The 57671-nt window shown below is 41.9% G+C and carries 47 protein-coding genes (1 of these 47 running past the window's edge); 18 read left to right on the top strand and 29 right to left on the bottom strand.

The window, feature by feature from the left end; genetic code table 11:
• Together TW85_RS04890 and TW85_RS04885 are read right to left on the bottom strand one after the other, a co-directional pair.
• A protein-coding gene (locus tag TW85_RS04890) for a bifunctional 2',3'-cyclic-nucleotide 2'-phosphodiesterase/3'-nucleotidase (RefSeq protein WP_046015980.1) crosses the window boundary here: on the bottom strand, nt 1–957 show its 5' portion. It extends 996 nt beyond the left edge of the window; 957 of the gene's 1953 nt are visible here — the first part of the coding sequence; its start codon is at nt 955–957; its stop codon lies off the left edge, out of view.
• A 180-nt stretch (nt 958–1137) separates the two neighbouring features.
• Nucleotides 1138–2499 carry a PLP-dependent aminotransferase family protein gene (locus TW85_RS04885; protein WP_046015979.1) on the bottom strand — a complete coding sequence of 454 codons (1362 nt, stop codon included), beginning with the start codon at nt 2497–2499 and terminating at the stop codon, nt 1138–1140.
• A gap of 203 nt (nt 2500–2702) precedes the next feature.
• Between TW85_RS04885 and TW85_RS04880 the strand changes: the two genes are divergently transcribed.
• Nucleotides 2703–3584 carry an NAD(P)-dependent oxidoreductase gene (locus TW85_RS04880; protein ID WP_046015978.1) on the top strand — a complete coding sequence of 294 codons (882 nt, stop codon included), beginning with the start codon at nt 2703–2705 and terminating at the stop codon, nt 3582–3584.
• Nucleotides 3585–3598: 14 nt separating this feature from the next.
• Here the strand turns inward: TW85_RS04880 and TW85_RS04875 are convergent, their stop codons facing one another.
• Nucleotides 3599–4270 (bottom strand): zinc metallopeptidase, encoded by a 672-nt coding sequence (locus tag TW85_RS04875; protein WP_046015977.1) that lies wholly within the window; start codon nt 4268–4270, stop codon nt 3599–3601.
• Nucleotides 4271–4495: 225 nt separating this feature from the next.
• Between TW85_RS04875 and TW85_RS04870 the strand changes: the two genes are divergently transcribed.
• The 4 genes from TW85_RS04870 to TW85_RS04850 all read left to right on the top strand — a co-directional run bounded on the left by TW85_RS04870 (nt 4496) and on the right by TW85_RS04850 (nt 10875).
• The gene (locus tag TW85_RS04870; protein ID WP_046015976.1) at nt 4496–5083 is read left to right on the top strand and encodes a DNA-J related domain-containing protein; all 588 of its coding nucleotides are present in this window, start codon (nt 4496–4498) and stop codon (nt 5081–5083) included.
• A 176-nt stretch (nt 5084–5259) separates the two neighbouring features.
• Nucleotides 5260–7800 carry an EAL domain-containing protein gene (locus TW85_RS04865; RefSeq protein WP_046015975.1) on the top strand — a complete coding sequence of 847 codons (2541 nt, stop codon included), beginning with the start codon at nt 5260–5262 and terminating at the stop codon, nt 7798–7800.
• A gap of 138 nt (nt 7801–7938) precedes the next feature.
• Nucleotides 7939–9066, top strand: a complete 1128-nt coding sequence (mltA, locus tag TW85_RS04860; RefSeq protein ID WP_046016068.1) for a murein transglycosylase A — start codon at nt 7939–7941, stop codon at nt 9064–9066.
• A 216-nt stretch (nt 9067–9282) separates the two neighbouring features.
• Nucleotides 9283–10875 (top strand): cation:proton antiporter family protein, encoded by a 1593-nt coding sequence (locus TW85_RS04850; RefSeq protein ID WP_046015973.1) that lies wholly within the window; start codon nt 9283–9285, stop codon nt 10873–10875.
• Nucleotides 10876–10963: 88 nt separating this feature from the next.
• On the opposite strand, the gene purU is transcribed toward TW85_RS04850, so the two are convergent.
• The 10 genes from purU to TW85_RS04800 form a co-directional block, all read right to left on the bottom strand.
• On the bottom strand, nt 10964–11836 hold the full coding sequence (purU, locus tag TW85_RS04845; RefSeq protein ID WP_046015972.1) for a formyltetrahydrofolate deformylase: 873 nt from the start codon (nt 11834–11836) through the stop codon (nt 10964–10966).
• Nucleotides 11837–11995: 159 nt separating this feature from the next.
• On the bottom strand, nt 11996–12229 hold the full coding sequence (locus TW85_RS04840) for an oxidoreductase-like domain-containing protein (protein WP_238326160.1): 234 nt from the start codon (nt 12227–12229) through the stop codon (nt 11996–11998).
• A 101-nt stretch (nt 12230–12330) separates the two neighbouring features.
• Nucleotides 12331–13752, bottom strand: coding sequence for a glutamate synthase subunit beta (locus TW85_RS04835; protein ID WP_046015970.1), 1422 nt, complete (start codon nt 13750–13752; stop codon nt 12331–12333).
• Between the two features lie 115 nt (nt 13753–13867).
• Nucleotides 13868–18319, bottom strand: coding sequence for a glutamate synthase large subunit (gltB, locus tag TW85_RS04830; RefSeq protein ID WP_046015969.1), 4452 nt, complete (start codon nt 18317–18319; stop codon nt 13868–13870).
• A gap of 469 nt (nt 18320–18788) precedes the next feature.
• Nucleotides 18789–20414: an AAA family ATPase gene (locus TW85_RS04825; RefSeq protein WP_046015968.1), complete on the bottom strand. Its 1626-nt coding sequence runs from the start codon at nt 20412–20414 to the stop codon at nt 18789–18791.
• A 43-nt stretch (nt 20415–20457) separates the two neighbouring features.
• Nucleotides 20458–21558: a 3-dehydroquinate synthase gene (aroB, locus tag TW85_RS04820; protein ID WP_046015967.1), complete on the bottom strand. Its 1101-nt coding sequence runs from the start codon at nt 21556–21558 to the stop codon at nt 20458–20460.
• Nucleotides 21558–22103: a shikimate kinase AroK gene (gene aroK / locus TW85_RS04815; RefSeq protein ID WP_082828010.1), complete on the bottom strand. Its 546-nt coding sequence runs from the start codon at nt 22101–22103 to the stop codon at nt 21558–21560. The genes aroB and aroK overlap by 1 nt, the downstream gene beginning before the upstream one ends.
• 42 nt (nt 22104–22145) lie before the next feature.
• The gene (locus TW85_RS04810) at nt 22146–23333 is read right to left on the bottom strand and encodes a type II and III secretion system protein (protein ID WP_046015966.1); all 1188 of its coding nucleotides are present in this window, start codon (nt 23331–23333) and stop codon (nt 22146–22148) included.
• A complete protein-coding gene (locus TW85_RS04805) occupies nt 23323–24246 on the bottom strand; it encodes a hypothetical protein (RefSeq protein WP_046015965.1) in 924 nt (307 codons plus the stop codon). The genes TW85_RS04810 and TW85_RS04805 overlap by 11 nt, the downstream gene beginning before the upstream one ends.
• Nucleotides 24218–25252, bottom strand: a complete 1035-nt coding sequence (locus TW85_RS04800; protein ID WP_046015964.1) for a hypothetical protein — start codon at nt 25250–25252, stop codon at nt 24218–24220. The genes TW85_RS04805 and TW85_RS04800 overlap by 29 nt, the downstream gene beginning before the upstream one ends.
• Before the next feature lie 413 nt (nt 25253–25665).
• Between TW85_RS04800 and TW85_RS04795 the strand changes: the two genes are divergently transcribed.
• Nucleotides 25666–28125 (top strand): penicillin-binding protein 1A, encoded by a 2460-nt coding sequence (locus TW85_RS04795; RefSeq protein ID WP_046015963.1) that lies wholly within the window; start codon nt 25666–25668, stop codon nt 28123–28125.
• A gap of 635 nt (nt 28126–28760) precedes the next feature.
• Here TW85_RS04795 and TW85_RS04785 read toward each other — a convergent pair.
• The 3 genes from TW85_RS04785 to rpmE all read right to left on the bottom strand — a co-directional run bounded on the left by TW85_RS04785 (nt 28761) and on the right by rpmE (nt 31271).
• Entirely contained in the window at nt 28761–30023 is a 1263-nt protein-coding gene (locus TW85_RS04785) for a malic enzyme-like NAD(P)-binding protein (protein WP_046015961.1), read from the bottom strand.
• A 197-nt stretch (nt 30024–30220) separates the two neighbouring features.
• Nucleotides 30221–31033: a thermonuclease family protein gene (locus TW85_RS04780; protein WP_046015960.1), complete on the bottom strand. Its 813-nt coding sequence runs from the start codon at nt 31031–31033 to the stop codon at nt 30221–30223.
• Nucleotides 31034–31055: 22 nt separating this feature from the next.
• The gene (rpmE, locus tag TW85_RS04775) at nt 31056–31271 is read right to left on the bottom strand and encodes a 50S ribosomal protein L31 (RefSeq protein ID WP_046016066.1); all 216 of its coding nucleotides are present in this window, start codon (nt 31269–31271) and stop codon (nt 31056–31058) included.
• A 259-nt stretch (nt 31272–31530) separates the two neighbouring features.
• On the opposite strand from rpmE, the gene TW85_RS04770 reads away from it, so the two are divergent.
• From TW85_RS04770 to TW85_RS04745, 6 genes are all read left to right on the top strand, one after another.
• Nucleotides 31531–33762 (top strand): primosomal protein N', encoded by a 2232-nt coding sequence (locus TW85_RS04770; RefSeq protein ID WP_046015959.1) that lies wholly within the window; start codon nt 31531–31533, stop codon nt 33760–33762.
• A gap of 46 nt (nt 33763–33808) precedes the next feature.
• Nucleotides 33809–34435, top strand: a complete 627-nt coding sequence (locus tag TW85_RS04765; RefSeq protein WP_046015958.1) for an SPOR domain-containing protein — start codon at nt 33809–33811, stop codon at nt 34433–34435.
• A 204-nt stretch (nt 34436–34639) separates the two neighbouring features.
• Complete coding sequence (gene hslV / locus TW85_RS04760) at nt 34640–35197, top strand: ATP-dependent protease subunit HslV (RefSeq protein ID WP_046015957.1); 558 nt, start codon at nt 34640–34642, stop codon at nt 35195–35197.
• Nucleotides 35198–35289: 92 nt separating this feature from the next.
• Nucleotides 35290–36609, top strand: a complete 1320-nt coding sequence (hslU, locus tag TW85_RS04755) for an ATP-dependent protease ATPase subunit HslU (RefSeq protein WP_046015956.1) — start codon at nt 35290–35292, stop codon at nt 36607–36609.
• Between the two features lie 76 nt (nt 36610–36685).
• On the top strand, nt 36686–37069 hold the full coding sequence (locus tag TW85_RS04750; RefSeq protein WP_046015955.1) for a DUF971 domain-containing protein: 384 nt from the start codon (nt 36686–36688) through the stop codon (nt 37067–37069).
• A 34-nt stretch (nt 37070–37103) separates the two neighbouring features.
• Entirely contained in the window at nt 37104–37724 is a 621-nt protein-coding gene (locus TW85_RS04745; RefSeq protein WP_046015954.1) for an SCP2 sterol-binding domain-containing protein, read from the top strand.
• An 89-nt stretch (nt 37725–37813) separates the two neighbouring features.
• Here the strand turns inward: TW85_RS04745 and TW85_RS04740 are convergent, their stop codons facing one another.
• The 4 genes from TW85_RS04740 to TW85_RS04725 all read right to left on the bottom strand — a co-directional run bounded on the left by TW85_RS04740 (nt 37814) and on the right by TW85_RS04725 (nt 43923).
• Complete coding sequence (locus TW85_RS04740; RefSeq protein WP_046015953.1) at nt 37814–38818, bottom strand: asparaginase domain-containing protein; 1005 nt, start codon at nt 38816–38818, stop codon at nt 37814–37816.
• A 106-nt stretch (nt 38819–38924) separates the two neighbouring features.
• The gene (locus TW85_RS04735; RefSeq protein WP_046015952.1) at nt 38925–40814 is read right to left on the bottom strand and encodes a methyl-accepting chemotaxis protein; all 1890 of its coding nucleotides are present in this window, start codon (nt 40812–40814) and stop codon (nt 38925–38927) included.
• Between the two features lie 267 nt (nt 40815–41081).
• Nucleotides 41082–42815 (bottom strand): arginine--tRNA ligase, encoded by a 1734-nt coding sequence (gene argS, locus TW85_RS04730; RefSeq protein WP_046015951.1) that lies wholly within the window; start codon nt 42813–42815, stop codon nt 41082–41084.
• A gap of 181 nt (nt 42816–42996) precedes the next feature.
• Nucleotides 42997–43923 carry a LysR substrate-binding domain-containing protein gene (locus TW85_RS04725; protein WP_046015950.1) on the bottom strand — a complete coding sequence of 309 codons (927 nt, stop codon included), beginning with the start codon at nt 43921–43923 and terminating at the stop codon, nt 42997–42999.
• 149 nt (nt 43924–44072) lie between these two features.
• Between TW85_RS04725 and betC the strand changes: the two genes are divergently transcribed.
• Nucleotides 44073–45593 carry a choline-sulfatase gene (gene betC, locus TW85_RS04720; protein WP_046015949.1) on the top strand — a complete coding sequence of 507 codons (1521 nt, stop codon included), beginning with the start codon at nt 44073–44075 and terminating at the stop codon, nt 45591–45593.
• Between the two features lie 64 nt (nt 45594–45657).
• Nucleotides 45658–46611 carry a choline ABC transporter substrate-binding protein gene (locus TW85_RS04715; RefSeq protein WP_046015948.1) on the top strand — a complete coding sequence of 318 codons (954 nt, stop codon included), beginning with the start codon at nt 45658–45660 and terminating at the stop codon, nt 46609–46611.
• 164 nt (nt 46612–46775) lie between these two features.
• On the opposite strand, the gene ilvA is transcribed toward TW85_RS04715, so the two are convergent.
• Entirely contained in the window at nt 46776–48281 is a 1506-nt protein-coding gene (gene ilvA / locus TW85_RS04710; RefSeq protein WP_046015947.1) for a threonine ammonia-lyase, biosynthetic, read from the bottom strand.
• A 265-nt stretch (nt 48282–48546) separates the two neighbouring features.
• Here ilvA and rpiA point away from each other — a divergent pair, with 265 nt between their 5' ends.
• Entirely contained in the window at nt 48547–49218 is a 672-nt protein-coding gene (gene rpiA / locus TW85_RS04705) for a ribose-5-phosphate isomerase RpiA (RefSeq protein ID WP_046015946.1), read from the top strand.
• A gap of 167 nt (nt 49219–49385) precedes the next feature.
• A complete protein-coding gene (locus TW85_RS04700; RefSeq protein WP_046015945.1) occupies nt 49386–50348 on the top strand; it encodes a class 1 fructose-bisphosphatase in 963 nt (320 codons plus the stop codon).
• A 106-nt stretch (nt 50349–50454) separates the two neighbouring features.
• Here TW85_RS04700 and TW85_RS04695 read toward each other — a convergent pair whose 3' ends face one another.
• From TW85_RS04695 to TW85_RS04670, 5 genes are all read right to left on the bottom strand, one after another.
• Complete coding sequence (locus TW85_RS04695; RefSeq protein ID WP_046016065.1) at nt 50455–50964, bottom strand: GNAT family N-acetyltransferase; 510 nt, start codon at nt 50962–50964, stop codon at nt 50455–50457.
• A 10-nt stretch (nt 50965–50974) separates the two neighbouring features.
• Nucleotides 50975–51577, bottom strand: coding sequence for a GNAT family N-acetyltransferase (locus TW85_RS04690; protein WP_157196888.1), 603 nt, complete (start codon nt 51575–51577; stop codon nt 50975–50977).
• On the bottom strand, nt 51558–51977 hold the full coding sequence (locus TW85_RS04685) for a ketosteroid isomerase-related protein (protein ID WP_046015943.1): 420 nt from the start codon (nt 51975–51977) through the stop codon (nt 51558–51560). Before TW85_RS04685 ends, TW85_RS04690 begins: the two co-directional genes overlap by 20 nt.
• A 147-nt stretch (nt 51978–52124) precedes the next feature.
• Nucleotides 52125–52478, bottom strand: coding sequence for a TfoX/Sxy family protein (locus TW85_RS04680; RefSeq protein ID WP_046015942.1), 354 nt, complete (start codon nt 52476–52478; stop codon nt 52125–52127).
• A gap of 206 nt (nt 52479–52684) precedes the next feature.
• On the bottom strand, nt 52685–52915 hold the full coding sequence (locus TW85_RS04670) for a DUF1127 domain-containing protein (RefSeq protein ID WP_046015940.1): 231 nt from the start codon (nt 52913–52915) through the stop codon (nt 52685–52687).
• Between the two features lie 119 nt (nt 52916–53034).
• Between TW85_RS04670 and TW85_RS04665 the strand changes: the two genes are divergently transcribed.
• Nucleotides 53035–54000 carry a LysR family transcriptional regulator gene (locus tag TW85_RS04665; protein ID WP_046015939.1) on the top strand — a complete coding sequence of 322 codons (966 nt, stop codon included), beginning with the start codon at nt 53035–53037 and terminating at the stop codon, nt 53998–54000.
• 21 nt (nt 54001–54021) lie between these two features.
• Here TW85_RS04665 and TW85_RS04660 read toward each other — a convergent pair whose 3' ends face one another.
• Nucleotides 54022–55626, bottom strand: a complete 1605-nt coding sequence (locus TW85_RS04660) for a methyl-accepting chemotaxis protein (RefSeq protein WP_052701873.1) — start codon at nt 55624–55626, stop codon at nt 54022–54024.
• 272 nt (nt 55627–55898) lie between these two features.
• Here TW85_RS04660 and TW85_RS04655 point away from each other — a divergent pair, with 272 nt between their 5' ends.
• Complete coding sequence (locus TW85_RS04655; RefSeq protein WP_046015938.1) at nt 55899–56150, top strand: RNA-binding protein; 252 nt, start codon at nt 55899–55901, stop codon at nt 56148–56150.
• A gap of 30 nt (nt 56151–56180) precedes the next feature.
• Here TW85_RS04655 and TW85_RS04650 read toward each other — a convergent pair whose 3' ends face one another.
• A complete protein-coding gene (locus tag TW85_RS04650) occupies nt 56181–56627 on the bottom strand; it encodes a GNAT family N-acetyltransferase (RefSeq protein ID WP_046016063.1) in 447 nt (148 codons plus the stop codon).
• Nucleotides 56628–56819: 192 nt separating this feature from the next.
• Complete coding sequence (locus tag TW85_RS04645; protein WP_046015937.1) at nt 56820–57155, bottom strand: hypothetical protein; 336 nt, start codon at nt 57153–57155, stop codon at nt 56820–56822.
• Nucleotides 57156–57671: the final 516 nt, after the last annotated feature.

Here is a 57671-nt window from a genome sequence, read left to right as displayed (position 1 = left end):
GAGGGTCAAATCAACCACACCTAGGTGACTTCCCCAGAAACCAGGCATAGTGGCAGCAACACCAAAGACGGTACCTTTTTCTGAATCAACACCTTCGTAGGCATCAAGGGCTTTATCACCAGGGAAAACACGGTGAGAGTGGCCAAACATGATGGCATCGATACCTTCAACCTTAGCTAGGTAATAGGTCGCGTGCTCATCCATGCCTTCACGGGGTGTGTCATACATACCAGAGTGAGGGATAGCGACGACGACATCTGCGCCCTTGGCTTTCATTTCTGGTACAAACTTTCTCGCTGTTTCCACGATATCTTTAGAAATCACCTTACCTGTCAGATTAGCTTTATCCCAAGTCATAATCTGTGGCGGTGTAAATCCGATATAACCTATCTTGATGGTTTGCTTATTGCCTTCAGAGTCGACTACTTCCTTATCTTTAATAATGTAAGGTTGGAAGTAGTTTTGATCGTTGCTAGCGTCATCATCACCATCATCAAAATAAACGTTTGCCACTACATAAGGGAAGTTAGCGCCATTCAAAGACTTCATCAAAAAGTCCAAGCCATAGTTAAATTCATGGTTACCAATATTAGCGGCGTCATAATCTAGTAGATTCATAGCTTTAAATGCAGGGTGGGTTTCACCAAATTTAAGCACCTTACCCTTAGCCACATAATCACCTAGCGGCGTACCTTGTAGTAGATCTCCATTATCCACCAAAACAGAGTTAGTCACTTCTGCACGTGCTTGGCGAATCAGGGTTGCCACTTTAGACAAGCCTACTGAGTTGCTTTGGCTATCTTTGTAATAATCATAATCTTGGATATGCATGTGAATATCCGTGGTTTCCATAACTCTTAACTCTACTGTTTGAGCTAAAGCACTCTGACTTAGCAATAGAGAGCCAGCAACCGCTGGACCCATTAAAAATGGTAAAGATTGACGCAACAAAGACATATGTGAGCTCCGATTAAATCGTGTTTATTATTATGTTAACGATAGATTAATTCACGATTGATTCATTTTTATTAATTCTGACTAAAGAGACAGACTAACAGTAGAATTATCTAATGTGAACTCTTGTCATTACAAAAATCTGACAGAAGCATGAATTTTTTATGCTCACACTCAAATCGACTAAATAGGCATGACACTGAGGTTTTCACGCTTAATCAAACTAACAAGTTGCTTCAAACCAGATTGGAAAACAGCGTCATCGGCAATGGCCATCAAGGATATTCGAATACTATGATTTGGCTGATTTTGAGCTTCAAAGAAGTGGCCGCTACTGACTAATACGCCATGCTCTTTAGCCGTTTGCACTAGGCTATCTACCTGCCAGCTTGGAGGCAAAGTCAGCCAAATATGGTAGCTTGATGCTTGGCATTGAAAAGTTAGGTCGGGTAAGGCTTGGCTTAGCATTTGTTTCGCAATTTCCTGCCTTTGCTCGGCGATCCTCTTTTGCTCAGCAGCCATTTCAAAGGCCATGCCTGATTCGATTAACCTTTGTGCGCACTCGAACATAAAAGCAGAAGCATGCCAAACCATGGTACGGATATACTCACTCACATGAGACACCTGACTTTGCGGTGCTTTAATAAAGCCACACCTTAACCCTGGGCTAATCGCTTTTGACAAACTACTGATATAAAAGCTTTTTTCCGGTACCAAGTTAGTAATTGCCGGTACTAGTTCTTGGTTCAAAAAGGCATAAATATCATCTTCTAATAACCAAACTGGGTGTTGCTGAATCACTTTAGCAATTGCCTGTCTTCGCGCCTTAGGCATGGTGACTGTGGTGGGGTTTTGGTGAGAAGGTACAACAACAACGAGGCTAGGCTTAAATTGCTGACATACTTCATCTAACGCCTCAGCTTGCATTCCATGCTCATCCATAGAAACAGCAACGGGTTTACGACCCAAGCTTTTTATTATGGCAATCACACCTGGGTAAGTTTGCGCTTCTAGAGCGATATAATCCCCTTCCTTGCTATAGCATTCGATCAAGCTAGATAAGGCATGTTGCGCGCCATTACAGAGTAATATTTGTTCAGCACGACTTACCTCTAAACCATAGGCTTCACACCATAAACGACCCGCTTCTTTATGGACCATAGCGCCTGTATCTTCACGATAAGAAAAGAGTTGAGCGCTCATCTGCTGGGTAAAAATCTGGCTAAAAGTCGTTTGCAATTGGCTTAATTGCTCTTTAAAGCAAGGCTGTAAAATAGAGAAGTTTTTATCTTTTTCTTCTCGTTCTGATTGAATCACTTGCTTCAATTGAGGGAGTTTTTTGACGTAACTTCCCCGTCCGACAAAGGATTCCACCAACCCCATTTCTGTTAACAAACTATACGCTTTTGCCACGGTCACTGCTGTGGTTGAAAAGCTATCTGCCAATGACCTATGAGTCGGTAGTTTGCTTCCTTCTGAATATTGACCTATCTCAATTCTTGATTCTATTTTTCTAGCGATTTCGACATACTTTGCGGCTGTCACGGAATCTAAGCCCTCACACCTGGTAATTTCAATAAGAATTAGCGTATTTTGCTTGCACTATATGCAATTAAAACCTTTTCAAAATGCTATCTAAATACAAATGACATAAAAAATCTATGGCAATATAACAATTGACATAGGTTAATTTGAAAATTAATCTTTAAACATCATCTAGCCAGTCACTTTTAGTATAAGGAACTCACATGAAGACAATTAAAACTGCATTTATCGGCTTAGGCGTTATGGGCTACCCAATGGCAGGCCACCTTAGTAAACACGACTACCCTGTTACTGTCTTCAACCGTAGCCAAGGCAAAGCGGAAAAGTGGGCCACCGAATTTACAGGCGCATTTGCTAGCACACCAAAGGAAGCCGCTGCTGGGGCTGATATGGTCTTTGTCTGTGTGGGTAATGATAATGATGTTCGCAGTGTTATTTATGGTGAAGATGGGGTACTAGCAGGTCTTAAAGCAGGCAGTATATTAGTCGATCACACCACCACATCTGCAGATCTAGCGATTGAATTACAACAAGCCTGTGAAAAGCAAAATGTTAGCTTTATTGATGCACCTGTTTCTGGTGGGCAAGCAGGGGCTGAAAATGGGGCTTTAACCATTATGTGTGGCGGCGCTCAAGCAAGCTTTGATCAAGCCTTACCTGTTATGAATAGCTTTGCCAAGCAAGCTCAGCTACTTGGTCCGAACGGCCAAGGCCAACGCTGTAAAATGGTAAACCAAATTTGTATCACTGGGGTGTTACAAGGTTTGAGTGAAGCCTTGATGCTAGCGCAAAAAGCTGATCTTGATATTGCCCAAGTGGTTGATACCTTAAAACATGGTGCAGCTGGCTCTTGGCAGATGGCTAACCGCCTAGAAACCATGGCGAAAGATGAGTTTGATTTTGGCTTTGCCATTGATTGGATGCGAAAAGATTTAGCCATATGCCTTGAAGAAGCAGAGCGTCATAACATCAAGCTGCCTTTAACTGAAAAAGTAGACGCTAGCTATAAGAGCCTACAAGACCAAGGCTTAAATCGTATGGATACATCGGTATTAGTTAAAGCGGTAAAAGCTGAAAATAGCTAATCAGATACTGCCAGCTAACGTCTAAACCAACGCCAGAAAAATAGAACATTCAAAAGGGCTTGTGCCACATAAGTTAAGGCACAAGCCGTCAGAATCCGCTTAATTTTAGGGTAGTCTTTTGGCTCTAAGTAACGTCCTTCCAACAGGATAGGCAAGGCCTTATTAAAACTGGCATCCCACTCTTCTGGTAACATTGCAAAATATACAAATACCAAGCAAAAACCACTAATAAAGACCACCATGGCATGTAACGGCACGGCATAAGGAATATGGATAACCACAGAGATAACGGGCCATAACATCAAGAGAAATAGCGCTAAGCTTCTGACAAACTTAGCTAAAGGAGCATAACGTTTACTCAGTAAAGTAACCTTATCATTATTATGATAAGCCAAAGCATGTCCGACTTCATGTGCCGCTACTGCAACCGCTGTTAAGGATTTTGCTTGATAGGATTGCGGCCCTAAACGAACCGCTTTCGAATTAGGGTCATAATGGTGCTTGTTCTTCTCTAAGGATTCTACCTTCACATTGTTAGCGCCATATTTGTCTAACAAGTGACGTGCAAGTTCGTCTCCTGTTCCCGCTAAATCAGGCCTCACATTACTATGTCGCTTTAATACATATCTCACCCACAAGGAAGGTGCAATAACCAACACCAATAGGACTATTATTAACAGTGGCACACAATCTCTCCGAGGTTTCTTCTATCATAGTTTATCTTGTTGTGCTTGGTTCAGCCTAAACCCGAGCCAAGAAAAAATTTAACAAGCTAACCAGTAAGATAAGTATAAAAAATCAGTTAACCTCTTCATACCTTACTTAACAAAGGCTAAACAAAATTCACTTTTATTAATCCTTTCCTGTCTTACACTTATATTAACTGCTTTATATTTATTTTAGGTGAATATGTGAATAACCCATTAATTCAGCCCATTCTTAGTATTCTCGAAGCCAGCAGCCAAGGCATTAGTGAGTTTGAATTATTACGTCTATTAGAACGAGAGACACCGATATTTGATGAATTAGGTGATGACCCAGATTTAAAGCTTTTCCGTAAGCACTTTTTAATTATGAATGCGCTTTATCAACTGCAAAGGAAACTTTGGCAGGAGGATGAAGTACGGCTCTATATCTCTCCATTACAAATTCACCTAGAGGCCGTCGCTCAAATTGAAATCAGCCAATCTAGCGAAATTGAAGATGGGGCTGAAGCCAAGTTAGCAGCATATTACCTAGATTGGGATGAATATGACAATACAGATGCTGAAGATGTGGCTGCCTTACTAAAAGGTTTTTATAACAAGCTGTTTAATCATGAAGATACAGAACAAGCTCTCGAAACCCTTGGTATTAAGAAAAACTCAACAAAATCAGAGATTAAGCAGGCTTATCGATTACTAGTAAAAAAAGCACACCCTGACAGAGGTGGTGATGCGAAAAAATTTATTAAACTACGAAAAGCTTATGAACACCTTATAAGTCAATCATATGCGTAAAAATCAGCTGCATTCTTACGAGTATTTCACGGCTTCTCCTACTTTAGTCCCTGTTGCATAAAAGATTATTAACTACACTTGAAATGTGGTCCTTACAATTCTTTGACCAAGCTTAAGGGACAGCTAGCCCTTGATGAGGGCAGGCTTTAAATAAAGTTACCATTGGATGGTGTTAAATGTATAAGCTTCTCTTTCTACTCTTATTCGTTTTTTATGGACAAATAAAGGCGCAGGTTCAAACCTATCCAGAATTTGATGGTAATTATGCTAATCAAGACCTGCTCACAGCAAAAGAAGTTGAATATCAAAAAAGTTTAAGAGAGCTCAATCAAAATACCCAATTAAGTGGCAGACAAGCATTACAGCAACTCAGCTTCTCGACTGATATTTATACTGAATCACAGGGCTATTCTGATATTGCCTTCTGGCACCTGATTCCCCTCCCTAAGGCAAGCCGTACCAATCAGACAATCCACTTAAAATTTGCCAACGTCATGATTGATGAACTGAATTTTTATCTCATTAGAGATGGGCGCCAAATTAAAGCTTGGCAAAGAGGTGCTCAACAAGAGTGGCTACCAGGCAATGATAAGAATGCCATTTGGCTAGCCATCCCCCTATCCGATCAGATTGAATCTAGTTTGTTAATTCGAAAAAGATCTAACTCCAGCTTACTCTCTCCTATCGCCTTTTATCAGGACAAAGGAGTAGAGACAGCCAAGCTGGAGCAGAAAGTCACTTGGACTGTTCTTACGTCAGCGCTTATCTTGCTGCTCTTTTATAATATTGCGGTTTATTCCTTCTTTCGCGCACCCGCCTTTATTTATTACATACTGTTAAATTGCAGTTTGATCCTAGGCATAAGTGTGACTAACGGTATGGGTATATGGCTCTTACCTGATTCAGTTTTCAGCTTTTTACACCAATTCAAAGCCACCATAAATGCGATTAGCCTATGGAGCGTTTATCGCTTTAGTCTCTTGTTTTTTAACACTAAAAATAGCTTCCCCCTATTATGGAAAAAACGCTTTATTGGCGACACCGTTCTAATAAGTTACATCTGCGCTAGCCTAGTTTTTAGTTATCAAGAACTGATCACCAGTTTTTTAAGCCTGCAGCTAATCGTCAGCTTCATGTGTATATTCGGTTTAGTACATACAGGCTCTCAAAAAAGCTGGGCCATAAAAAGCTACCTTGTCGCTTGGTCTTGTGTCATCTTCGGCGCCAGTGTTGAGACACTCATCTTCTTAAACGTCATTCCTTATACTCAATTTAGTTCTAACGTTTACCCAGTTTGTACCATTATTGAGTTAATTGGGTTTTCATTAGCTTTTGCTGAGAAAGCCCATAGCAATGAAATCAATCGCAAACATCAGCTCATCACTGATTTACATACGGGTCTACCGAATCGCCGTTTTTACTTCACCCAGTTAGAAACTAAATTGAAGAAGCTCGCATTTACGCAAGATAGCTTTGCACTGGTTACCATTCAGTTTACAAGCCAAGACTCTATGAACCATGTGTTTGGACCAGAGAAAGCAGATATAGCCATACGCCAAACAGCACTTATCTTAAACCTCACCCTGTTACAAGACGAGAGAGCCATCACCTTTACCATGCCAAATAAAGACATGGCCAGCTTAATTAAGACAAGCACAAATACCTTGGCATTTCTTTGTAAAGACAAACACAAACTGGATGAGATAGTACAGCAGCTACAAGATGTACTTGATGGTGTCGTCACCATAGAACATTTTGATATGCAGCATCAGTACAGTATCGGTGCTGCACTTTACCCTGAACATACCAATAATATTGATACTCTCTTTCGTTACTCCTTGATTGCTGCAGATATAAATAACCTGTGTAGCGACCCTTGGAGCCTGTTCAATCAGAAATACCAAATCAATCATATTTATCAGCACAAGTTATTGGCTCGTCTAAAAGAGGACGTGAGAGAAGAAAGGCTCACCTTTGAAGTACAACCACAAGTAGAGCTCAACAGTGGCCGGATTATCGGTGGTGAAGTGCTCATTCGTTGGCACAATGAAGAAATGGGAAAAATTGGCCCAGATGAATTTATTCCGTTAGCGGAAAGTGCAGGACTGATTTATATGGTTACCCAGATGATCATTAATAAGGTGTTTGCTTGGGTCGCGGATAATCGCCATATTATCGAAAACAAACACCTCTCTATTAATATCTCTGCAAAAGACATACTTCGTAGCGACTTCTCCCTACAACTTATCAATGCCAGTATTTGCCATGGGGTACCACCAGAAAGCTTTATTTTAGAAGTCACAGAAAGCAGCTTCTTTGAACACAATAGTACGGTTGAAAACAATATTAAAACCTTAAAAGACGCTGGGTTTAGGCTTTCAATCGATGACTTTGGTGCAGGTTATAGCTCTATGCACAGTGTGATGATGCTTTCTCCCGCAGAAATCAAAATTGATCGTATGTTTATTCAAAACCTACATAAGGACGAAACCAGTTTCACCCTGTGTAAAACCTTGGTTACCTTGATTACTGAGCTAGGCGCACAGACGGTTGCAGAAGGTGTTGAGGGCCAACAAACCATTAATCAACTACTTGAGTGGGGGTGTCAGGTAGGCCAAGGGTTTGGTTTGTATAAACCTATGGCACCCAGCCAATACAGTGAGTTGCTAAACAAAAACAATAACTTAAGTTTCATACATCTGAAGCAGGAGATTTAAATTCTCTCGAAAAAATTGAACCCTTAACTAAAACTTTTCGCATAGAGCATAGTCCTAATTAGAAGCAGTCGTATGGAAAGGGCTTGTTCCTCCCTTGCCATAGGTCTATTCTATTTTTCTTTTTTAGTATTATTTAATATGTCTCTTTCTAATCGTACATTTAAGTATCTCAGTGTTTTCACCTTGGCGATGCTTACCTTCGCTTGTAGTAAGCAAGAAATACATGACAGTAATGATTTTGCCAATAATGGCCGAGATACCGAAGCCCAAACTCGTCAAAACCTTTATTTAGAAGAACGCCTACCACCGGCTCTTGCCTTCCCTGAAGCCAGTTTTTTAGAAGGCCTTAAACAGCAAGCTAGGTTTTTATCCCGTAAGTCGGATTCGGATAGCTACTTATTAGAAGACTTTGAAGTCGATAATAAGTCACTTAACCAATCTATTTCGCTCATTGCTGACTGGCTGGCGAACCCAACTCAGGCTCACAATATCAAGGCGTATCAATTACGTGGACAAGACGGCCGAGGCAATGTTCAAGTAACAGGTTATTACGTACCCGTAATTGAAGTACGTAAAGAAGCTCAAGGTGAGTTTATCTATCCCCTTTACCGTAAACCTGAAAGAAACAAAGGTGAGCAGTTACCCGATAGAGATGCAATAGACTTCGAAAACGTACTGGAAGGCCAAGGTCTTGAAATTGCTTACAGTAACAGCTTGATCGATAACTTCTTTCTCCAGGTGCAAGGGTCAGGCGTCGTACAGTATGAAGATGGCAGCCAAGCACTTTTATCTTGGGGTGGTGTTAATGGTCACGAGTACCGCAGCCTAGGCAAGGTACTGATAGAAAAGAATGAGATAGCCAAAGAAGATATGTCAGCTCAGGCTATCAAGGATTGGTTGATTGCCCACCCAGAAAGGCAAAGAGAAATACTCACGACGAACCCAAGCTACCTCTTCTTTAAAGAAGGTTTAAGCAAGCCTGTTGGTGCTGCCAATGTACCACTCACGCCGAAATACTCGATTGCGGTGGACCCTAAGGTCATTCCACTTGGCTCAGTATTACTAGGCGAGCTTCCCATTCTAAATGATCACGGTGAGCTAGTTAGCCATGAGTACCGTTTGCTATTAGCTCAAGACAAAGGCGGGGCTATCAAGGGAGCAGGACATATAGATTGGTACCAAGGTATAGGGGAAGAAGCACACCACTACGCCAGCCAATTAAAGCACTATGGCCGTCTCTGGTTGTTATTACCGGATCACCTCTAGGGAGCCTGCGAATAAGCCATTTGCTCTCTTGTCATTAGATTGCAAAAACCCTCGTTTAAACTCCTTCTCACATACTAAATCAGGCTTTTGATAAGCCTGATTTATCTTCTTAATAAAACAAAGCCAAAACTCACAAAGCAATACCAATTCCCTATACGCCTTAACGCTGCTTTGCTTTATCATTGATTTATCAACCTTTATTAGTCATGGAATGTTATGGAATTTATTTGGATATTATTTGCTTTCGTTTGCGGCTTGTTGGTCAAGCTGATTAATCTGCCTCCACTTATTGGCTTTCTAATCGCAGGCTTTGCGCTTAACGCTTATGGTATCCAACCCAGTGACTCACTAAACACCATAGCAGATCTAGGCATCACCCTGATGCTCTTTACCATAGGGTTAAAGCTTCATGTAAAAGACCTGCTCAAGCGGGAAATATGGGCAGGTACCCTGTCTAATATGGTGCTCTGGTCAGGCCTCTTTGTTGCCATGTGCCTGTTTGGCTTTGCCTTAAGCCTGCCTTATTTCACATCTCTAGACTGGCAAACCTCTGCTCTTGTGGGCTTCGCTCTGAGCTTTAGTAGTACGGTTTGCATCATTAAGTTACTTGAAGAAAGTGGCGAGCTTAAAACGCGACACGGCCAAATATCCCTAGCGATTTTGGTTATGCAGGACATAGTCGCCGTCATCTTCTTAGTGGTCGCAACAGGTACCATTCCAAGTATTGGCGCACTTGCCCTATTTGGTTTGATCTTCGCTAAACCCTTATTTGGAATCGTACTGAATAAAGCAGGACACGGGGAAATGCTCCCCCTTGCAGGCATTTTCTTAGCACTCGCAGGTTATGAACTATTCTATTTATTCAATGTAAAAGGCGACCTCGGCGCGCTAATTTTCGGTATATTATTAAGTTCACACCCGAAAGCGAGTGAGCTTACTAAATCTCTTATGAGCTTTAAGGATCTTTTCCTAATCGCCTTCTTCTTGTCGATTGGCTTTACCGCATTACCCACATTCGACATGCTAGTGTCTGCCTTCCTAGTTTCATTCGCACTCATTTTAAAGTTTGTGCTCTTCTTTGGTATTTTTATCCTATTAAGATTAAGAGGCAGGACGGCTTTCCTTACCGCTTTAGCACTGAGTAATTACAGTGAATTTGGTTTAATCGTGGCACAATTAAGTGTTGACTCTGGCTGGTTAGATAAAGAGTTTCTTGTCATTCTAGCGCTAGCTGTTTCCATCTCTTTTGTGGTGACCAGTCTGCTTTATCGACGTGCTCATGATATTTACCATACTTACCAGCGCCTCATCCGCCGTTTCGAGAAAGTCGAGCCTTTGGCAGAAGATACTTTCATTCAGCCAGCAAAAGCAGATGTTCTCGTAGTAGGTTTAGGCCGAGTAGGTTGTGGTAGTTTTCACTCTCTCAATCGCGTCATGCCAAACAGCGTAGTAGGAATGGACGCTAATAGACTCAGAATCAATCGTCTCAAGTCAGAAGGTCACAATGTCTTCTTTGGTGATGGTGAAGATGCAGATTTATGGGAGAAGTTTGACGTCTCTGACTACAAGTTAGTCCTACTTGCACTCCCCTCTATTGAAGACTGTAGCAATATCACTATCCAATTACGTAAAGCGGGCTTTGAAGGCAAAGTAGCGGCTATCGCTCGTTATCAGGATGAAAGAGAACCGCTTATGGCCTCTGGTATTGATAATGTCTTTAACTTCTACACTGAGGCGGGTAATGGTTTTGCTGAGGAGAGTATGCAACTACTCAAGGACTATAACCCTGCAAAACAAGTAAACGCCTAGGCGAACTTAAAAAAGCAGAACACAAAAAAGGCTGAACAATTATGATTGTTCAGCCTTTTTTCTAACAAGTATCAAACCATCTTAAGGATTATTTGAATACCACTGTCTTGTTACCGTCCAAGAAAACTCTGTGTTCGATATGCAGTTTTAACGCACGCGCCAAGGCAACAGTTTCTGTATCACGACCAACAGAGACAAGCATTTCAGGGCTGTAGGTATGATCTACTGGCTGTACCGATTGCTCAATGATTGGGCCTTCATCTAGATCTGGCGTGACATAGTGAGCAGTCGCACCAATCAATTTAACTCCGCGATGGAATGCTTGATGATAAGGTTTCGCGCCTTTAAAGCCAGGTAAGAAAGAATGGTGAATATTAATCGCACGACCACTTAGTTCTTTACATAGGCTATCAGACAGAATCTGCATGTAACGAGCTAACACAACAAGGTCAGTGCTTGTCTCCTTAACGATATCCAATAGAGCAAGTTCTTGCTCGCGTTTGTTCTCTTTATTAACAGGTAAGTGAACAAAACGGATACCTTCACGTTCAGCCATAGGACGAAGGTCCTTATGGTTAGAAACGATTGCTGTAATTTCCATCGGCAATTCGCCTTTACGATGGCGATACAACAGGTCATCTAAACAGTGGTCAAACTTACTCACCATCAGAAGAACACGTGTCATAGTTGATTTAGCGTGCAGACCCCATTTGATATCAAAAGGTTCTGCTACAGCAGAAAACCCATCACGGATTTCGTCTACTGTTTTTTCGCCGGTTTCAATACGGCATACAGCTCGCATAAGGAACTGTTCACTGTCTTCATCTACATACTGATTGAGCTCGGAAATATAACAGCCTTGTGAGGCGATATAAGAGGTCACTGCGGCTACTATACCGCTTTTAGCAGTACAAGATGCTTTCAATACAAATTCGTTAGAATCAGAGTTTTGAATTGCCATATTTGAATAACCTTTAACTAATGCTGTTCATTGAATGCCCCAATATATTGAGGCGAGAAAAGTTTGGCAAATAAGCGAGGAGGATTTGTCTATTTTGGACAACTAGGCAGGGCAATCAGATAAAAACAGGTCGTTTAAGACGTTTTTAGAAAGGTGTTTCTACACCTTGTTTTCTGAGTTGTCGCTATCTGATACGGTTTTTTGGGCTGCTGCTTTTTGAGCCGCTTTCCATTCTCGCATCTCTTCATAGTAAGTATCCCACACACAAGGAGTGCAAGATGATTCACAACATTCCCATTCTTCTGGTCTAGTGGGTTTTTCAGCCATGACATCCTCTCTTGAATTCGCCATTTCTTGCTTACACATAGTAAAACAGCCGTTATTGAAAAACAAAAAAACCGCCCCTTATTTTGCTAAGAAAACGGTTTTTTTGTAAATATAATTTAGCCCTGTAAGTTAGGCTATTTGGGCGTTTAGCCTAACTAAACAAGACCCTATATATCTAGGTAATCCATGATACCTTCAGCCGCTTTTCGACCTTCATCAATGGCAGTTACCACTAGGTCAGAACCTCGAACCATGTCACCACCAGCAAAGATTTTTTCGTTGGTTGTTTGGTACATGAACTTATTGCACTTAGGTGCAATAACACGTCCGCGAGCATCTGTATCTATGCCAAATTTCTCAAACCATGGCGCTGGACTTGGCTGGAAGCCAAAGGCAACCAATACTGCATCAGCAGGTAGAATTTCTTCACTACCTTCAACCACTTCAGCTGAGCGACGACCGTTTTCGTCTGGCTCACCCATTTGAGTTTGAACAACCTTGATGCCTTCTACCTTACCATCACCCACAATTTCAACAGGCTGGCGATTAAATAGGAAGTTTACACCTTCTTCTTTGGCGTTTTGTACTTCTTTACGTGAACCCGGCATATTCTCTTCATCACGACGATAAGCACAATGAACAGACTTAGCCCCTTGGCGAATAGAAGTACGATTACAGTCCATGGCAGTATCACCGCCACCGAGTACAATCACTTTTTTGCCTTTCAAGTTAACAAAGTCTTCTTCGTTTTCTTGGAAGCCGAGATTCTTATTCACATTAGATACAAGGAAGTCTAGTGCATCATGTACACCTGGTAGGTCTTCACCTGGGAAGCCACCTTTCATGTACTTATAAGTACCCATGCCTAGGAATACCGCATCGTATTCTTCAAGCACATGCTCAAACGGAACATCATCACCGACAGACGTACCCAAAACGAACTCTACGCCCATTTCTTCAAACACTTCACGACGACGTGTCATAACCGTCTTTTCAAGTTTAAACTCAGGAATACCAAAGGTTAACAAACCACCGATTTCTGGGTTTTTATCAAAAACAACTGGCTTAACACCGTTACGCACTAGGATATCAGCACAAGCAAGGCCTGCAGGTCCAGCACCGACAATCGCCACTGTTTTATCAACAGGGACCACTTTCGACATATCAGGACGCCAGCCTAAAGCAAAGGCAGTATCAGTAATGTATTTTTCAACTGAGCCGATTGTCACCGCACCAAAGCCACCTTCACCTAAGGTACAAGCACCTTCGCAAAGACGGTCTTGAGGACACACTCGACCACAAACTTCAGGCAAAGAGTTAGTCTGGTGACTCAGCTCTGCCGCTTCTAAAATATTGCCTTCACTGACGAGTTTTAACCAGTTAGGAATATAGTTGTGAACGGGACATTTCCATTCGCAATATGGGTTACCACACTCAAGACAACGGTGAGACTGTTCTTTTGCCGCTGGTTCTTCAAACGGCTTATAAATCTCAACAAACTGACCTTTACGTGTGATTAAAGGTTTTTTACTCGGATCTTCGCGATCCACTTCAACGAATTGAAATACGTTGTTTAAACGCCCAGTCATAAGCGGCATCTCCTATGGTCCTTGTTATCAGTTTTACCGTAACAAGTAACACTTTAAATTGTAGATTGGATAAACGAGGAGCCTAGCGTTTAGGCTCCAACACAAAGTTAGCGATTTATTCTGGACGCTCACGTGTATTATCAAGTAATGCACCTAAGCTCGCTGCTTTCGGTTTAACCAACCAGAACTTACCTATGTAGTCATAGAAGTTGTCTAGGATTTCATGGCCCCATTCACTTCCCGTTTCTGCAACATAACCCTCAATCACTGTACGTAAGTGAGAACGGTATTCTTCTGTTAACTCAGTGCCAATACGGTGGATTTCAACCAATTCATGGTTGTACTTATCTACAAAAGTACGATCCATATCCAGTACATAAGCAAAACCACCTGTCATACCTGCACCAAAGTTATGGCCAGTATTACCCAGAATGGTGACAGAACCACCTGTCATATATTCACAACAGTGATCGCCCGCACCTTCAACTACCGCATGGGCACCTGAGTTACGCACGGCAAAACGTTCGCCTGCTGTTCCGGCTGCAAATAACTTACCACCAGTGGCGCCGTATAGGCAGGTATTACCAATAATGGCACTGTCTTGTGATTTGAATTCAGATGCTTTTGGTGGACGCACTACAAGCTTACCGCCTGTCATGCCTTTACCTACGTAGTCGTTAGCATCACCTTCTAGGTACATGTTAAGACCACCCGCATTCCAAACACCGAAACTTTGACCCGCTGTACCAGTCAATTTAAGGGTAAGCGGCGCATCATTCATGCCCTGATTACCATAGCGCTTAGCAATCTCACCGGATAAACGACCACCGATAGAACGGTCACAGTTAGTCACGTTAAAGGCAAATTCACCACCTTCTTTCTCTTCGATCACCCCTTTAACCGCTTCCCACATTTTAAGTGCGTGTTCACCCTTATCGTGTGGTGGGTTTAATGGGATTTCACAGTACTGTGGTTTATCAGCAGGAATCAAATCATTATTTAGAATCGGAGTCAGATCCAAGCCAGCTTGCTTGTCGTTCTCACCGTCTAAAATGGTTAATAAGTCAGTACGGCCGATCAGGTCTTGTAGCGTCGCGACACCTAACTTAGCCAACCATTGGCGTGTATCTTCTGCCATGAATAGGAAGAAGTTCTTGATCATGTCCACAGTACCCAAGAAGTAGTCATCACGAAGATGCTGATCTTGAGTTGCGACACCAGTCGCACAGTTATTTAGGTGACAGATACGTAGGAACTTACAACCCATAGCAACCATAGGTGTGGTACCAAAGCCAAAGCTTTCAGCACCTAAGATAGCCGCTTTAACAACATCTAAACCTGTTTTTAGGCCACCGTCTGTTTGTAGACGAATCTTGCCACGTAGATCGTTAGCACGAAGCGCTTGTTGTGCTTCTGCTAAACCTAGTTCCCATGGAGAGCCCGCATGGCGAATAGAAGTAAGCGGCGACGCAGCAGTACCACCGTCATAGCCTGAAATAGTAATCAAGTCTGCATAGGCTTTTGCAACACCTGCAGCGATTGTTCCTACACCCGGCTCAGATACTAGCTTCACAGAAACGAGTGCTTCTGGGTTTACCTGTTTCAAGTCAAAAATCAGCTGAGCTAAATCTTCGATTGAATAAATATCATGGTGCGGAGGAGGTGAAATCAGTGTCACACCAGGAACCGCATAACGCAGACGCGCAATCAGTCCATTTACTTTACCACCTGGTAACTGACCGCCTTCACCTGGTTTAGCACCCTGTGCCACTTTAATCTGAAGCACTTCAGCATTAACCAAGTATTCGGGTGTCACACCAAAACGGCCTGAGGCAATTTGCTTAATCTTAGAGCGACGTTCTGTACCGTGACGGGATGCATCTTCACCACCTTCACCAGAGTTAGAGCGACAACCTAGCTCGTTCATTGCTTGTGCCAACGCTTCGTGAGCTTCTGGAGACAAGGCCCCTAAGGACATACCCGCTGAGTCAAAACGCTTTAAAATAGCATCAGCAGATTCAACCGAATCAAGCTCAATTGGCTTAGCATCATCAGAGATAGCAAATAAGTCACGCAACATAGAAGCGGGACGATTATTGACTAGATCCGTGTATTTCTCGAAATCTTTAAATTCACCGCTTTTCACTGCCGCCTGCAGATTACGAACCACATCTGGGTTAAAGGCATGGTACTCAGCATCATGAACATACTTAAGGTAACCACCCTGCTCGATCGGCTTACGCTGTTTCCATGCATTCACAGCAATACGTGCTTGCTCTGCTTGGAAGTCAACGAACTTAGCTCCTTGAATTCGGCTAGCAACCCCTTTAAAGCAAAGGTCGATTACCTCTTGTGCCAAACCAACTGCTTCAAATAATTGCGCACCACGGTAAGAAGCGACAGTCGAAATACCCATCTTAGATAGGATTTTCATCAAACCTTTGTTAATACCCTTACGGTAGTTAGAGTGGCAACTAATCGGATTACCTAGCACTTCACCGTTATCAATCATGTCGTTGATCAAACGGAAACTTAGGTATGGATAAACTGCCGTTGCACCAAAGCCTAACAAGACAGCAAATTGATGCGGGTCACGGGCAAAACCAGTATCACAAATGATATTAGTGTCACAACGTAAACCAGCTTGTGTTAAATGGTGATGCACTGCACCTGTCGCCATAGGCGCAGGAATTGGCAGCATGCCTTTTTCAATATCACGATCTGTCAGTACAACAATCACAGCGCCGTTTAATACGGCTTCTTCAGCACCTGCTTGCAAGTTTTTAATCGCTTGCTCTAGGCTAACATCATCTGGATTATAATTAGTGTTTAGACGTACCAAACGGAATCTGTAGTCATCCATTGCCAATAAACGGCTGAACTTACGCGGCGATAATATCGGCGAAGACATGATGATACGGTTTGCGTGTTTTGGTGTTTCTTCAAACAGATTACGTTCACGACCAATACACGTTTCCAACGACATAACAATAGATTCACGTAGTGGATCGATTGGCGGGTTGGTTACCTGAGCAAACTTCTGTCTGAAGTAATCAGTAACAGGACGTGTACGGCTAGACATAACTGCCATAGGCGTATCATCACCCATAGAGCCGGTCGCTTCGTGCCCACTTTCTGCTAACGGGCGGAAAATTTGTTCACGTTCTTCAAAGCTTACTTGGAACATTTTTTGATATTCCAGCATTTCTTCTGATGTGAAGTGTTCAAATTCTTGCTTAGATTCAACTAATAGAGATTCGATACGAATCGACTCTTGCTTCAACCATTTTTTGTAAGGATGTGCGACTTTCAAACGGCTATCTATATCAGCAGTATGCAGTACTTTACCTGTTTGAGTATCAACCACTAGCATTTGGCCAGGGCCAACGCGTCCTTTAGCGACAACATCTTCAGGCTTGTAGTTATAAGTACCTATCTCAGAAGCCACTGTCATATAGCCATTTTTGGTCATAACCCAACGCGCTGGACGCAAGCCATTACGGTCAAGCATACATACAGCATGACGACCATCAGACATTACCAAACCAGCTGGGCCATCCCAAGGTTCCATGTGCATTGAGTTGTACTCATAGAAAGCACGTAGGTCAGGGTCCATGTTTTCCACGTTCTGCCATGCAGGTGGAATAATCATGCGTGCTGCACGGAAGATATCCATGCCGCCAGTTACCAATAGCTCTAACATATTATCCATAGAAGAAGAGTCAGAACCCGTAGTGTTTACCAAAGGTTTTAGCTCTTCCATTTCAGGGATAAGCGGCGAAAGTAACTTGCTAGAACGCGCCAAAGCCCAGTTACGGTTACCATCAATCGTATTGATCTCACCGTTATGAGCAACCATACGGAAAGGTTGCGCCAATGGCCATTTTGGCAAGGTGTTAGTGGAGAACCTTTGGTGGAATACACAGATAGCTGTCTGCATACGTGCATCACCTAGATCCTTATAGAAAGAAGGTAGGTCAACCGGCATCATCAGACCCTTATAAGACAAAACCTTGTCAGATAAAGAGCAGATGTAAAAGTTTTCATATTGAGTTAATGCAATTTCAGCGCGGCGACGAGCAACAAACAAACGAGTTGCGAAGGTACGCGCGTCCATACGGTTACTATCAATAATAACCTGTTCAATTCGAGGTAAACAATCAATCGCAATCTCACCAAGGCAAGCAGGATCAGTTGGCACTTCACGCCAGCCCACTAGTTTCAAACCTTGATCTTGTAAGCTTTTACTTAAAACATCACGCTGTTCATTTGCCAGGGCTTCTTCCTGATCCAAGAACACCATACCCACACCATACAAATCAGATAAGGTGTGATTAAACAGCTTGTATGCTTCTTCACGTAAAAAACCATCAGGTTTTTGGATTAACAATCCGCAACCATCACCTGTTTTTCCATCTGCCGCGATACCACCACGGTGTGTCATACAAGTTAATGACTCAATGGCTGTTTTCAACAAATCGTGACTAGCATCGCCTTCCATATGAGCGATCAAACCAAAGCCACAGTTGTCTTTGAACTCACCAGGACGGTAAAGACCTGTATTCATACGCCAACTCCCACAAAATATAAACGTAAAAAACTAGATTAGAATTCTTTGAAGATATCGCTGACTGTATCGCAATATCTTTGTGTTGGCTGACTGACTCATTTTTAGGATGAGAATGATGGTCGATAAAAATTGCCAACTATAATTTGATGGCCATAGTACCCTGCAAATCTAGCTTGCTCAAATTAGCAAAATCAAAGTTTCTGTTATTTTATAGGGATTTAGGGGTGTTTTAATGACAGAAAGCAGCAAAAGAAAGCATTTTATCTGGTGAGCTTTTTACTCAGCAGAAAATTATTCTGTTCGAACAGAAATTTCAGTGGAAAATGGTTTTTTCTGCCTTTTAAAGCAGATTATTGCTTGTTTTTGGTAAATTAAGGACGTTTTTGATTAAAAATCATACGATTTCGAAGAGATTATCAGTTGATAAGCCTGTTTAGAGCCAAGATTTAGAGATTTTAAGGCAAGATTACTGAGCTTTACGTATATCCTGCTGAATTCCGCGTAATCCTCTAGCCCATGGGGTTAAAGCACGTAAATCTCTTGGTAAAGCTTCAATTCCAGCAATAGCTTGGCTTCGATTACGGTATAAACCGTATACAACAACAAACCATTCTCGGCCATTATGCACAGTTTCAAAGTAGGAAAGACCATCTAAACTACCCTGATCCCGAATAAAATCCTTCACGGTCGATAAGGTATGTGTACCTAATAGCTGTAAAGTATAGCGGTTTGGGTTTTGCCCTAGTAACCAAGTCGTTTTATCAAACCTGTCGGCTTGTGCACTGGCAACAGCACTCTCTTGTTTTACCGGATTGTTAGCAACTCTTGGCTGAGTATTGCTAACAATCGGGGCAGCAACAACACTGGTGCTTCGTCCTTGGGTCGTCAACACACTAGGCTGGGTCACCTTAGGCTCAGCACTCTTAGGAGTAGTCACATTAGTATTTGCCAACGCTTGAGTTGCTAGCGTTTTCGCCGTAGAGGCAATACTTGTATCTGTTGTCTTTTCAGGCTCTGACTTAGGAGGCACTCTGGCATCCATAGGAATCGGCGGTAACGAGATAGCCTTATTGTTTTCTAACCCTCTTTGTACCTGTTCAATTTTCGCTATGGTTGAAGAGGTACGATTCTGATTACTACTTAACTGAGAGTTACTCGTTAAAGGAATAACCTTACCTGTGGTTTTTGTGCTGCTTTTAGATTCTGAATCATTAAAAATAACTGTGATTAAGATCGCCAGCATAACAACAGATAAAAGCGCCATATGCACAAGCGGGAAACCTAAGCCAAGGCCAAGACTCAAGTTAAATTTACTTTTTTCAGCACCTTTGCCCATTAGACGTCGAGCAACCTGATTGATCGCACCAGGGTAACCTGCGGATTCTTGGAAAATAGTTTTTAGCTGGCGCTCATTAAAAGGCAGATTAATTTCACCGCCTATACTTCGCACTCTATGTAATAGATAAGCTTGTGTCTGCTCAAAACTATAAGGAGAAAGTGTTTGGGAATGACTAAGTTGATCAAAGCGAGACTTTTGATAAGAGTCTAAGTTTCTCTGTATCGGTTGCTCACTAAATAGAACCACATGAGGAACCGCTTGGTTCTCGTTGGCTAATGCAATCATGTCCAATAGCATGGTGACGGCATCTGTATTTAACTCATGGGCATTATCTATTAGCAGTAAGACGCTTTGGCCAACTTGCTCTCTGTCTTTAGCGAACTTTAATAAAGGACCAAAACTTGAGTCTATGGTTAAGCCATTAACCCCTTCTGGGAAGCCCTTGTATATGTTCTCCAACAGCTGACCTGCTGTCATTAACATGCCGCCTTTAACACGGCTGATAATCGCAATGTCTGATTGTTGGCGAGCAAACTCTTCCATAAAGGCAGTCTTACCACTGCCTTTAACACCCTCAACAACAAACAGCATAGAACTGTAACGGCTTAGATGCTCTAGTAAGGCAAGTTGTTGATTTCGCTCTTCAGTGGCGAAGTAGGGAGCAGATATTGAGGCGAAAGGATCCCTCAGCATAACCTTAGGCTGCTGATCTAATGCTTCGTCTAAATCAAACTGAAAACTTGATTCAGCCATTCGTCCCCTTGCTAATCCTCTGCAATACTGATCCCAATACCTTTTATGCGATTGATTGGCTAAATTCTAACGCATCATTTACACCACTTTCAAACATAGCCATTGGAAAGTCTGATGTTACTATGGCATCACCTAATGCTTTAACAAGCACAAGGCGCAAACTACCATCAAGCACCTTTTTATCAACCAACATACAACGCACAAAAGACGCCAGCGTCATATCCGTTGGCGGTAAAGTAGGTAAACCTGCCGCTTTTAAAATAGCCTGACTACGGACCAAATCTTCGTCTGTTAAATTACCCATACGCCAAGATAGATCCAATGCCATCATGGTTCCTGCCGCAACAGCTTCGCCGTGCAGCCAAACACCATAACCCATTTCTGTTTCTATCGCATGACCATAGGTATGACCTAGATTTAAAATAGCGCGAATACCATTTTCTTTTTCATCTTGAGCAACAACATGAGCTTTAGCTGCACAAGAACGATAAATAGCATCGCTAATATGTTCTTGAGATAAAGCCATTAATGCTTCCATGTTAGCTTCAAGCCAATCAAAGAATTCTAGGTCGCAAATCATACCGTATTTGATCACCTCAGCCATGCCGGCTGACAGTTCTCTTTTGGGTAGTGTGGAGAGTGAATCCGTGTCTATGATCACGGCTTGAGGCTGGTGAAAAGCCCCTATCATATTTTTACCTAGGGCATGATTAACACCCGTTTTTCCACCAACAGACGAATCAACCTGAGATAATAAAGTGGTAGGCACCTGAATAAAGTTAACACCCCTTTGATAGGTAGCAGCGGCATAACCTGCCATATCACCAATTACACCGCCACCTAAAGCAACAATTGTAGTAGTACGATTATGACGTGCTTCTAGCAGACGCGTCATGATCATTTCATAAGTAGTTAAGGTTTTATAACTTTCACCATCAGGCAAAATACAGGTATCAACTTGGTAATCATTTGCTAACAGGTTAACCAAAGCATCTAAATACAATGGCGCTACTGTTTCATTGGTCACTATCATCACTTGCTTGCCTTTTATGGCATCTGCAAACAATTCTTTTTTGTGACGTACACCAGCGCCGATATAAATAGGGTAACTACGATCACCAAGATCGACATTCAAGGTTTGCATTAACAAGCACTCTCTTTATTTAAGTGACGCTTTATTGCATCTAAAACTTTATTAGCAACCACTTTTGGATTACGGGAATCAGTTTCAACAATCAAACCAGCGACATCACGGTATAAGGGATCACGTAATTTAAACAAATCTGTTAAGACTTGTTTTGGATTACCGTTTTGCAACAGCGGCCTGTGATTGCTCTTTGAAGTACGAGATAGTTGCTGAGCAACAGAAGCATATAGGTAAACCACTAGGCCACCTTTGCGAAGAATGTCGCGATTTTCATCTCGCATTACCGCACCACCACCTGTCGCCATAACAATAGTAGAGCCATATTCTTGGGTCAGATCATGTAAGGCTTGAGTTTCACGTCGACGGAAACCATCTTCACCTTCTTTATCGAAAATCCATGGGATATCAGCCCCTGCATTTTCTTCGATGACTCGGTCGGAATCGAAGAACTCACGACCAAGTGATTGTGACAATAAACGACCTATAGTCGTTTTTCCAGCGCCCATTGGGCCAACTAGAATGATATTGGGGGCATTATTCATTATGTTCAAATACATCAGAATTAAACAGAGATAGGCCATAGCCTAGTAATAAGACATTTGTAGCAGTTTTGGAGTAATAAATACAAGTAATTCGACTTTTTCTTGCCTTTGGGTCTGCTGTCTAAACAAGGCTCCGACCAAAGGTAAGTCTCCCAAAAATGGAACTTTACTCATACTTTCCCATACTTCATCCCTATATATGCCACCTAGAATTAATGTCTCTTCGTTACCGACAACCACCTGAGTATTAATTCGGTTAGTTTCAATACTGGGCACACCATTATACATCTCTCCCACTGCATCCTGATGTATTTTTAAACTAAGCTGAACCTTGTCGCCCTTTTTCACAAAGGGGATAACTTCTAAGGTTAAACCTGCCTGCTTAAACTCCACCCTAGTTCCATCGTCATCTTTCGTTTGATAAGGCACCTCTGTACCAGATTCAATACGGGCCATTTGCCCTTCTGCCGTCACAATTTTAGGTTCAGAGACGATATTCGCCAGACCATTAGATTCTAAGAAACTTAAGTTTAACGCCAACAGATCATCACTTTTCGTAACCGCAAAAGATAAGCCTGAAGTCGCTCCCGTCGTTGCAAGATCAACAAGCCCTTCAGCCGTAGACAAGGTGTCACCTAACATTTGCCCCTGCCACTCAACTCCTATCTGTTTTTCAGTCGCATTTTGAACCTGCGCAATACGCGCACTAATTTCTATCTGCCTAACCGGTGAATCAAGCCAAGTAACGGTCTCTTCCAAAGCATGAAGCTCTCTACAGCTACGACTAACTATGGAATTAGTTCTTTTATCGAAGGAGGTCACTAAATCTGGATATAGGCGTTTCAAGTGCTGGCTAACTTTTTCGGCGAGTGCATGCTCAAGGTGCCAAAAGCGAGTGACACATGGTGTACTTTCTTTACCCTGACCTTCAATCTCAGATTTTGGCTCATCAGATATGAGTGCTTTCGGCATCAAGATCGCCGTATTTTCTGACCAAGCTAAATCTAACTTATGCTGAGTCGCAATCGACTCTATGAGTTCTGACCAACTAACCCCAGTTAAAGACAAGCTTAAATTTACTTTAATCGCAGGACTTAACATAAGGCTATTACCTGTTTCTGCCGCTAGCCAAGGTAAAAAGTCTTGAATACTTTTATCCTTTACCTGCACATCCATTGCAAAAGCAGGTACACAGAAAGAGATAATGAAAAACCACAACCTAAATATCATCCTCCAGCCCCTCATATCGAAGTGCTACTTGAGGAAGTTCCTCTACTTGACCCTGTTTGCCCCTCTCCAAATCAAGTTGTAAATTTACATCGGACAAGTCTGCTGTGTTCAAATAATTTAGAACCAGATTAGGCTGTGCTTGGTCAACAAAAGTTGAACTCATATATTGCTGTTGAAAAACAGCCTGTTTATCACTAAGTGACACCAAATTAGCCGCTAAAGCAGGCACCCAATCTCCAAGCTCCAAAGAAAGGTCCCTCTCCTCTACTCGCATTTTAAGAATACGTTTATCTTGCCACTTCAAAGCAGCAAGTACTTCAATATCTTTTGGCCAGGTTTGGTAAAACCGGTTAGGTAGAGGTTGGTACTTTTTCACAGCAAACTTCTTTGGTACGAACTGCAATTGTAAGTTCATATCTAACAAACCACTTTCTAACCAATAAATCTGCTCATAACTCGGTCGTAATGAATACTGATCAAATAACTTATTTAATATCGTCATCCATTCTTGGTAACTAGAAGCCCCTTGCAAAGAAATATAAAACAATAAGGGAGTCGCTCCTTTATCCTTATGACTAAGAATACTGTTGCGAAACAGATCCGCTCTTTCTGTCTCTGCCTGCCAGGTTAACCAAGAATAATTATCCAGCCAGATAGGATGATTCGATTTATCTAAAAGGCTTTGTAATATTTTACTTTGCCTAAGTAGCTTTTTTTGATCTTGTTCAAGCGCTAAGGTTTCCTCTTTAAGACTGATAAAACTTGGGTACCAAGCTAAGCTTGCCAAGATAAAGGCGAGAACCACAGTTGCTAAGCTAATTGGAGGCCACCCTAAAGACCTCATCTGAACTCGGCTATTTTCAGTCCCCGTGATAAGAGACCTGTTATTTTTGCTGGATTTGAATAACAACATTTAGAACACTCCTTGTTCTTGTCGTCGGATATGCTTGCTTAATATCCTCAAGGTTAATAGGTTGCTGCCACTCATCCATAAGTGTCAGCTGCACATTTTTCCATTTATTTTGCCAAACTGAAAAACTAGTTAGTAATTGTTCACTATCAACACTAATGCCCAGCCATGAAACATCATTCTCATTAGATATAGAGTTTATGCGTATATCTAAAGGCAATAGCTGCATCATTTTTTTAGCAACTAGGCTGGCCTGATTAGGACGAACCTGTGCCAAGGACACACTATTGAGTTGGGCTTGTTCAAGACGAAAAGCGGCGGCCTCTAAATCCTGCTTTTCAGACTCATAGCTAAATAATAAAACTAGCTGTGAAATAAAAACCATGCAGAGCAAAGCCACCCAACGTTGGGCATACTGCGCAGCAGTAATACTGGCTTGCTTAATACTTGGCGTGATACTTAAAGCAGCCAGTGCTTTATGAGGTTGTTTTACGCTTTGACCTGTAAATAGCTGAAAGCAGTCTTGCTGAGAGACAATTCCTTTAAAACGGGAAGCTTTTGGCAACTTGTCGCAAATAACATCATAAATACCTTTTGACGCGGTTGTGACACTAAGCAACCATTCATCATCCTTCTCATTAGCACTATAGCGATAACAAACTCGTTCTGGCGCTAAATGACTGACTTCGGACGCTAAAGCTAAGGCGGCAAGACTCTTAACCTGACGGGAATTAGTTAAGGGGAGTTGAGTTTCAATTGATCTAATCCAAGCATCTGGCACAAGCAGAAACACTTGGCATAAAGGGGATGTAAGCAACTTTCTTTCTTGTTTGCTTAATTCAAGACACATACCTTGAGATAGATAGTCATCCATCGACAAATGCAAACTTTGCTGTAATAACAGCAAATCAGCTAAAGATTTATAACCCTGTTTGTTATCAAGGTTTAAATCATAAAAATGAATACCTTCGGGTAAGCACACCAATAGGTAGTACTTTGTTAACAACATAAATCCATCCTTGAATTTTGTGTTAATTCATAATCATATCTATTTACTGGCCACTCCTAGCAATAAACTTCCCTACTATAGCGACCAGCATCAGGCTAAGTTATTGCTGACCTTATCTTTTTATAAATGAATTAAATGATTCTTCTACTCAAATAAAATAGTTTATTTTCTCCTATAAAACAAAAACACATATCATGTTTTAGCCCTTTACCTCTAAAGTCACTTAAGAATAGGCTCCTTGACGGTATTTTACTTTGTAAAAATGAAACCTTTTACAGCTAACAGACTCAAAACAATGACAAAATTGATACAGAGATAAGCCAACTTAATACACGCAAGCTAAGCACAATTAGGTATAATCTGGTCAATTGTTAATACTGTTCTTTTTACAATTTCTCCAACCTAGGTGAGACATGGCCCGTTTTTTAAAAATATTCTTATTACTCTCTTTGTTTGGCGCAATCTCAGCTGTTGGTATCTCTTATGCTTTTTACAAAAGCGTTGAAGATAAAATCCCTACCGTTGAAGAAATGCGAGCAACCGAATTACAGGTGCCTCTGCGAATTTACACCTTAGATGGTAAGTTGATCGAAGAATTTGGAGAAAAGCGTCGCACCCCAATTTCTTATGAAGAAATTCCGGCGATGTTAGAAGGTGCCGTACTTGCAGCCGAGGACAGTAACTTCTATGGTCACCCAGGTGTCGACATTATGGGTTTGGCACGTTCAGCGCTGCAAATTCTTACCACAGGACACATTGTCGGTGGTGGTAGTACCATCACAATGCAGGTTGCGAGAAACTACTTCCTTACCTTTGAGCAAACCTTCGTCCGTAAATTTACCGAAATTATTATCGCGTTAAAAATGGAGCAAGAGCTTTCCAAGCAAGAAATCCTTGAGCTCTACATGAATAAAATTTACTTGGGCAAAAGCTCCTATGGTTTCCAAGCCGCAGCGCAAGTCTATTACAACACCACACTGGATAAGCTAAATCTGGCACAAATCGCCATGATTGCGGGTTTGCCCAAAGCGCCTTCAAGCTTTAACCCTATCAACCGCCCTTCCCGTGCTTTGATTCGCCGTAACTGGATTTTACAGCGCATGCTTTTCCTCGGCATGATTAATAAAGACAGCTACGAAGAAGCGGTAGCTGCTCCGATCACCGCTAAGAACTATGGTATACAATCTGAAGTTAGCGCGGATTATGTGGCTGAGATGGTGCGTGCAGAGTTATTCCAAACCTTTGGTAAAGCCCTTTATGAAGAAGGTATGAGCGTTTACACCACGATAGACTCTCGTTTACAGGAGTCTGCTAATGATGCGATTCTTTTCGGCCTTTCAAGTTATGACGAACGCCATGGTTATCGCGGCTCAGATGAAACCCGTCCTGACCTTGTTGAAGCGCCGCTAGAAGAGCAAGTTAAAGAGCTAAAGAAGTTCTCTAAAGTTGGCAAATGGCAATCTGCTTTAGTGTTATCGACTGAAGAGAAAACCGCAGAAATTCGTCTTGATAACGGTGAAAGAGCAGAACTTAGCTGGAATGCAATGAAATGGGCAAAACCCTTTATTGATAATGACCAACAAGGTGCTAAACCAAAGTCAGTTCAAGACATCTTGGTAAAAGGCGATATTGTTCGTGTCAAACCTGATAGCAAACTTGGCTGGAAGCTCTCTCAAATTCCATTAGCACAAAGCGCGCTTATTTCATTAAACAGCAAAAATGGCGCCATTCAGTCCTTAGTGGGCGGCCTTAACTTTAGTCATAACAAGTTTAACCGTGTGACTCAGTCTAAACGCCAACCTGGCTCTAGTTTTAAACCTTTTATCTACTCTAGCGCGATTTCATCTGGTTATAGCGCGGCGAGCATTATTAATGATGCGCCTGTAGTCTTTAACGACCCTAACCTTGCCAGTGCTTGGCGTCCGACGAACGATGGCGGCAAATTTTATGGGCCCACTCGAATTCGCCAAGCCTTGTATCGCTCACAAAATATTGTGTCTGTAAGATTGCTGGACGAAATGGGAGTGAGGCCAACGCTTGAATTCCTACGTCGTTTTGGCTTTGATCCACAAGAGTTGCCCAACAACCTGTCCTTATCGCTTGGTAGTGCTAACTTATCTCCCTTACAAATTGCCACAGGTTACGCTGTCTTATCTAACGGTGGTTTCCAAGTTAAACCTTATATTATCGACAAGGTATTAGGCCGTGATGGTGAAGAATTATATCGTTCCAGACCTATTACTGTGTGCGAACGTTGTACACCACTTGAGCTTGAAGAAGAAACAGAAGAATCGCTAGCAAGTGCCCTATTCGACACAGATGAAGGGGTTCAAACCCTGCCCGTTGCTCCTCAGGTGCTAGACCCAGAAGTGGATTACATCGTCTATGACATGATGCGTGATGTAATTAAATACGGTACAGGTCGACGTGCCCGTGTACTTAAGCGCGATGATATTGCAGGTAAAACAGGTACCACTAACGATGGCCGTGATGCTTGGTTCTCAGGCTTTAATGGGGATGTAGTGACCACTGTATGGAGCGGCTTTGACAATTCACAACCTCTTGGCCGTGGCGAATGGGGCGGGTCAGTTTCATTGCCAACTTGGATAGAATATATGCGTGATGCCTTGGCCAATACCGAGCCCTCTTACATCGACAAACCCTCAAGCCTAGTCACAGTGAGAATCGACCCTAAAACAGGAGATCGCGCACAGCCTGGCCAAAAAGATGCCATCTTTGAAGTTTTCCGCGAAGAGAATGTGCCAGAGATGAAATTAGCCAGTACCCAAACCGGCACCATTAGTTCTGATAATGCCGGCATTAATGAAATCATTGAAGCCAAAGAAGAGCCTATTTTAGAAGAGCTTTTCTAATTCAACTTAGATTACTCCCATCACCTCAAACACCTTACCCACACCTTGTTGAAACCTTCAACAAGGTGTTCACTTGCTAGCAAGCGTTAAAGAAGAGGATGGCAGCGAAGGAGAAAAGGCTTTGCACAACAGCGCTCCAGTTTTAAATGCCCAAGAGCCCGCTGTTAAAATCCAAATTTAGGCCCCTAAAATCAGACCTCAAAATGAATAGATCACACTAACATTAGTGATCTAATCGCTTTAACTTCTCCTATCCCTAGCCCTAGCCCAATCCCAATCCCTACTCTTAGTCCGTTTAGCAACAGGTTGCAACTTTTTAGAGGGTTTATTTTTCACCCCCCCCCAATCTTTTCGGCTAAAAAAGTTCTTGAAGGCAAGACCTAAGCCTTTTAACAGGATGGGGAGGTTTTTAATATACTTATTCATCTTATTTTAGGCCTCCATGCCCGTTTGCATTAATAATATAACTGTTATTACTCGCTCAACTTTAACAAAGGTCTTTATTTAAATACCTGAGGTAAATCGTAAAACCACTAAGCATGCCTCATTTGCTATGCCTATAGAGTAAAGCTCTTTTTCTATAGACACAAAAAAGCCGGATCTAAATCCGGCTTTTTCAATACCTAATAACAGTCTTAGAAGCGTTCTAGATCTGTTAGTGGGTAGAAGTCAGGGTAGGGTAGAGACGCTACACCTGAATCAACAGCAGCTTGTGCAACAGCACCAGATACAACAGTCAATAGACGGCTATCTAGTGGCTTAGGCAAGATGTAAGCCTTACCAAATTCCATTACTTCACCGTTGTAGGCTTCGATAACGTCAGCTGGTGCTGGCTCTTTCGCTAGATCTTTAAGCGCATGTACAGCAGCAACTTTCATTTCTTCATTGATCTTAGTCGCACGAACATCTAGTGCGCCACGGAAGATGAATGGGAAGCCAAGTACGTTGTTTACCTGGTTAGGGTAGTCAGAACGACCTGTTGCCATGATTAGATCATCACGTGTTGCGTGAGCCAATTCTGGGCTGATTTCTGGATCTGGGTTAGAACAAGCAAAGACAACTGGGTTAGCAGCCATTTTTGTTAATTGCTCTGCAGACAATAGGTTAGGACCAGATACACCGATAAATACATCAGCACCATCAATTGCATCGTCCAGAGTACGCTTATCAGTATCGATAGCGAACATTGCCTTGTATTGGTTTAGGTCATCACGACCAGAGTGGATCACACCCTTACGGTCCAATACATAAATGTTTTCACGTTGTGCACCACAGCTGATGATAAGTTTCATACATGCCGTCGCAGCAGCACCCGCACCTAGGCAAACGATTTTTGCAGTCGCAATATCTTTACCTTGAAGCTCAAGTGCGTTTAATAGACCCGCAGCCGTTACAATCGCTGTACCGTGTTGGTCATCATGGAACACAGGAATACTACATTTTTCGATCAGCTGACGCTCAATCTCAAAACATTCAGGTGCTTTAATATCTTCTAGGTTGATACCGCCATATGTGTTCGCGATGCGAGCAACAGTATCGATAAAAGCTTGAGGGCTTTCAGATTCAACTTCAACATCAACCGAGTTAACACCAGCAAAGCGTTTGAAAAGTACGCCTTTACCTTCCATAACTGGTTTTGAAGCTAATGGGCCAAGATTACCTAGACCTAGAATAGCAGAACCATCAGAAATTACGGCAACTAGGTTACCTTTACCTGTGTAGCGATACGCTGTTTCAGGATCTTTTGCAATTTCACGGCAAGGTTCAGCAACACCAGGGCTATACGCTAAAGACAGGTCACGAGCTGTCTCTGTAGACTTAGTGATAGTCACACTTAGCTTTCCTGGAACTGGGTGTTCATGATATTCAAGCGCGGCTTGTTTCAAATCTTCGGCCATTGTATTGATTTCCGTTTAGGTGTTTTTAGACAATTATTAGATTATTTTTTTAGTGCAGCTTTACTCTAACTTTATTGGTTTAAAACCAATAATAACTTATCTGTATATAGTTTCTCTTTTAGAGAATAAATACCAGAATAAAATTTTCATATCGTGAAAAAACACTAATATTTTGCAATATTATTCTGGGACCCGTCCTATTCTAGTACTAACTGCAAATCATTGGGGTGTTTTATCAACAAAACCCATGACTTATGTTCGGCTTTTTTAGATGTTCTAAAATATTGCCATCCTCTCACTTGAAGGCGCTGCTCCTCTAAATGGAAGACGCTAGATTCGGACCACTGATCAGCATAAGCTTTGGGTAAATTGATAACTAAACCCTGTTTGGTTTTTAGCCACCATCCACCACGGTTGCGGGTAACAGAAGTTATGGTTACATTTGCGACAACAAAACCCGCTTGTGGCTGCCATTGTTGTTTCTTGCGCCAAACGCCGAGCTGCTGCTCTTGCGCCAGTGCTTCTGCCTTAATTAAACAAGATTGGTATTTAATATTTGGCGGTATCGCAATTCGATAACCTAATCCTTGAGATATTAACCGACTTCCTATTGAAATTCGATCAATATCAAATAAGTAGTATAAATAGCGTCCATATCTGTCTCTTTTATCAGGACCTTCTTGATAATAGATGTACTTATTCTCAAAAGACTTTAAAAACTGAAAAGCTTGCCAAGCGAATGCCTGATGTTGCCCTGCTTTATGGTCGAGTTCAGGTGTATTAACGCCAACCAGCCTAATACTTTTATCTTTTTCACCATTTTCTGCTTTTAAAATAAGCGTATCCCCATCAACAACACGGGTAACAAACGCTTTGGTTACTTGGCCTTTAGCTAAACATAAAGAAGGGGCAGCTGATGCGAATGAGGGAGAACTAAAAATAACACCAGTTATGAGCAGGCATAAAAAAAGCGCCAACCAAGGTTGACGCTTTTTTTGAGAGTTAATCATTCGATTAAATAATATAAAAATATTACTTAGAAGAACGACGCGCTCCGAAACGCTTGTTGAAACGATCAACACGACCACCAGTATCAAGCATTTTTTGCTGACCTGTGTAGAAAGGGTGGCATTGGCTGCACACATCAATGTGAAGATCTTTACCTAAAGTAGTGTTTAGGCTTAGTGTATTACCGCAAGTACAAGTTGCTGTAATCGCTGTATAAGTAGGATGGATATCTTTTTTCATAACGATCGCCTTTAAGTTTTGGTGTGCCGCCACATGATCTTGTCTAATAACATCTAAGGTTAAAAGAGAGTCAAGCACCGCACAATTTGTTGTACAGACATTGTACACTGGTTCCAAGAGCCGCGTATTTTAGGCGTCATTAGCACTTTCGGCAAGTTATTTTGCATTGATTCTTGCGCTTATCAGGCGTTCAACCTAAAAAAAGTTTAAAATCCAATAAGATAACAAACTCAATCTCGATTAAGGCTAGGTCCTGTCCATGCATGAAGCGCTATTAACTCCTCATCCTTTTGTCAAAGTTGCCTTGGCTGTGCCCATGCGCACTTTGTTTGACTACAAGGTTCCTAAGGCAATTGCCTTAAGGCATGAGTTGAAAGTAGGCATGCGTATTAAAGTTCCCTTTGGCAATAGCACACGCTTTGCCATCATAGCCGCCTTAAGTTATGAGACTGAATGGGATGAGAACCAAGTTAAGCCCATCACCTCATTACATGATGATCAGCCAGTATTGGATGCTGAGATTCTTAAACTCGCCAACTGGGCCCAGAGGTATTACCACCATCCGATAGGTGAAGTGCTTTTTCATGCTTTACCTGTGCTCTTACGTAAAGGTGAAAAAGCGGATTTTAGGACAGAAAATTGGTGGTGTATTACAGAACTAGGTAAGTCATTTAATCCTGCTGAATTAAAACGCGCTCCAAGACAACAAGATTTTCTAGCCGCTGTGCAAAGTCATGCGAATGGTATTAGCCCACAACTGATGGCATTACATTCTCTCTCGGCCAGCGCCGCCAAAGCGTTGGAAGAAAAGCAGCTTATTCAGCGGGTGCAAAAACACTTCAGTAAAAATGTCGAGCATCATGGACATCAAAAAGAAGTTCCCCACACGCTAAATGCAGAACAAGCCCATGCCCTAGATACCATTATGCCCAAACTCAATGAGTTTAATGTGTCTCTATTAGATGGCATCACAGGCAGTGGCAAGACAGAAATCTATCTGCGCTTAATCGAAGAGATGATCAAACAAGACAAGCAAACGCTTGTATTAGTCCCTGAAATTGGATTAACACCACAAACACTGAAGCGCTTTGAGAATAGATTTAATACAGATATCGTCTTACTACACTCAAATATGAATGACAGAGAGAGGCTAGATGCTTGGCTCATGGCGCGACAAAACCGGGCCAAAGTCATTATAGGCACCCGCTCAGGTATCTTTGTCCCTTGTCCTGATTTAGGTCTCATCATCATAGATGAAGAGCACGACGCCTCGTATAAACAGCAAGAAGGTTTTCGTTATCATGCTAGAGACCTTGCCATAGTCAGAGCTCAGGCAGCGAAAGTCCCTGTTATTCTGGGTAGTGCCACCCCATGCTTTGAAAGCCTCTTAAACGCATGGCAAAACAAATATCAATGGCTCAAACTACGCCAAAGAGCCGGCAATGCAAAACTACCTGAAATGGCTCGAGTGGATTTACGAGGAGAAACCCTCTTTTATGGTTTTAGTGAAACCACACTTACCGCTATGCAGGCGACGCTAGCCAAAAAAGAGCAAGTCTTAGTTTTTTTGAATCGTCGAGGCTATGCACCAACCTTAATGTGCCATTCTTGTGGCTGGATTGCTGAATGCGAACATTGCGATGTTAATTTAACGGTTCACAAGAAAGCGAACAAACTTCACTGCCATCACTGTGATCGCCACCAAGCATTGGTTTATTCATGCCCAGAGTGCGGCAGTGAAAAGCTTTCTACCGTAGGCGAAGGAACTGAGCAAATAGAGATCCAACTTAGCCAGGCCTTTAAAGAGACTCCTATCCTAAGAGTCGATAGAGACAGTACTCAAAGAAAGTCGGCACTGACACAAATTACCAATAAGATTCATGAGCATGATCAAGCTATTTTAATCGGCACCCAAATGCTAGCGAAAGGACATCACTTTCCTAATGTCACCTTGGTTGTCGTTATGGATGCGGATGTTGGTTTATTCTCAGCAGATTATCGAGGTATGGAAAGAACAGCTCAGCTCATCATGCAAGTATCAGGTCGAGCAGGCCGTTCAAGTAAACCCGGTAAAGTACTGCTACAAACCTATCATCCTGACCACGAGTCGATACTGACCTTGTGTGATCAAGGCTACCAAGCATTTGCGGCCCAAGAGTTACAAGAAAGGAAGCGTTTAGATTGGCCGCCTTTTTGTCATCAAGTTTTAATTCGAACAGAATCCCATGATGAAGACGAAGCGTTTAACCTGCTACAACAAGTACGTTTGATGTTAGATCAACAGCAATTAGACGAAATAAATTATTTAGGCCCCTATGCTGCCATCATAGTAAAAAAAGCGGGACAACATAGATATTTACTCTCGCTCAAGTCGAAGCAAAGAGCGCCTTTGCATCAGTTAGTCGAGCATTTAAGTCTATGGTTAGAAAAAAACACGCAATCACGCAAAGTTCGCTTCGCAATTGATGTAGACCCCCTAGAAACTTACTAAGCAAGTGCGCATAATGTGGCAAGTTTTTTAAACCTTAATGAGAAGCATGTTCGATTTTATTCAAATGGCCCGTAAAGGGACCCAATCTAAAAAGGGAGCCACTCGACATCAGGCTCCTGTGGCAAAAGCAAAGCCCGTAAAATGGTGGATGTGGTTGTTAATCCCTGCCGTGGTTTTAGCCTTTATTTTTGCCCTGTTTAAATTGAGCCAAGTGTCTCCTGAAAGTAGCACTGCGCCTTTGGTTACCAAAGAGAAAGTTGCGCCGAAAAAAACCAGCGAGCCGAAAAAACAGGCTCCACAAACGGTAAAAAAAGAAGCGAAGAAAACTGACGAAAAAGAAAACTTTGAGTTTTACCAAATTCTGCAAGACAGCGAAGTAGACACCAGCCACGTAGACGCTTACAAGTCCACCCCAAGAGGTGAGCAGGATTTCCTCTACATGATTCAGGCCGCTTCATTTCGTAATGATAAAGATGCGGACCGTATGCGTGCAGATCTAATTTTATCAGGTATGGATACCAAGATACGCAAAACCATAGGTGAAAATGGCCAGCCTTGGTACCGTGTTGTGGTTGGCCCTTTTGTGTCACGTTCTAAAATGAACCGAGCCAAAGATAAATTAGCAAATAAAGACATCCAAGCTTACTCCTATAAGATCCCTAAGGAAGACTAGGGAAACTGCGATTAAGCTGCGACTCTCGTCTTAAGTCTCAGGCGTTTTATCCAAACGCTGAGACGGGAGGAGTGATTCGTCGTTTCCCTAGTCAGGCTTTCTTAGTAACAAAAGCGCAAGACTTTTTCGCTATGTGTTACCTCTATCCTTGAAAAGTCCTTGCTTGCCCCCATTTTCTATTTTAATTGAATTTGGAGTAGATCAATGACAACCATTCTAACAGTACGTAAAGGCAATCAAGTCGTTGTTGGCGGAGATGGCCAAGTATCCCTAGGCAATACCGTCATGAAAGGGAACGCGCGCAAAGTTCGCCGCCTTTACCATAATGAAGTTGTAGCAGGCTTTGCCGGCGGTACAGCAGACGCTTTTACCCTATTCGAACGCTTCGAAGGTCAATTAGAGAAATACCAAGGCGACCTCGTGCGTGCGGCCGTTGAGTTAGCCAAAGATTGGCGTTCCGACAAAGCCCTACGTAAGCTAGAAGCCATGTTAATTGTTGCTAACAAACACAGTACCCTGATCATCACAGGTAACGGTGATGTAGTTGAACCAGAACATGGTGCCCTAGCGATAGGTTCAGGTGGTAATTATGCAGAAGCCTCAGCACGTGCACTGATTGATAACACAGACTTGAAAGCCCAAGACATAGTGGAAAAGAGTTTAAAAATTGCCGCTGATATTTGTGTATTCACTAACCATTCTTTAACAGTGGAATGCATCACAATTGACCCTCAGCTTGAAGATAATACCCAAGCAGTTTAACGGTTATTTACCCCCTAACACCTAGCGGGAAATTTGAATTTATACCCTCATGATGCAGACAAGATCATGATGAATAGCGAAGAGATAAGATTATGAGCAAGATGACGCCAAGAGAAACGGTAAACGCGTTAGACGAACATATCATTGGACAACAATCTGCCAAGAGAGCCGTAGCCATTGCCCTACGTAATCGCTGGCGTCGCATGCAACTTCCAGAAGCTATGCGAGCAGAAGTAACGCCAAAGAACATTCTGATGATAGGGCCAACAGGTGTCGGTAAAACCGAAATCGCCCGCCGTCTTGCGAAACTGGCTAACGCGCCTTTCATCAAGATAGAAGCAACTAAGTTTACTGAAGTCGGTTATGTTGGCCGTGATGTTGAGTCCATCATTCGTGACCTTGTGGAAATGGCAATCAAGATGTTGCGTGAACAAGCAAGCGAGCGTCTACAACACAAAGCAGCAGATGCCGCGGAAGATCGCATTCTAGATGCCCTACTACCACCAGCACGCGGTGTGGAACCAACAGAAGATAGCAGCACTCGCCAAGTTTTCCGTAAAAAGCTACGTGAAGGTCAACTAGACGATAAAGAGATCGATATTGATGTGGCAGCACAAGCCGCTAACGTTGAGATAATGACACCACCTGGTATGGAAGAAATGACTAGCCAGTTGCAAAACATGTTCTCTAACTTTGGTGGCGAAAAAACCACTAAACGTAAGATGAAGGTGAAAGAGGCTCTACGTCAAGTACGTGACGAAGAAGCGGCGAAACTTATCAACGAAGATGAGTTAAAAGCCAAGGCAGTAGAAGCCGTTGAGCAAAACGGTATTGTCTTCCTAGACGAAATCGATAAGGTGGCTAAAAGCTCTGAACGCTCAAGCGGTGAAGTATCTCGTGAAGGAGTTCAACGTGACCTACTACCCTTAGTTGAAGGTTGCACGGTAACCACCAAGTACGGCATGATCAAAACTGATCATATCCTGTTCATTGCCTCAGGTGCTTTCCACTTATCTAAGCCTTCTGACTTAATCCCTGAGTTGCAAGGTCGTCTACCTATTCGTGTCGAGCTTGATGCTCTTACCGTTGAAGACTTTAAGCGTATATTAGTTGAGCCAAATGCCTCTCTCACTAAGCAATATGTTGCCCTTGCTGCTACGGAAGGTGTTGCACTTAACTTCACAGAAGAAGGTATCCACCGTCTTGCTGAAGTGGCCTTTAAAGTAAATGAAACCACTGAGAACATTGGTGCTCGTCGTTTACATACTGTCTTAGAACGCTTGTTAGAAGAAATATCATATTCAGCAAGTGATATGCCAGAAGGCCAGAGTGTAGAGATCACGGCTCAATATGTTGATGAGCAACTAGGTGAAGTGTCTCAAGATGAAGACCTAAGCCGATATATCCTATAATAGTCTGCACTGAGACTGACAAAAGAGGTTCAATTGAACCTCTTTTGTCTTTCTAGCCTAAAAAGTGGAATACCAAATGAGCAAGCCTTTACCCAGCAAAATCCATTACCATAAACAAAGCCGAGAACTTGAACTCATTTTTAATAATGGCTTTAGTTTTCGTTATAGTGCCGAATATTTACGTGTGCATTCACCCTCAGCCGAAGTAAGAGGCCATGGAATGCAGGTACCTATTTTGCAATATGGTAAAAAAGATGTGGCGATTATGAATCTAGAAGCAGCAGGGAATTATGCCCTAAAAATTAGCTTTGATGATGGTCATGATTCCGGGCTTTATAGTTGGGACTACCTATATAATATAGGTAAGAATCATGCTGAACTTTGGTCTCTCTATTTACAACGCCTAGAACAAGAAGGCCAACAGAGACAATCAAGCAGCATTCAATTTAAACAGCTATAACCCTCTAACTCTCACCTTATTTAGGTCCTAAAATATGAGCCTTATTACGCTAGCTGGTTTAAAAGCCGTCGAACATGCAATCAACCTTGCTCTTGTGCAGGATGAGCCTTCTCAGCAAAAACTGAGTAAGTTGGCAGGCCAGCAGATCTTAATTGAAGTCGAAGACTTTAACCTTTTAATTTTGATTCAAATTTTAGAGCAAGGCCTTGCCTTGGGTTTACCAGCAGATGTTAACGAAGCTGGGCTGGATGAAAACCAAGATACCCATGTAAGAGGAGCCTCTTCTGCTTACCGCAAACTGTTAGATGGCGATGGCTTCTTTGACGGAGATTTGCGAATTCAGGGTAACGCCCAAACCCTCATGACCTTACATAAGGTTTCTGCCAATTTCGAACTAGATTGGGAAGGTATTTTAGCGGATAAAATTGGTGATATACCCACGTCATTTATAGCGCCTTTACTAAGAAGTAAATGGCAATGGACCAAAGAAACAGGCAAAAGCTTTAAACTTAACCTAGTGGAATATCTTCAAGAAGAAGCAGACCTTTTACCCACTAAGATAGAGTTTACCAACTTTATAGAAGACCTTGAGCAGTTAGAAACTTCTCTTGACCGTTTAGAAGCGCGTATGCGCTTTGTTAAAAATAAGCTTTAGCCAGTTAAAGATTTGGGCATAAAAAAAGAGAAGCCTTTTGCTTCTCTTTTTATTATAAAATCTTCAATACAAAGTAGGTAAGCAATTACTTACACACTAACATCGTATGCTAAAGGCTGCGTAAAAGTTTCTCTAATCACTTCTGGTTTTACATCCGTTGCAATCAAGAAGTGTAGCTTGGCAAATGCCGCTTCATAGGTCATATCTAAGCCCGAAATCACACCCGCTTTGACCAGTGCAGAACCTGCAGCATAAGTTCCGGCAGAAACCGCACCCGCGCCACACTGGCTTACATTAACAATAACGCAGCCTGAGTCGCTGGCCTTTTTCAACAAAGCTAAAAATTCTGGATTAGCATCTGGACCATTACCCGCCCCATAAGTTAACAGCACTGCCCCTTTTATAATGCCTTCTTTGCCTTGAGGGAAAAGCAAAGATTCAATTTGCGCAGCTTGTAACCCAGGAAAAATAGGCACTAGGGTAACAGCATCATTTTGCATGTGAGGAATCTGAATCAGTTCACCTTTTTTAGTATGCATTTTGCGCCAATTCCACTCTATCCCCAGCTCGCCTCTTAGTAAGGCATTAGGTGATGAGAAAGCCTGCAATGCGCTAGTATTTGCTTTATGAGCACGAGCCCCTTCTATCAACTTACCACCAAAGAAAAGAAATACACCACTAGGCCCTTCTAACAAGGCATCCAAGGCGCCGTAAACATTATCTAATGCATCGTTACGGCTTTTAAACATAGGAATTTGAGAGCCAGTGACAACCACAGGCTTAGACGGATTCTGTAACATAAAGGCTAGAGCCGATGAGGTATACGCCATGGTATCCGTTCCATGTAAGACCATGAAGCCATCATATTCTTGCCATTTAGATTGCAGATCATTGGCTATCGCCACCCAATCAGACGGGGCGGCATTGGAACTATCGATAAGCTCTGGGTAACAGTGAACAGAAAATTCATGCTCTGTGCTGTATTGAGTTAACTTTTGCAAAACCACATCAGCAAAAGCGGCATCTGGCACATATCCATGATCGGATGGCACCATACCAATCGTGCCACCTGTGTAAGCCACATAAATTTTCATACTCTTCCCCTAACAAATAAAATCAGTTTAACGCGCTAGAAGCTTACTGATATCACGCCAAGGTGCAAGTTTTTGTCACCTCTAAGGGAAGTAAATCATGCTCTGCTTAAGTTCGATAACCACTGACCATTTGATTCAGTTCGCTAGCTAGGTGATAAACGTTTTCACTGGCTTGATCAGTCTCTACTATACCGGCGGTTGTTTGCACCGTAAGCTCTGAGATATTAATCACACTACGACTGATTTCTTCTGAGGTTTGTGCTTGCTGCTCAGAGGCCGCTGCTATCTGGGTGTTCATATCAAAAATGTTATCCACGCTTTTCACAATTTGCTCTATTGCCGCCATATTCTGCTTGGTACGTTCTTCGCTTAAGTTCATGTCCTGCTGACTCTCTGTCATAACAGCCACGGACTGACTCGTACCTGATTGCAGGCTTAAAATCAGATTTTGAATCTCTTCAGTTGATTCACTGGTACGCTGAGCCAAAGATCTCACTTCATCAGCAACCACAGCGAAACCACGGCCGCTCTCTCCTGCTCTCGCCGCTTCGATTGCGGCATTCAAAGCAAGCAAATTAGTTTGTTCTGCTATACCTCGAATCACATCTAACACCATGCCAATGTTGCCTGAATCTAACTCTAGTTGATGAATAACCTTAGAAGCTTGAGCGATACTGCCAGATAAGGTGGTGATAGAGGTCCCTGCTTGATCCGATAAGTCACGTCCTTCAAACGCTGCATTCTTCGTCTGCTTGGCTTCATCTGCCGCACTATGAATGTGCTGAGAAATCTCTTTTGAGGTTGCTAACATTTGCTCTACCGCGGACGCCACCATAGTGGTTTGCATTTCTTGTTCCTTGGTATGTTCTCGACTCTGCTTAGCCGCCACAGAAGACTGCTCAGCGGCACAAACAAGTTGATGAGAGATATCCTTAGTATTAATAAAAATATGCTGTAACTGGCGCACAAAGCGGTTAAACGACTCACTTAACAAGGCAAACTCATCATTCCCTTTAGCATTAAGTTCTACGGTTAAATCAGCATCCCCATCAGCAATATGCTTAAGGTGCTCGTTTAATGAGTTTAATCGCTTAGTGATAAGGCGAGTCGTCATTAACAAAAGACAGACACTAATAAAACTTACCCCTAAAAAGACCATCAAATTAACCCAGCTAGCTTGCTTCTCTACTTGCTGAATTTCTGCTTTTAAGGTCACATCTAAATTATTAACCAGATCAACAGTGGTCGTTGCGGACGCTTGCATCAACCCCTGCAACCCTTGGGTTTGTGTCAGACCTAAGGCTTCATAAGCCTGTACTAGCTGAGTAAAGGCAGATTGATAACCACGTATACTTAAGATGAGTTGTTTTTTGGCCTGACTAGGTAGTTTGCTTGTGGTGATATGCACATAAAATAACTTACTTTGGCGTTTATGTTGGGCAAGATAAAGCGCATCTTTACGCAACATAAAGTTTTTTTCCAAACGACGTAACGTCAACATATCTAACATTAGCTTTGAGTCTGCATTCGCCATCAGCAGAAGTTCTTCCGCCTTTAATATACTGCCTCTTAACTTAGCTTGCAGACCTTGATCTTGGTTTAAGCCTATTTCAGTGTGTCTTTGATAGATACCAATAAAGTCTTGCTGATACTCTTCAAGACTGGTTTTTAGCTCATTAAATTCCTGTGACTTATCAACGCCAAATTGATTAAAACCCAGCTCCACTTTGGCAATTTTATTTGCTAAAGCTTGATACTCTTGCTCGAAGCCTTGATAACTAGCTAGATTGAACTCTGTTAGAAAGTCCTTTTCATATTGACGCAGCATGAGCATTTGGCTATTTACTTGGCTTAAATCTACCGCTAAGTCCTGCAAGTCAGACATTTGGTTAGCGCGGTATGTGGCCATACTAGACAAAAGTAAAAAAGAGCAAACCACTAACCCTGTGATAAACATTAGTTTGGCGCGCACTGAGTAGTTCAAACGTATCTTCATGACTATCCTTATCTTCACAACATAACTCACGAATACCTTTACACTAGCTAGCTTGGTGTGTGTGAAATAGGCAAAAAGCAGCCAATATCCATGCCAATAGATGCAAAGTCTAAAGCCTAAGATTAAAGGAATTATTAGTTCTGCTTATTGATTTAGAAGGAGGTTCAAATAATCAAAATAGAAGTTGTGTCTGAACTTGATTCAAAACAAAAAAAGCCAACCCTAAGGTTGGCTTTTTATCTTCAAATACTGCTTTGGGGCAATACTTTACATACGCTCTAAGGTTTCAATCCCTAACAAAGATAGACCCTGCTTAAGAGTAGATGCCGTATTTAACGCTAACTGTAGTCGGCTATTTTTCAGCTCATCTTCCACATTCAGAATTGGACAAGCTTCGTAGAAAGTCATGAAGGTGCCAGCAAGTTCGTACAGGTAAGCACATAAATTATGAGGCATACCATCATTAGCAACCTGTTGAACGGCTTCTTCGAATTGCATCAATTTAACCGCTAAAGCACGTTCTTGAGATTCAGCCAGAGAAATATCGCCGGTCAAATTTGCGACATCAATTTCAGAGCGGCGCACTATGCTGGCAACACGAGAGTAAGCGTAAAGCAAATAAGGCGCTGTGTTACCTTCAAAGCTCAGCATAGTATCCCAGTTAAACACATAATCACTGGTACGGTTTTTCGATAAGTCAGCATACTTAACTGAGGCAATACCCACTACTCGGCCTATGTTAGCTAGCTCGTCTTCTTCCATTTCTGGGTTCTTTTCAGCCACCAGCTTATACGCTCTGTCTTGTGCTTCTGCTAGCAAGTCAGATAGCTTAGCCACTGTACCAGAACGCGTTTTAAAAGGTTTACCATCGGTTCCCATTACGGTACCAAAAGGCATGTGCTCTAAACTCGTTTCAGGTTTAACGAAACCGGCTTTACGGCCAAGGGTATAGATTTGTTGGAAGTGCAAAGATTGGCGCGCATCAACAAAATAAAGACCACGGTCAAAGTTCAATACATCTTGGCGATATCTTAGGGCAGCCAAATCAGTCGTTGCATACAAGAAGCCACCACCTGTTTTCTGTACAATAACCGGGGTAATTTCACCTTCTTTATTAGCAAACTCTTCCATGAAGACACATTGCGCCCCATTAGACTCTTGCAATAAGTTTTGCTCTTCAAGTGCCGCTATCACATTAGGTAAGTCATCGTTATAAGCACTTTCTGGCATCACATTTTCACGCGTTAAAGACACACCTAGTGTTTTGTAGGTTGCTTCACAATGCTCTAAAGAGATATTGATAAATTCCTGCCATAGAGCAAGACATTGTTCATCACCTGATTGTAGTTCGACAACCAGTTCACGGGCACGAGCAGCAAAGGCTTCATCTTCATCAAAGCAGGTTTTCGCTGCACGGTAGAAGGTCTCTAAATCAGACAGAGCCATGCTGATTTCAGTATTTTCTTGACGCAGTCTTTCCATATACGCCAACAACATACCAAATTGTGTCCCCCAATCACCCACGTGATTTTGACGCACAACATTGTGGCCTAAGAACTCAAGCGTACGAACAACCGCATCACCAATAACTGTCGATCTTAGATGACCTACGTGCATTTCTTTGGCTAGGTTAGGTGAAGAGTAATCCACTACTATAGTTTGCGCTTTTTCTACTTGCGCGATATCTAAACGGGCACTCTTACGCAGGCTAGCTAAGGCACCTGACATCCAATCATTTTTCAAGAAGATGTTAATAAAGCCAGGACCTGCAATCTCAACCTTGTCAGCAACATCAGACAAATCTACTAGATCTAAAACTTTCTGGGCAAATTCGCGAGGGTTAGTTTTTAGCTTTTTTGCTACGCCCATCATGCCATTAGCTTGATAATCACCAAATTGAACCTTGGCAGATTGACGAACAAGTGCAGGGGCATCATCAGCCGCGCCTGCCGCAACCATAGCCTGTTGGATACGGTTATTAAGAAGGGTTTGAATATTCACTGAAAGTCTTTCCTATTGACGTTGTACTAGCTGACTTAAAGGTGTTTTAAGCCTGGCTCTATGACGACGTTTTCACGATAAATTTATTGCACATATGATAACCGATTTTACCTTAATAGCTAAAGTGGCGATTCACATTTACAGCTGAGTTAAAGTAAATGTGTTGCAATAAAATACAGCCTTACTTGGGCTGATCGTACTGCAAACTATTAGATAACCATTGCGCAAAAACCTGCATTAAAGGCGTTCGCCCCTCGGGCCTTGTAAAAATAAGATGATAGCCATTATTCGAGCTATGACTGTATTCGGGGAAGGCGACTAAGATACCCGCCTGCACCAAGTCATCGACCAAGGGTGACCAAGCAAGACTCACCCCTTGCCCAGCTAAAGCAGCCTGTACTAGAAGGGTAAAATTATCTGATTCTAACTGAGCACTAACACCGTTCAGCGTTAAGCCATGCTCATGGGCCACATCATCCCAGTTAAGCCAAGGTTTTCCATTCAGGGCATTTAGCTTTAATAAGGGTAAGTTTAAAAGATCAGCCAAAGAGTTAATCTGCTTACCTGCGATCAAGGCTTTACTGCAAACAGGAAAGACTTTTTCACTAAGCAACTGATAACTATCATGACTATGGGAATGATCAGCGCCAAACAGGATAACTATGTCAGCTTCACCCTTATTTTCTACTTCAGGCGCTTGAGATGTTTGCAGCCGAATATCCATATCAGGGAACTCATTTTGATACAAATTTCGGAACTCACTAAGCTTTGGCATCAGACCATAAGTTGCAAAAGCAAAGTCTGTCCCCACTGTTATGCGATTATTTTGTGGTTGTTGGCGAATATCATCGCAAACAGACGCGAGTGATTGCAGGCTTTTTTGTGTCGCTAATAGCAACTTGTTTCCCGCTTCGGTGAGCTCTACGCCTCGATAAATACGCACAAACAATAAACAGTTTAAATTGGCTTCAAGGCCTCTAACCTGCTGACTGATAGCCGGTTGCGTTGTTCCCAGCTCTCTTGCTGCACGGGTAAAACTTAGATGTCTCGCCGCTGATTCAAAAACGACCAAACTTTGCAGTGGTGGTAACGTTTCATTTGTTGGCATAAGTTCATCTTATCCGAGTCATAATATTTTAGTCAGTTTACAGGAGATTTCCTAAGGTTCAACCTAATACACAAGGCTAGAAGATGCATTAAGCATTAGTTGTATTTATTTAACTTTGTCACTTTTTAACTTTAAAGCAGGTTGAGCTCATGAAAAATAAACAACCCAATATATTATTCTTAATGGCAGACCAATTGGCTGCATCAGCATTGCCCATTTACGGCCATAAATTAGTCAAAACACCTAACCTTGAAGCGCTTGCTAACGAAGGTGTTGTTTTTGATTCGGCCTACTGTAATAGCCCTCTTTGCGCACCATCTCGTTATGTTTTAATGACAGGGCAGTTACCCGCTAAAATTGGCGCATTCGATAATGCTGCGGATTTACCTGCCGATATTCCCACCTTCGCCCATTACCTACGCCAACAAAACTATCAAACCGCTTTATCTGGCAAGATGCACTTTTGTGGGCCAGAGCAGCTTCATGGCTTTGAAGACAGGCTAACCACAGATATTTACCCAGCAGACTATGGTTGGTTCCCTAATTGGGATAACCCAAGCACACGCCCAACTTGGTATCACAATATGAGTTCGGTCACTCAAGCTGGCCCTTGCGTTCGCACCAACCAATTAGATTTTGATGATGAAGTGACCTTTCAGGCAAAACGCTATCTGCATGATTATGCTCGCGGTAAACAAGAAAGACCTTTCTGCCTCACTGTTTCTCTTACACACCCTCATGACCCTTATGCTATTCCAGAAGAGTATTGGAACATGTATCAGGATGAAGACATTGAACTACCTAAAATAGATATTCCAAAATCAGAGCAAGACCCTCATTCGTTAAGGCTGCAAGATGTATTTGCCTATGATGAACAGCCCATCACAGAGCAGCAGATTAAAAATGCCAGACGCGCTTATTATGGTGCTATTAGTTATGTCGATGACAAGGTTGGTGAGGTGCTCAAATCCCTAAAAGATTGTGGCTTAGATGAGGATACCATCATCGTCTTTTCTGGTGATCATGGTGACATGCTGGGCGAGCGTAACCTTTGGTACAAGATGTCCTTCTTCGAGGATTCAGTACGCGTACCTATGATAGTTCACTCGCCTAAACGCTTTACGCCTAAACGTGTTTCTGAGTCAGTGTCGACCATGGACTTATTGCCTACGTTTGTCGATATCGCCTCCAACAAGACAAAGCAAGATTATGCGATGCCAATTCAAGGTCGCAGCATAATGCCTCACCTTGAAGGCACAGGTGGTCATGATGAAGTGATTGCAGAATACTTTGGCGAAGGCACTATCGCCCCTTTGTTTATGATTCGTCGCGGGGATTACAAGTACATTTGCTGTGACCAAGACCCAGACCAACTCTTCAACCTTAAGCTTGATCCTAAGGAACTAAACAATCTCGCCAACGACTCAGAACATCAAGCATTGGTTAAACAGTTTAGAGCAGAAGCAGCTGAACGTTGGGATCACGAAGCCTTAACACAAGATGTACTTATCAGCCAACGTCGCCGCCGATTAGTGGTTGGCGCGCTAAATAAAGGCAAAAAGAAAACCTGGGACCACCAGCCTTTCTTTGATAGTGGCGAGCTTTACATGCGAAACCACATTGATCTTGATGATCTTGAAGCAAGGTCACGCTTTCCAAAAGTCGATTGATTTACTTAAAACAATAACAACACAAACCGTTAAACGGCTATTTAAACGACAAAGGAGTTTCCTCATGTTGCAGATTTTACCTTATCGTCCTCTTGCGAAAAGCGTTGCCCTTGCGACCTTAGCGCTATCCGCTAGCTTAAGCTATGCCCAAGAACCGAGCCAATGCCAGAAAGTGACTTTCTCTGACCCTGGCTGGACGGATATTGGTGCGATCAATGGTATTACCAGTACCATTTTAGAAGGTCTGGGTTATCAAACCGAAGTATTCCTACTAGGTGTACCTGTTGGCTTTGAAAGCTTAAAGAGCGGTGAGATTGATCTCTTCATGGGGAACTGGATGCCAGCTCAATCAGGCTTTATTGATCAATATAAAGGGGATATCGACCAGATTCGCACCAACCTTGAAGGCGTAAAGTTCACCTTAGCTGTCCCTGAATTTGTATATGACGCAGGGGTGCAAAGCTTTGCCGATTTACACAAGTTTGAAAGTAAGTTTAGAAGTAAAATTTACGGTATCGAAGCCGGTGCACCAGCCAATCAAAACCTGCAAAAAATGATAGATAGCAATGATTTTGGCCTAGGTGATTGGAAGGTTGTAGAGTCAGGCGAGCAGGCCATGTTGACTCAGGTAAATCGCTCAGTGCGTCGTGACAAGTTCATTGTTTTTCTCGGTTGGGAGCCTCACCCGATGAATGTTAATTTTGATCTTAAATACCTTTCTGGCGGTGATAAGTATTTTGGCCCTAATTATGGTGGTGCCACAATTCACACTCTAAGCCGTAAAGGCTATAGCCAAGAATGCTCAAATGTAGGGACCTTAGTACAAAACCTGAAATTCTCTTTAACCATGGAGAATGAAATAATAGGTGAGGTTTTAAATAATGCAAAAAAGCCAAAAGACGCAGCCAAAGAATGGCTTACAGCAAACCCAGATGTCTTGAACACTTGGCTTGAAGGTGTAACAACCTATCAAGGCGACAATGGGCTAGCAGCGGTGAAACAGCATCTCGCACTTTGATTTTAAAGGCTTAAGTTTGTTGGTAAGGGCAAGCTAGTTCCTATACTTCCCCTCTTTTTGTGTAGCGCTAATACCTTTCCAACAAAAAAGCCCGAAAGTTTTCACTTTCGGGCTTTCCTATTCTTAACATTCAAAAAGCATTAAACCAAATGCGTTTTAAGCTGTTATTTAAAGAACAACTGGCACGCCTGATTATTGGTTTCATCTTGATAAGGATAACCTAAAGCATCAAGATATTGCGTCACATCCGTCTCTTCTCCAACGGCTTGCAAGCCAACCAACACACGACCATAAGCGTCACCATGGTTGCGATAGTGGAACATAGAGATATTCCATTCACCACCTAAGCTGTTTAAGAATTTCAACAAAGCACCAGGGCGCTCAGGGAATTCAAAACTATAAAGCAGCTCGCCTTTTTCACTCCTTAAGTGACCACCTATCATATGACGAATATGGACCTTAGCGGTTTCATCGTCGGTAAGATCAACGATTTCATAGTCTTTTAAATCGTCTAATAAATTCTCACGACTATGAGGGTGACCACCTAACTGAACACCAACAAAAATGGCGGCTTGTTCTGGATCGCTATAACGATAGTTAAATTCAGTGATATTACGTGTTTCTAGCGCTTGGCAGAAAGAGCGGAAACTACCTGGGCTTTCTGGAATTTTCACAGCAATAATAGCTTCGCGCTTTTCACCTAACTCAGCTCGCTCAGACACATGGCGTAAACGGTCAAAGTTAACATTAGCACCCGAGTTAATCGCAATAAGGGTTTGACCCTTAGCACCTGTTGTTTCTATGTACTTTTTAAGACCCGCTAAAGCACAAGCACCCGCAGGTTCTGTGATGGCACGAGTATCATCGTAAATGTCTTTGATCGCAGCACACATTTCGTCAGTTGTGACTGTGATGACATCATCAACATTATCTTTAGCGATAGCAAAAGTATTACTACCAATAATGCCAACGGCTACGCCTTCTGCAAAAATGCCGACCTGATCAAGACGCACTGGTTCGCCCGCTTCTCTTGCCGCTTTAAAACAAGCGGCATCTTGTGGCTCGACTGCAATCACTTTTATGTCAGGACGCAAATACTTGATATAAGAAGCGACGCCGGCCAGTAAACCGCCACCGCCGACAGGAATAAAGACAGCGTCTATCTTGCCAATATGTTGACGTAAGATCTCCATACCAATGGTGCCTTGGCCCGCAATGGTATCTAGATCATCAAATGGGTGAACAAACACTTGACCGGATTGCGCCATGATCTCCTGTGACTTCGCAAAGGCTTCATCATAAGCATCACCATGCAGAACAACTTCAGCTCCCCAACCTCTAACGGCATTTACTTTCACGTCAGGTGTTGTAGCAGGCATGACAATTGTGGCTTTCACCCCTAGCTTTTGTGCAGCTAGTGCTAAACCTTGTGCGTGGTTTCCGGCTGACGCTGCTATCACCCCATTTGCTAATTGAGCAGGTGATAGCTGACTAATTTTGTTATATGCCCCACGAATCTTAAAGCTGAAAACAGGCTGTAGGTCTTCACGCTTTAAAATAATCTCATTACCAAAACGATTACTAAGTTGTTTGGCACGAGCGAGTGGTGTTTCTACAGCTACGTCATAGACGTTCGCTTGTAGAATTTTCTTGATGATTGAATGAGGCATAGTCTTTCCTAAAGAACATATATCTAGTATTAGCTTGGCATTATCGCCATCCATCACGAACAAAAGTTCAAAACAGAGCAAGAAATATACCGATTAACGGCGCTGCTATCAAAGGCGAAAGTCGTCTAACCTAATATTTTCTAGTGATATGAGTAACATTAGCGAATTTATCCCTTTATAATGGCCAGAATCTCGTATCAGGCTTATTTTAAGAGTCACTAAATCATACGAACCACCAGCCCTCTAAACAAAGGTTATGCAGAAAATGACGCAAGACGAATTGAAACTCGCCGTTGCCAAAGCCGCGGTTGAATACATACTTCCCCTTCTTGAAGACGACACCATTGTTGGTGTAGGAACAGGCTCAACAGCGAACCTATTCATTGATGAACTAGCTCAGCACAAACTTAAGTTTGAAGCGACTGTTGCCAGCTCTGAAGCGTCTGCAGAACGCCTTAAGTCTCACGGCATTCCTGTATATGATTTAAATAGCGTTGCAGATATCGCAGTTTATGTAGATGGTGCTGACGAATCTAACAACCACCTGCATTTGATTAAAGGTGGCGGTGCTGCACTGACTCGCGAGAAAATAGTGGCAGCCGTCAGTAAACAATTTGTTTGTATTGCAGACCAATCTAAATTGGTAAATGTGTTAGGTGATTTCCCGCTACCTGTTGAAGTGATTCCTATGTCACGTAGCTATGTTGCTCGTGAATTAGTAAAACTTGGCGGTGACCCTGTGTACCGCGAAGGCGTTGTGACTGATAACGGCAACCAAATTTTAGATGTGTATAACCTAAAAATTGAAGATGCTGTTGGCCTAGAGAATAAGATCAATAGCATAGTGGGTGTGGTAACTAACGGCTTATTTGCTAGTCGCCCAGCTGATGTCCTACTACTAGGTACAGAAGAAGGTGTTAAAACTTTAAAAGCCTAGCTTTTAGATAATTAGCAACCTGAGAAAGCCGACTATTTTTAGTCGGCTTTTTTATATCTCACCTTTTGCCACTCGCTTTGACTAAAAGCTGCTGACACCCAAGTCTACCAGTGGCATAATTTCGACAACTTTGACTCTCATCCCCACTATTAAGGTAGATTTCTGTCATGCAAAGCTTAAACAGCGTTTTAGCATCAAGTTCTGTTCCCGCGTCTTTACAAGAGGTTCTGCAACTTTTAAGCAAAACCTGCATTGATATTTCAGGCAAACTTCAACAGGGCTCACTTGCCGGTATTCTCGGTATGGCAGGTAATGAGAATGTACAAGGTGAAGAGCAGAAAAAATTAGATGTCATCTCTAATGATATGCTTAAACTTGCGCTATCCGCCTCGCCTTCTGTTCGTGCAATTGCCTCTGAAGAAGAAGATGACATAGTGCCTGCAAATACAGACGGCGAATACCTTGTGGCTTTTGACCCTCTTGATGGTTCTTCAAACATTGATATTAATTCAATGGTAGGCACCATTTTCTCTATCTATCGTCAAACAGGTGATCAAGCAGCGACTGAAGCTGACTTTTTGATTCCAGGTCGTGAACAAGTTGCTGCAGGCTATGTACTTTACGGCCCTTCAAGCATGTTGGTTTTCTCCACAGGTGATGGCGTATCTATGTATACCTACGACCCAAGCCAAGGCGAGTTTATTCAAACGATTGAAAAAGTCAGTGTTGCGCAAAGCACTCAAGAGTTTGCTATCAATATGTCAAACCAACGTTTTTGGGCACAAGGCATGCAGAATTATGTAAATGATTTAGTCGCTGGTACAGAAGGCCCGAGAGAAAAGAACTTCAACATGCGCTGGGTCGCTGCAATGGTAGGAGATGTTCACCGCATTCTTTGCCGCGGTGGTATCTTTATCTACCCTTGGGATAACAAAGACCCAAGTAAAGCGGGCAAGCTACGCCTTATGTATGAAGCTAACCCTATGGCAATGCTAATCGAGCAAGCTGGCGGTAAAGCACACACTCATACTGACCGTATTCTAGACATCCAACCTGACGCTATTCACCAAAGAGTGGCAGTCGTATTAGGTGCGGCGCAAGAAGTAGAAACTTGCTTAAGCTATAAGTAAGTCTACGGATAACAAAAAGCCGATAATCAGCCTCTGATTATCGGCTTTTTAATTGTTAAAAACTGTCCTTAAAAACTCTCTCACAAGAGATTAGTTCTCAGGTTAATCACTCTTTTACTAGAGGGTCCTCAGGCAAACTCATTTGCCAATAACCAACATCCACCCATTGCCCAAACTTATAACCCACTTTCTCAAAGTGAGCGACTTTCTTCATGCCAATTTTCTCATGCAATGCGATACTGGCATCATTAGGTAGCGCAATGATTGCTAAAAGATTTTTTATCGGTCTTCTACTGATGGCATCTAACAAAGCTTGATAGAGACGTGTCCCCATCCCTTTACCTTGCGCTTCTGGCGCTAGATAAATTGTGACTTCGTGACTAAATCGGTAAGCACTACGAGCTTTCCATGGAGTGCAATAGGCGTAACCTAATATAATAGCCTTGTCTTCCAGTACTAACCAAATACCTGCACTTTTATCCGTTTCTTGAATTCGCAATAGCATAGCTTCTTGGCTTATCTCCTCTTCTTCAAAAGAGATAAGTGTATTAGCCACATAATGGTTATATATTTCGGCTAATTGCGCCGCATCATTGATGGAAACGGATCGAATCAAGGCTATCACCCTAAGCAGTAATTGATTTAATCCAAAATGGCATATTCTTCATACTGGCCCTAGGCTCACCTCTATCTCGCCATGCAAATCTGGCAGTTAACTCGGTTGCTTTGAAACCTTGTAAATGCCAAAAGTTATCCAATGTATGGTAATTCTCAGGTTTTAGCTCAGTGTAGTTTTGTCGATCTACCGTACAAAATGCCAAATACTCATATTGCTCTTGCTGAAGCGCAATCTCTTCTCTTAAACGGAAGAAAATAGAGCCGGCACCTTGTCCTCGATATTCAGGCAAAAGAACAGATTCAGCAAAATAAAAACCTTTACTTAAATCCCAGCCCGCTTTTAAAAAAGGTTGTTGGAATTCTGTTTTTGCATGGTTTAAAGGCAAGCAACTCGCTGCACCTACAACAACGCCTTTATCAAGTGCCAACACAAAAAAGCAGTCTGGCTTAGCTAAGTAAGCCTGTAAATAGTCAGCTTCGTACTCTATCTCACCTTCATATAAATAAGGGTAGTCATAGAACACCTTAAGTCTCAGTCTTGCCATATCTGGTAAATAAGCTTGCATAGCAGGCCCAGTTACACACAAATAATCAGTAATCTGTTTGCTCAACTTGTTTTACCCACTCAGCTAGATTGTAATAACTCGTCACCCTGACAATCAGGTTGTCACGTAACTCAAAGAAAGTGCCGCCCTTGATCTTATAATACTGACCGTTTGCTTCTGGTAGAGAGAACTCACTTTCTAAATAACGGCCTTCTACCATAAACTCTGCCGCCGCTTTATTACAGGATTCATCAAACATAATCGCAAGTTCTGAAATTTGTTCATCATAGTTGCGATTGACGCGATTCATAAAAAAGCGAAAGGCCGTCTTTCCCTGTTCCTGCACGCCTTCATTCACATCATGTATGACATCATCTGCCAGTAAATCAAAAAACGAAATCATATCCTTTTCATTCAATGCTTGATAATAAGCACGAATAATCGATTCAGCTGTCTTGCTACTCATATTAAAAACTCTGACTAACGGTCTTTTGAGTAAAACATATTGCTCAATACTTAGGTCATGACATGCCGCAACCAGACAGCTTTTCTTCGTTAATGAATAAACTAACACGCTTTCGTAAGTTGTTCAGCTATTATGCAAATAATCTAGTTAAGCCACTTTTTCAGATTGGCTGACTTTAGCAGGTAAGCTTTTTACAAAAGCAAAACTCATGTCTAACCATTGCTTCAGCTCTTCATCTGATTCGATTAACTCTGCTTCAACACAAACAACATCGGCCATAGGACGGCCAACAAAATCGAATTGTTTGACATAATTTTTAGCAAGTGATTTTGCATAATGCTCAGGCCCAATACGAGCCAATAAGCTATTTCCAATTACACCAATACACATATGACGATTGAATAAGAAGCAATAACCGCCAAACATTTCCTTTTCTTGAAATTCTAGAGAGGGGTCAAATATCGCCTTAATTCTTTGAACTAATCCTGTTTCATACTTCATGTGCACCTACCTTTACTAAATAAACAAATGTTTCAGTAAAACTGCGTTCCTTGGGTATAACTTCCTGTCCTACCTTTAAAATATGCGCAAATTTTAAACAGATAGCCAATAGTTTTAGGTAAAAAAAAGCAATGACGACCCCTAGATCGTCATTGTTATTCAAAAGATGAACCAAGATGGGAGACGGGACTTACACTAAATTTAACTTACTTCCACAAAGGTTTTTCTAGTTCATGAGCAACATCAGCTTGAGATAAGCCTATGTCTTTTAAAGCCGCTTGATTAAGCCTGCCTAGCTGCTTTCTAGTACGCCAGTTGTGGTTAATTTTGTTCATTAATTTAGAAAAACGACTCACAAGATTTTCTAAACCATTAGCCCTCAGGCAATCTACTTGCGTTAAATCGAGTTTTTTCTGTGTTGATGTTAGTAAAGCCATAACTTTTTACCTCACTGTTGTGTTTTTCTATAGCGTCATAATCGGTCAAAACATAAACACTGACAAACGAGAAAACTCAGGTCATAATTAAGAAAAACTTAACTATCAAGTGAAGAAAAATGAAAAATTTACGCTTACCGCCTCTTAAATCTTTACATGCATTTCGTCATGCAGCTCAATGCTTAAGCTTTAAGGCAGCGGCAGAGCAATTGAATGTTACTCAAGCCGCTATTAGCCAGCAGATAAAAACACTAGAACAGTCTTTAGAGATAGAGTTATTTGAAAGGCATACTCGTCAGGTGATACTGACCAGTGAAGGAGAATACCTGTTCACTTATGTAGAACAGGCTTTCAACCTATTAGAACAAGGAGTAAGGGAGATCATAGAGGATCCACATCCAAACAAGCTGGTTATTAGCACACTTCCTTCTTTCGCAAGTCGCTGGCTAGTTGCCCGTTTAGGCAAATTCCAAGCCGAAGAGGATATCAATATTCAACTGAGCCCTAGCTTGGCCGTAGCCAGTTTTCAAGATCAAGATTTGGATTTATCCATTCGTTTTGGTCAAGGTAAATACGAGGGACTTAAGTCTGAACTATTGTTTGAAGAATGCTTAATCCCTGTTTGCCACCCTTCCTTGATTGATCCAAAACAAGCGATAAAGCCTCAACTCGCTAAGCTGCCTATCATTGCTGACAATGGCCCTGATATGGAAGCCATTTGGCCTCTATTTCAAGAACACATCGGCTGTAAGGATGAAAAGATGCCATCTCGGCTTCAGGTGTCTGATTCAACTGTATTAATTGAGGCTCTGCTTTCTTGCCAAGGTATAAGTATGATTCGATATAGTTTGGTATATGAGCTTATCAAAAAGGGTCAACTCATTAGCCCTCTCCCCTTATTCATGAAGTCCCGATATAACTTCTTTTTAGTCGCACCAGCGCCACACTTTAAATACGATAAAATAAACAACTTTAGGCGTTGGCTTAAAAATGAAGTAAAAGAGATTCAACACAGCTGGAAGCAGTATTGTGATCAAACAGAGGGGCAGTACGAAGTATTATTCAAAGAAAACCACAACCCATAATGGGTTGTGATCTTTTTATGTTCATACGTTAAAGCGAGATACCATGCTGGTTAAATCATCACTTTGGTGTTCTAGGTTAGAAATGGCATTACGGTTATCTGCCACAGCTTTAGAGGTTTCATCAGACAATACAAAGATACGTTGAATATTCGCGCTTATTTCATCTGTAACTTGTGATTGCTCCTCAGATGCAGCAGCAATTTGCATATTAAGATCTGCAATAGTCTGCATTTCACGCGAGATTTCGATCAAGGCATTTTCTGCATTTTCAACTAGCTTAACAGCCCCTTTACTCATATCTTCACTTGAGCCCATAACTTTAACCGCTGACTCTGTACCAGTTTGAAGGTTCTCAATCATAGAACGAATTTCTTCCGTACTATGCTGAGTCCTCCCAGCTAAGGTTCTCACCTCATCTGCAACAACAGCAAAGCCACGACCTTGCTCGCCTGCTCGTGCCGCTTCTATTGCCGCGTTCAACGCTAATAGATTAGTCTGATCCGCAATCTCACCAATCACGCCTACTATTTCACCAATACGGTCAGATTGAGTCTTAAGGTCAGTAATAACAGACATGCCATTTCTCACTTCAACAGCCAGATTCCCCATACCATTAGACGCTTCTGCTAGAGAGTTAGAGCCTAGATCAAATTCTCTCTTTGCATGATCAACAGCTGTTACAGCATCCGCAGTATTAGAAGCGACCTCATGGGCAGTACTCGACATTTCTTCAACTGCTGCCGCTAGCATTTCAGTTTCATCCTTTTGTTGTTGAGTACGAGCAGCATTGCCTTGAGCATTACAAGTAATTTGCTCTAAGCCAGACTCAAGGTTTAGAGACAGCTTACGTATGTCTGCAATCAATCGAGACATGTTATCCATAAACTTGTTAATCTCGCATGCCAAACCACCAAACTCATCATCTTTACTAATTTCAATTCGTTTAGTTAAATCAGCATCCCCTTCAGAAAGGTTATGAATAGCAGAGAAAAGAGTCTTTAGCCTATCATTTACAAAACGGTTCAACCAAAACACTAGGCCTAAAATCACGATTAAAGCGATTACGAGTATTGTTAAGTTGTAAAAGGAGCTATTCTGAGTACTCTCCTCGAACTCTGTTGTTAAAGTATCTACCCTTTGCTGATACTCAGTCTCTAAAGTTGCAAAACCCTTAATCGCAGGCCCATCAGATATCTTCACGGCTTTATCAAGCTGCTGTATATCTAAACCTTGTTGCTTCAAGTTTTGTACTTGGTAAGTAGCATCTAGGTACTTTTTTAAAGTGGATTCAATATCATTCAAGGCATTTTTCTCTGCCTGATTAATACCGTTTAATTCACGATAACTTTTTGCCGTTTCAACCACTTTTGCATAAGCAGTTTCAACTTGAGTGACATATTTTGGTGTGCCTCGTAATACATAGTTTTTAAAGCTATGAATCAATGAGCCATAACCTGCATCCCGAGACATTTTCAACAATAAAGACTGCCTAGCGAGAGCTGAATCTTGTAGCTCTTGCCAGCTTTTTTGGTGAGTATTCGAAAGACTATTCTCTATGATTAATAGTGTTGAGAAAGTAACAACAATCAATCCGATGAAAACGTAAAACCTTTGCCTAAGCGTCATTTTTTGTTACCTCGCAGTCCGTATATTAGCCAAAGCAATAATAGAACATTGGGTAAACATAAATTTGAGATAGATCAAGCTTTTCCATTATCTCTGCTTATAGTTTATTACAGCAGTAGCGATCTAATCTTTCATATAACAAGTGCGCATAAAAAATTTCAATGTATCTATACAGAGGATTTCAAGCTGCAAATTTAAGAAGTTAATACTGATTCAAAGCCTTAACTGCTAGAATAAAGGCAAATTTATCCCACCTACAAAAATGGTTATTTATGAAACTACTAGTCCGTAATATTGCTCGTAATACTAATGAAGAAGAACTACGTGCTTTATTTGAAGAATTCGGCACTCTACAATCTTGCACACTTGTACTTGATAAAGACACAGGGGAGTCAAAAGGTTTTGGCTTTGTTGAGATGCCAAAGATTGGAGATGCAAAACTTGCAATCAAGAAGCTCAATGGCAAAGAAATTGATGGCAGCAAGTTAAGAGTTAAAAAAGCTGAAGATAAAGCAGCAAACTAAGATCATTAGGAGGTTAGATAAAAGCCTTATCTAACCTCTTAGTAGCTGCATAGGCACAAAGCGAATTCCGTTAAATTCAGACTCCACACCTTCAACATTAAACCCATAAGCCAAATAAAACGCTTTAGCATTCACTGAGGAACGTAAGCTAATTTCTTTTTCGAATGTTTGAGCTAACACATGATCCAATAAAAGCCGACCTGCACCTTGCCCTTGTATCCCTTTCGCGACGAATAAATGAGTTAGATAGTTACCATCTCGTAAAGCAGAAAAGCCCACGAGCTTTCCATCTGATACTAGCTTGACGCTGTAAAAATTAACCCTATTTAAAGTTTTCTCTATATCAGGTAGAACTCGGCTAAGAAACTCAGATTTACCTTCTTCATTAAAATGCGGTAATACATCTTGCTCTGAAACAGAGAGCACCAACCCCTCCACTTCTTCAAGATCTTCTCGTGTCACTCTACTAATTTTCACATCAAACCTTCCTATCAAAACATTCATTTATATTGAAACCTTAGAAAGCGAAAGTCTAGATAGAACTAGATTAGGTAAAGGTATTTAAGTCTTGATAACAAGCAATGACTAAATACTTTAAAAGTTAGCAGGAGATACTAAAGCCTACAAAGAAGGCCTCCTTCACAAGCATCAACGATGTTACTTTTCACTTTAGAATGAAGAACAAGAGTAATTATATATACCTGCAGCATTAGCTCTATTTTCTGTAATGACTTCTACAATCGATAAACTAGCTATTACGCCGTGTTTTCGTTCTGGATAATACCAAACCACTTTTGTTCCATTTACACATGTATAAATATTTCCGGCGGCATTTATAGAACATTGATACCATGTTTCCGGCATGCCTTCCATCACACCCGTGTTCCTAATTTTTATTGCTGATATTTCACCAGAACTTTTAGCCAAAGTGAGGATAAAGCGAATTGAACTTGCATTAGTAGGAAAGCTTTTACTTCCATCTATATCAGCAGAGGACCCAGCCATACATGCCAAGGGTTCATTTTGTTCGTTAGCCAGCGCATTGGAAAGGTAAAAAAGTAATGAGGCTAAACATATAAAGAATTTAATAAAACTTCTCCTTCTTAGCGTGGTATTTTCAAAACAACATAATACTTTGATAATGTGTATGCTCGATTTTCAGATCTGATCCACGTACCCAAAACGCTACAATACCTCACTGGCGCGGTTACTTTTGTGCTCTTTACATAACTAATTGATTTTAATTAATTAAAAAATGAACACAACAACAAGATCAATTACTCTAAGCAGATGTCAGTGCAAAACGGTTAGAAGAAAGTATGACTCTATCTAAAACTTGGCTCGTTCATGCCCTACGTAGAAATGCATAGCCTTGAGCTCCAGATCAAGTATGTTGGCTAGTATTGAGTGCCTAGCCAGCAGAGCTGGCGAGTATGCATTCCCACGAAGGATCATGGGAACGAGAGATAGGTTGCTTATGATGTGTCTTTCGATAAATTACAGGCAAAAAAAAACCAGTCA

Source organism: Marinomonas sp. S3726 (genome assembly GCF_000967665.1).
Taxonomy (GTDB): Bacteria; Pseudomonadota; Gammaproteobacteria; order Pseudomonadales; family Marinomonadaceae; genus Marinomonas.
This window is presented reverse-complemented; position numbering and strand designations above follow the sequence as displayed.

Bases quoted from the DNA above. Each gene is read 5' to 3' on its own strand.
- TW85_RS04880 (WP_046015978.1), top strand. From the start codon at position 2,703: ATGAAGACAATTAAAACTGCATTTATCGGCTTAGGCGTTATGGGCTAC.
- TW85_RS04865 (WP_046015975.1), top strand. From the start codon at position 5,260: ATGTATAAGCTTCTCTTTCTACTCTTATTCGTTTTTTATGGACAAATA.
- mltA (WP_046016068.1), top strand. From the start codon at position 7,939: ATGTCTCTTTCTAATCGTACATTTAAGTATCTCAGTGTTTTCACCTTG.
- TW85_RS04850 (WP_046015973.1), top strand. From the start codon at position 9,283: ATGGAATTTATTTGGATATTATTTGCTTTCGTTTGCGGCTTGTTGGTC.
- purU (WP_046015972.1), bottom strand. From the start codon at position 11,836: ATGGCAATTCAAAACTCTGATTCTAACGAATTTGTATTGAAAGCATCT.
- TW85_RS04835 (WP_046015970.1), bottom strand. From the start codon at position 13,752: ATGACTGGGCGTTTAAACAACGTATTTCAATTCGTTGAAGTGGATCGC.
- gltB (WP_046015969.1), bottom strand. From the start codon at position 18,319: ATGAATACAGGTCTTTACCGTCCTGGTGAGTTCAAAGACAACTGTGGC.
- TW85_RS04825 (WP_046015968.1), bottom strand. From the start codon at position 20,414: ATGGCTGAATCAAGTTTTCAGTTTGATTTAGACGAAGCATTAGATCAG.
- aroB (WP_046015967.1), bottom strand. From the start codon at position 21,558: ATGCAAACCTTGAATGTCGATCTTGGTGATCGTAGTTACCCTATTTAT.
- aroK (WP_082828010.1), bottom strand. From the start codon at position 22,103: ATGAATAATGCCCCCAATATCATTCTAGTTGGCCCAATGGGCGCTGGA.
- TW85_RS04810 (WP_046015966.1), bottom strand. From the start codon at position 23,333: ATGATATTTAGGTTGTGGTTTTTCATTATCTCTTTCTGTGTACCTGCT.
- TW85_RS04805 (WP_046015965.1), bottom strand. From the start codon at position 24,246: ATGTTGTTATTCAAATCCAGCAAAAATAACAGGTCTCTTATCACGGGG.
- TW85_RS04800 (WP_046015964.1), bottom strand. From the start codon at position 25,252: ATGTTGTTAACAAAGTACTACCTATTGGTGTGCTTACCCGAAGGTATT.
- TW85_RS04795 (WP_046015963.1), top strand. From the start codon at position 25,666: ATGGCCCGTTTTTTAAAAATATTCTTATTACTCTCTTTGTTTGGCGCA.
- TW85_RS04785 (WP_046015961.1), bottom strand. From the start codon at position 30,023: ATGGCCGAAGATTTGAAACAAGCCGCGCTTGAATATCATGAACACCCA.
- TW85_RS04780 (WP_046015960.1), bottom strand. From the start codon at position 31,033: ATGATTAACTCTCAAAAAAAGCGTCAACCTTGGTTGGCGCTTTTTTTA.
- rpmE (WP_046016066.1), bottom strand. From the start codon at position 31,271: ATGAAAAAAGATATCCATCCTACTTATACAGCGATTACAGCAACTTGT.
- TW85_RS04770 (WP_046015959.1), top strand. From the start codon at position 31,531: ATGCATGAAGCGCTATTAACTCCTCATCCTTTTGTCAAAGTTGCCTTG.
- TW85_RS04765 (WP_046015958.1), top strand. From the start codon at position 33,809: ATGTTCGATTTTATTCAAATGGCCCGTAAAGGGACCCAATCTAAAAAG.
- hslV (WP_046015957.1), top strand. From the start codon at position 34,640: ATGACAACCATTCTAACAGTACGTAAAGGCAATCAAGTCGTTGTTGGC.
- hslU (WP_046015956.1), top strand. From the start codon at position 35,290: ATGAGCAAGATGACGCCAAGAGAAACGGTAAACGCGTTAGACGAACAT.
- TW85_RS04750 (WP_046015955.1), top strand. From the start codon at position 36,686: ATGAGCAAGCCTTTACCCAGCAAAATCCATTACCATAAACAAAGCCGA.
- TW85_RS04745 (WP_046015954.1), top strand. From the start codon at position 37,104: ATGAGCCTTATTACGCTAGCTGGTTTAAAAGCCGTCGAACATGCAATC.
- TW85_RS04740 (WP_046015953.1), bottom strand. From the start codon at position 38,818: ATGAAAATTTATGTGGCTTACACAGGTGGCACGATTGGTATGGTGCCA.
- TW85_RS04735 (WP_046015952.1), bottom strand. From the start codon at position 40,814: ATGAAGATACGTTTGAACTACTCAGTGCGCGCCAAACTAATGTTTATC.
- TW85_RS04725 (WP_046015950.1), bottom strand. From the start codon at position 43,923: ATGCCAACAAATGAAACGTTACCACCACTGCAAAGTTTGGTCGTTTTT.
- betC (WP_046015949.1), top strand. From the start codon at position 44,073: ATGAAAAATAAACAACCCAATATATTATTCTTAATGGCAGACCAATTG.
- TW85_RS04715 (WP_046015948.1), top strand. From the start codon at position 45,658: ATGTTGCAGATTTTACCTTATCGTCCTCTTGCGAAAAGCGTTGCCCTT.
- ilvA (WP_046015947.1), bottom strand. From the start codon at position 48,281: ATGCCTCATTCAATCATCAAGAAAATTCTACAAGCGAACGTCTATGAC.
- rpiA (WP_046015946.1), top strand. From the start codon at position 48,547: ATGACGCAAGACGAATTGAAACTCGCCGTTGCCAAAGCCGCGGTTGAA.
- TW85_RS04700 (WP_046015945.1), top strand. From the start codon at position 49,386: ATGCAAAGCTTAAACAGCGTTTTAGCATCAAGTTCTGTTCCCGCGTCT.
- TW85_RS04685 (WP_046015943.1), bottom strand. From the start codon at position 51,977: ATGAGTAGCAAGACAGCTGAATCGATTATTCGTGCTTATTATCAAGCA.
- TW85_RS04680 (WP_046015942.1), bottom strand. From the start codon at position 52,478: ATGAAGTATGAAACAGGATTAGTTCAAAGAATTAAGGCGATATTTGAC.
- TW85_RS04670 (WP_046015940.1), bottom strand. From the start codon at position 52,915: ATGGCTTTACTAACATCAACACAGAAAAAACTCGATTTAACGCAAGTA.
- TW85_RS04665 (WP_046015939.1), top strand. From the start codon at position 53,035: ATGAAAAATTTACGCTTACCGCCTCTTAAATCTTTACATGCATTTCGT.
- TW85_RS04660 (WP_052701873.1), bottom strand. From the start codon at position 55,626: ATGACGCTTAGGCAAAGGTTTTACGTTTTCATCGGATTGATTGTTGTT.
- TW85_RS04655 (WP_046015938.1), top strand. From the start codon at position 55,899: ATGAAACTACTAGTCCGTAATATTGCTCGTAATACTAATGAAGAAGAA.
- TW85_RS04645 (WP_046015937.1), bottom strand. From the start codon at position 57,155: ATGGCTGGGTCCTCTGCTGATATAGATGGAAGTAAAAGCTTTCCTACT.